General features: G+C 73.6%; 25 protein-coding genes and 2 pseudogenes (2 of these 27 running past the window's edge). 17 read left to right on the top strand and 10 right to left on the bottom strand.

Going from position 1 to position 57,671, the window contains the following annotated elements; genetic code table 11:
• Nucleotides 1-1,117 carry the 5' portion of an ROK family transcriptional regulator gene (locus ACFVSN_RS13165; RefSeq protein ID WP_387954995.1) on the bottom strand. 98 nt of this gene lie to the left of the window's left edge, so only the first 1,117 of its 1,215 coding nucleotides appear in the window; it begins with the start codon at nucleotides 1,115-1,117; its stop codon lies beyond the left edge, outside the window.
• Between the two features lie 134 nt (nucleotides 1,118-1,251).
• On the opposite strand from ACFVSN_RS13165, the gene ACFVSN_RS13160 reads away from it, so the two are divergent.
• The 7 genes from ACFVSN_RS13160 (at nucleotide 1,252) to ACFVSN_RS13130 (ending at nucleotide 7,414) form a co-directional block, all read left to right on the top strand.
• On the top strand, nucleotides 1,252-2,481 hold the full coding sequence (locus tag ACFVSN_RS13160; RefSeq protein WP_387954993.1) for an MFS transporter: 1,230 nt from the start codon (nucleotides 1,252-1,254) through the stop codon (nucleotides 2,479-2,481).
• Nucleotides 2,482-2,579: 98 nt separating this feature from the next.
• Complete coding sequence (locus ACFVSN_RS13155; protein WP_387954991.1) at nucleotides 2,580-3,131, top strand: RICIN domain-containing protein; 552 nt, start codon at nucleotides 2,580-2,582, stop codon at nucleotides 3,129-3,131.
• Between the two features lie 18 nt (nucleotides 3,132-3,149).
• The gene (locus tag ACFVSN_RS13150) at nucleotides 3,150-3,854 is read left to right on the top strand and encodes a TVP38/TMEM64 family protein (RefSeq protein WP_380442987.1); all 705 of its coding nucleotides are present in this window, start codon (nucleotides 3,150-3,152) and stop codon (nucleotides 3,852-3,854) included.
• A 58-nt stretch (nucleotides 3,855-3,912) separates the two neighbouring features.
• The gene (locus ACFVSN_RS13145) at nucleotides 3,913-4,428 is read left to right on the top strand and encodes a DinB family protein (protein ID WP_380442985.1); all 516 of its coding nucleotides are present in this window, start codon (nucleotides 3,913-3,915) and stop codon (nucleotides 4,426-4,428) included.
• A gap of 271 nt (nucleotides 4,429-4,699) precedes the next feature.
• Nucleotides 4,700-5,092, top strand: a complete 393-nt coding sequence (locus ACFVSN_RS13140; RefSeq protein ID WP_359961994.1) for a cell division protein SepF — start codon at nucleotides 4,700-4,702, stop codon at nucleotides 5,090-5,092.
• Between the two features lie 145 nt (nucleotides 5,093-5,237).
• Nucleotides 5,238-5,837, top strand: a complete 600-nt coding sequence (locus ACFVSN_RS13135) for a TetR/AcrR family transcriptional regulator (RefSeq protein WP_380442983.1) — start codon at nucleotides 5,238-5,240, stop codon at nucleotides 5,835-5,837.
• The gene (locus tag ACFVSN_RS13130) at nucleotides 5,834-7,414 is read left to right on the top strand and encodes an MFS transporter (protein ID WP_387597552.1); all 1,581 of its coding nucleotides are present in this window, start codon (nucleotides 5,834-5,836) and stop codon (nucleotides 7,412-7,414) included. Before ACFVSN_RS13135 ends, ACFVSN_RS13130 begins: the two co-directional genes overlap by 4 nt.
• Nucleotides 7,415-7,494: 80 nt before the next feature.
• Here ACFVSN_RS13130 and ACFVSN_RS13125 read toward each other — a convergent pair whose 3' ends face one another.
• The 3 genes from ACFVSN_RS13125 to ACFVSN_RS13115 form a co-directional block, all read right to left on the bottom strand.
• Entirely contained in the window at nucleotides 7,495-9,963 is a 2,469-nt protein-coding gene (locus ACFVSN_RS13125) for a SpoIIE family protein phosphatase (RefSeq protein WP_387597555.1), read from the bottom strand.
• 149 nt (nucleotides 9,964-10,112) lie between these two features.
• The gene (locus tag ACFVSN_RS13120) at nucleotides 10,113-10,733 is read right to left on the bottom strand and encodes a TetR/AcrR family transcriptional regulator (RefSeq protein ID WP_387954989.1); all 621 of its coding nucleotides are present in this window, start codon (nucleotides 10,731-10,733) and stop codon (nucleotides 10,113-10,115) included.
• A 70-nt stretch (nucleotides 10,734-10,803) separates the two neighbouring features.
• On the bottom strand, nucleotides 10,804-12,393 hold the full coding sequence (locus tag ACFVSN_RS13115; protein ID WP_387597561.1) for a 4-coumarate--CoA ligase family protein: 1,590 nt from the start codon (nucleotides 12,391-12,393) through the stop codon (nucleotides 10,804-10,806).
• Between the two features lie 236 nt (nucleotides 12,394-12,629).
• Here ACFVSN_RS13115 and ACFVSN_RS13110 point away from each other — a divergent pair, with 236 nt between their 5' ends.
• Both ACFVSN_RS13110 and ACFVSN_RS13105 read left to right on the top strand, forming a co-directional pair.
• Nucleotides 12,630-13,361 carry a hypothetical protein gene (locus ACFVSN_RS13110; RefSeq protein ID WP_380442973.1) on the top strand — a complete coding sequence of 244 codons (732 nt, stop codon included), beginning with the start codon at nucleotides 12,630-12,632 and terminating at the stop codon, nucleotides 13,359-13,361.
• Nucleotides 13,348-14,034 (top strand): class F sortase, encoded by a 687-nt coding sequence (locus tag ACFVSN_RS13105; RefSeq protein ID WP_387954987.1) that lies wholly within the window; start codon nucleotides 13,348-13,350, stop codon nucleotides 14,032-14,034. Before ACFVSN_RS13110 ends, ACFVSN_RS13105 begins: the two co-directional genes overlap by 14 nt.
• Nucleotides 14,035-14,041: 7 nt before the next feature.
• Here ACFVSN_RS13105 and ACFVSN_RS13100 read toward each other — a convergent pair whose 3' ends face one another.
• The 4 genes from ACFVSN_RS13100 to ACFVSN_RS13085 are packed head-to-tail and all read right to left on the bottom strand — an operon-like array spanning nucleotide 14,042 to nucleotide 20,515.
• A complete protein-coding gene (locus tag ACFVSN_RS13100) occupies nucleotides 14,042-15,214 on the bottom strand; it encodes an acyl-CoA dehydrogenase family protein (protein WP_387954985.1) in 1,173 nt (390 codons plus the stop codon).
• Between the two features lie 12 nt (nucleotides 15,215-15,226).
• Nucleotides 15,227-17,170 (bottom strand): acetyl/propionyl/methylcrotonyl-CoA carboxylase subunit alpha, encoded by a 1,944-nt coding sequence (locus ACFVSN_RS13095; RefSeq protein WP_387954983.1) that lies wholly within the window; start codon nucleotides 17,168-17,170, stop codon nucleotides 15,227-15,229.
• A gap of 22 nt (nucleotides 17,171-17,192) precedes the next feature.
• A complete protein-coding gene (locus tag ACFVSN_RS13090) occupies nucleotides 17,193-18,791 on the bottom strand; it encodes an acyl-CoA carboxylase subunit beta (RefSeq protein WP_387954981.1) in 1,599 nt (532 codons plus the stop codon).
• Nucleotides 18,788-20,515 carry an acyclic terpene utilization AtuA family protein gene (locus ACFVSN_RS13085; protein ID WP_387954979.1) on the bottom strand — a complete coding sequence of 576 codons (1,728 nt, stop codon included), beginning with the start codon at nucleotides 20,513-20,515 and terminating at the stop codon, nucleotides 18,788-18,790. The genes ACFVSN_RS13090 and ACFVSN_RS13085 overlap by 4 nt, the downstream gene beginning before the upstream one ends.
• A 172-nt stretch (nucleotides 20,516-20,687) precedes the next feature.
• On the opposite strand from ACFVSN_RS13085, the pseudogene ACFVSN_RS13080 reads away from it, so the two are divergent.
• Together ACFVSN_RS13080 and ACFVSN_RS13075 are read left to right on the top strand one after the other, a co-directional pair.
• Nucleotides 20,688-21,062, top strand: a pseudogene (locus ACFVSN_RS13080) (hypothetical protein); the annotation flags it as partial.
• Nucleotides 21,063-21,172: 110 nt separating this feature from the next.
• Nucleotides 21,173-21,298, top strand: coding sequence for a hypothetical protein (locus ACFVSN_RS13075; protein ID WP_387597579.1), 126 nt, complete (start codon nucleotides 21,173-21,175; stop codon nucleotides 21,296-21,298).
• A 24-nt stretch (nucleotides 21,299-21,322) separates the two neighbouring features.
• On the opposite strand, the gene ACFVSN_RS13070 is transcribed toward ACFVSN_RS13075, so the two are convergent.
• Complete coding sequence (locus tag ACFVSN_RS13070; RefSeq protein ID WP_387597582.1) at nucleotides 21,323-22,276, bottom strand: zinc-binding alcohol dehydrogenase family protein; 954 nt, start codon at nucleotides 22,274-22,276, stop codon at nucleotides 21,323-21,325.
• A 212-nt stretch (nucleotides 22,277-22,488) separates the two neighbouring features.
• Between ACFVSN_RS13070 and ACFVSN_RS13065 the strand changes: the two genes are divergently transcribed.
• Both ACFVSN_RS13065 and ACFVSN_RS13060 read left to right on the top strand, forming a co-directional pair.
• Nucleotides 22,489-22,692, top strand: a complete 204-nt coding sequence (locus ACFVSN_RS13065; RefSeq protein WP_380443035.1) for a hypothetical protein — start codon at nucleotides 22,489-22,491, stop codon at nucleotides 22,690-22,692.
• Between the two features lie 800 nt (nucleotides 22,693-23,492).
• Nucleotides 23,493-24,491: a LysR family transcriptional regulator gene (locus ACFVSN_RS13060; protein ID WP_387954977.1), complete on the top strand. Its 999-nt coding sequence runs from the start codon at nucleotides 23,493-23,495 to the stop codon at nucleotides 24,489-24,491.
• A 278-nt stretch (nucleotides 24,492-24,769) separates the two neighbouring features.
• On the opposite strand, the gene ACFVSN_RS13055 is transcribed toward ACFVSN_RS13060, so the two are convergent.
• Entirely contained in the window at nucleotides 24,770-25,597 is an 828-nt protein-coding gene (locus ACFVSN_RS13055; protein WP_387954975.1) for an SAM-dependent methyltransferase, read from the bottom strand.
• Between the two features lie 434 nt (nucleotides 25,598-26,031).
• On the opposite strand from ACFVSN_RS13055, the gene ACFVSN_RS13050 reads away from it, so the two are divergent.
• The 4 genes and pseudogenes from ACFVSN_RS13050 to ACFVSN_RS13035 form a co-directional block, all read left to right on the top strand.
• Nucleotides 26,032-33,792 carry a type I polyketide synthase gene (locus tag ACFVSN_RS13050; protein ID WP_387954973.1) on the top strand — a complete coding sequence of 2,587 codons (7,761 nt, stop codon included), beginning with the start codon at nucleotides 26,032-26,034 and terminating at the stop codon, nucleotides 33,790-33,792.
• Between the two features lie 82 nt (nucleotides 33,793-33,874).
• Nucleotides 33,875-45,676 (top strand): SDR family NAD(P)-dependent oxidoreductase, encoded by an 11,802-nt coding sequence (locus ACFVSN_RS13045; RefSeq protein WP_387955282.1) that lies wholly within the window; start codon nucleotides 33,875-33,877, stop codon nucleotides 45,674-45,676.
• A 78-nt stretch (nucleotides 45,677-45,754) separates the two neighbouring features.
• Entirely contained in the window at nucleotides 45,755-50,461 is a 4,707-nt protein-coding gene (locus ACFVSN_RS13040; RefSeq protein WP_387955281.1) for an SDR family NAD(P)-dependent oxidoreductase, read from the top strand.
• A 17-nt stretch (nucleotides 50,462-50,478) separates the two neighbouring features.
• A pseudogene (locus ACFVSN_RS13035) lies at nucleotides 50,479-57,671 on the top strand (SDR family NAD(P)-dependent oxidoreductase) (its annotated part continues 1,489 nt past the right edge of the window); the annotation flags it as partial.

The following is a 57,671-nucleotide window of genomic DNA, read 5'->3' as shown; positions in this document are numbered from 1 at the left end:
CGGTGCGCAGCGGGGACAGCGCGGCGAGCCGGCGCTCGACCCGCGCGGCGAGTTCGGGGCCGCCGGCCCGGCCGATCTCGCCGCCGAGGACGACGCAGCCGGGGTCGAGGACGACGCAGACGCTGGCCGCGCCGAGGGCGATCCGCTCGGCGAGCTCGTCCAGGAACGCCCGGCCCGGCCCGTCAACGGCGTCGAGGTCGCCGAGGTCGTCGAGGTCGTCGAGCGCCGCGCGGACGGCGGCCTCGGCGGCGGCCGCGTCCCCGGCCGGGTCGGCGGGCAGGCCGTGGGCGCGGGCGAGCTCGCAGATGGCGGCGCTGCCGACGAGCCCGTGGAAGCCGCCCTCGCAGCTGGCGGCGCTGGGCAGGCCGGCGGTCCCGGGGACGGGCAGGAAGCAGATCTCGCCGGTGCCGCCGGAGAAGCCGCGGCGCAGCCGCCCGTCGAGGACGACGGCCGCGCCGACGCTGTGGCCGAGCCACATCAGCACGAAGGTGTCCCGGTCGCGGGCGGCCCCGACCCGGTACTCGGCCCGGCCGGCCAGGTTGACCTCGTTCTCCAGGATCACCTCGGTGCCGGGCAACTCGCGTAGGGCGGCGAGGAGTTCGCCGTGCCAGGCGGGTAGCGCCCCGGTACTCTGGAGGCGCCCGGTGGCCGGGTCGACCAGGCCGGGCGCGCCGACGGCGACGGTGTGCAGCCGCTCGACCCCGACCCCGTGCGCGACGTCGAGCAGCGTCCGGACGATCCGGTCGGCGGTGCCGGGGGTGCCGCCGCCGTCGACCGGGACCTCGGCGGAGGCGAGGGTGCGCCCGGCCAGGTCGGCGACGACGAGGCTGACGCCGCCGGAGCGGACGTCGAAGGCGGCGAGGTGGGCCCGTGAGGCGACCAGTGCGTAGACCCGGGCGTTGGGACCGCGGCGCTGCTCGCCGCGCTCGCCGACGACGGCGACCAGGCCGGTGCGCTGGAGGCGGTCCAGCAGGTCGGCGACGGTGGGGCGGGACAGGCCGGTGAGGCCCCGCAGCTCGGTGGCCGTGAGGGGGCCCTGTTCGAGCAGCAGGTTGAGCGCCAGCCGGTCGTTGATCGCCCGGGCGGTGCTCGGCGTGGCCGTACGCACGGTGGTCATGGACGCTCATCCTTCCAGAGTGTTTCTATCAGGGTCCCTTCCTGATAATTTATCGCCCGCCGCAGCAAACTGCCGCCGCCGCAACCCGCCGCCGGACGGCCGATCCGCCGCGTGCGACCGGGAGGGAACCCCACATGACCACGACCGCACCACTGGACCCGCTCCCTGCGCCCCGGCGGGCCAGGGCGAGCATCGCCCTGGTGTTCGCCGTGCACGGCGCCGTCACGGGCACCTTCGTCAGCCGGATCCCGTGGATCCAGCACCGCCTCGACCTCTCCCCCGGCCAGCTCGGGCTCGCCCTGGTGATGCCCGCCGTCGGCTCGTTCCTCGCGATGCCGCTGGCCAGCCGGTTCGTCCACCGCTACGGCGGGCGGGCCGCCGTGCGCGGGCTCATCTCGCTGTGGTGCCTGGCGCTGGCCCTGCCCGCGCTCGCGCCGTCGCTGCCCGTCCTGTGCGCGGCCCTGTTCGTCTACGGCGCGACCTCGGGCATGTCCGACGTCGCGATGAACGCGCAGGGCGTGGAGATCGAGGAGCGCCTCGGCCGCTCGATCATGTCCGGCCTGCACGGGATGTGGAGCGCGGGCGGGCTGCTGGCCTCCGGCTTCGGCATCCTCGCCGCCCACCTCGACCTCGACGCCCGCCTCCAGCTGGCCGTCACCACCCTCGTGCTGCTGGCCCTCGCCCAGGCCGTCTGCCGGGGCCTGCCCGACCTGCGGGCACCGGAGGAGGCCGAGGCGCCGCCGCGGTTCGCGCTGCCGCCGCGCAGCTCGCTGGTGATCGGGCTGGTCGGCTTCTGCGCCGTGTTCGCCGAGGGCGCCTCGATGGACTGGAGCGGCGTCTACCTGCGCGACGTCACCGGCGCCTCGGCCACCGTCGCCGCGGTCTCCTACTCCGCGTTCGCGCTCACCATGGCCGTCAGCCGGCTGGCCGGGGACGCGGTGATCCGCCGCCTCGGCGCCGTCCGGGCGACCCGCCTCGGCGGTGCCACCGCGACGGCGGGCGGCGTGCTCGTCGTGCTGGCCGACGAACCGGCCCTCGCGATCCCGGGCTTCGCGCTGATCGGCGTCGGCATCGCGGTCATCGTCCCGCTGGCCTTCGCGGCGGCCGGGCGCAGCGGCCCCAACCCCAGCCAGGCCATCGCGGGCGTCGCCACCGTCACCTACACCTCGGGCCTGATCGCCCCGGCCGTCGTCGGCGGGCTCGCCCAGGCCACCTCGCTGACCGTCTCCTTCGTCCTCGTCACCGCGCTCGCCCTCGCCCTGGTGCCGAGCGCCGGGGCACTGCGCCGCAGCGAACGGAACGCACCCGACGGCCCGTCCAGCGGCGTGAGCGCCCCGGCGGGCAACGACCTCTCGACGCTCTGACCCGACGGGCACCCCCGCGTCTTCCCCCGGATCGGCGCACAACTTTTCCGCGCCGGGCGCGGTCGAACACTCCAACGTCGACCACGGGGAGCGCACCGATGACCCATCGCACGAGACTCGCGACGGCCGCCGCCGTCCTCGCCCTCACCGGAGGGTCGGTGCTGGCCGCACCGACCGCCGGTGCCGCCACCGCGACGACCGCCACCGACTTCGGGCCCGCCGAGATCCGCACCGGGATGTACGCGGGCCAGAACGACCTGTGCCTGGAGGTCGCCGACTGGCGCACCGACGACGGCGCCCCGGTCCGGATCTGGACCTGCACCGGCGGCGACAACCAGAAGTGGACCCAGACCGCCCACGGCTGGATCAACCTGCACAGCGGCAAGTGCCTGGAGGTCCCCGCCTTCAGCACCACCCCGGGCACCCAGGCCGGCCAGTGGACCTGCAACGGCGGCAGCAACCAGCAGTGGAGCGACCCGCCGGTCAGCCACGCCGGCACCCCCCGCCACATCGTCAACGCCAACAGCGGGCTCAGCCTGGACGTCGCCGGCGGCGTGATCGCCGACGGCACCCCGGTCATCCAGTGGGACTTCCACGCCGGGGACAACCAGTTCTGGCACTACAGCCCCGAAAAGGATCCTTACGCATAGGAGAGCTAGGCTCGGGCGGTGCACGCACCAGACGCAGCCCCCGCACCGCCCGAGCCCGCACCGCGTTCGCCGTGGTGGCGCTTCGCGCTGCTCGTCCTGATCCTCGGCGCCGCCGCCGGGTCGCTGCTGCTGTGGAGCCCGACGGCGTTCCTGCGCGGCGGGCTGCCCGCCGGGGTGCCCGGGTACTGGCTCGCGCCGGCCTTCGTCACGGTCTACGCCCTCGGCACGCTCGCCTTCCTGCCCCGCCCGGCCCTCAACGCCGCCGCCGGGCTGCTGCTCGGCATCCAGCAGGGCACCCTGCTCGCCGTCCTCGGCACCACCCTCGGCGCGGCGGCGGCGTTCGGCCTCGGCCGGGCCCTCGGCCGGGACGCGCTGCGCCCCTTCCTGCGCGGGAAGATGCTGACCGCCCTGGACCGCCGCTTCACCGACCAGAGCTTCCGCAGCGTCCTGCTGCTGCGCCTGATGCCCGGCCTGCCGTTCCAGGCCGGCAACTACGGCGCCGCGTTCTCCGGCACGCGCTTCGTGCCGTACGTCCTGGCCACCGCCATCGGCGTCGTACCGACCACCGCGGTGTACGTGACGGCCGCGGCCAGCGCACGCCGGCCCGGCTCGGTGTCGTTCCTGCTGTCGGCGGGCGTGATCGGGGTGTTCGGCCTGGTGACCCTGGTCTCGCTCTGGCGGGCCGCCGTCGCCCGCCGCCGCGCCGCCGCCACCACCGCCTGAGCCGGATACGCGCTTATTCGCTCGCGATCCACCCCCGCCCGGCGCCACCATGGCGGCCATGACCAACCTCACGCCGCGGGTCGACCCGCCCATGTCCGCCGACGAGACCACCATGCTGACGGCCTGGCTGGACTTCCACCGCAGCACGCTCGCCCTCAAGTGCGAGGGCCTCACCGACGACCAGCTGCGCACGCGTTCCGTCCCGCCGTCCGGCCTGTCCCTGCTCGGCCTCGTGCGGCACATGGCCGAGGTCGAGCAGCACTGGTTCCAGGGCATCCTGCTGGGCGCGGACGTCAGCACCGGCCACTACTGGACCCCGGAGAACGAGGACGGCGACTTCGACGACGTCGCCACCGCGGACGTCGCCGCCGACTTCGCCACCTGGCACGCCGAGGTCGACGCCGCCCGCCGCGCGATCGCCGGCCTCCCGCTCGACACGGTGGGCAAACGGCAGCGCCGGGACGCGGACGTGACGCTCCGCTGGATCCTCGTCCACATGATCGAGGAGTACGCGCGGCACAACGGTCACGCGGATTTTCTGCGCGAGCTGCTGGACGGCAGGACCGGGGAGTGAAATCGTTTCCGCATTGTTGACAGAAGGTCAATTACGCGGTGACCACGACCGATAAGGTCTACGCGCGCAACCGTACGCAAGCCACCCGCGTCGATGTTGGTGCCCGGGTCCGCCCGGGTTTCCGGCGCGGCACGACTCGTACGGGGGGCGCGAGCGGGCACGGGACCGGTGAACAGTGCGATACTCGGACAGTTCCGACGAGTGGATGACGTGTCAAAAAGGGCACGCGCACCCGGGGGGACGCGGCCGGGACGAGGCAGGGAGGCGCGGCATGGGAGCACTTCGCGACGAGCACCACAACGGGTGGCTGATGCCCTCGGGGCACTACCCGGCCGCCGTGTACGACGACGAGTGGAGCGAACGGGACACCGTGCCCGCGATGCCGTCGCCGGCCAAGATCGTCTCACTGCGGCCGACCGGATTCGAGGCCGCCCGCACCGTCGGCGAGCACATCCGGGCCAGCACTCCGGTGGTCATGGACCTCACCGAGATGGAGGAGGCCGAGGCCAAGCGGATGGTCGACTTCGCCTCCGGGCTGATCTTCGGCACCCAGGGCGGCATCGAGCGGATCGCCCGCCGGGTCTTCCTGCTCACCCCGGCCGACGTCGAGGTCATGGTGATCGACCGCCCGCTCGACGACACCGGGTTCTACAACCAGAGCTGAGCTCCCGAGGGAGCGGCACGAGGACCGGGGACGGCAACCGCCGTCCCCGGTTTTTTGCTGCCCGGCCGCCGGCCCCACACGCCCCACCTGAGGCGACCAATCCTATTTTGAGACATCCATGTCTCACTTGAGCTACACTCGAAGCATGGCCACCGATCGCGACACCGTCCTCGAAGCCGCCGTCAGCGTGCTCTCCCGCCGCCCGACCGCCCACCTGGACGAGATCGCGCGCGCCGCCGGCATCAGCCGCGCCACGCTGCACCGGCTGTTCCCCGGCCGCGAGGCCCTGATCCGCGAGGTCGGCCTGCTCAGCCTGCAGCGCTTCGCCACCGCGCTGGACACCGCCACCGCCGGGGAGGGCGACGCCGAGGCCGCGGTACGCCGCCTGGTCGAGGTCGCCGTCCCCGACGCCATGCTCTGCGCCTTTCTGGCCGGCGAGAACCAGCTCTACGACGACGAGAACATCAACGCCCTCTGGGAGACCCAGACCGAACGGCTGCACGCGCTGTTCCTGCGCGGACAGCACCAGGGCGTCTTCCGGATCGAGCTGTCCGCCGCCTGGCTCAGCGAGGCGTTCTTCGACCTCGTCGCCGGCGTCGGCTGGGCCATCCAGGACGGCCGGCTCGCCCCGCGCGACGCCGCGTTCTCGATCACCGAGCTCTTCCTCGGCGGCGCCCTGCGCCGACCCTCGTCCCCCGCTCCCACCTCCTCTTCGGCCCGCTCAACGGAAACCGATACACCATGAGCAGCACCGTCCTGACCACTCCGAGCCTGACGAACCCGACCCCGAGCCGCCGCTGGAGCGGCCTCGCCGTCCTCGTCCTCGCCGTCACCCTGGTCGCCGTCGACGCGACCGTCCTCTCCCTCGCCATCCCCTCCATCAGCGAGACGCTGCGCCCCAGCGGCACCCAGCTGCTCTGGATCGGCGACGCCTACTCCTTCGTCCTCGCCGGCCTGCTGGTCAGCATGGGCGCGCTGAGCGACCGGATCGGCCGCAAGAAGCTGCTGCTGGTCGGCTCCACCGCGTTCGGCGCCGCCTCGCTGCTCGCCGCGTACGCGCCCGGGCCCGGCTGGCTGATCCTGGCCCGCGTCCTGCTCGGCGTGGCCGGGGCGACGATCATGCCGTCCACCCTCTCGCTGATCCGCAGCCTCTTCCCGGACGACCGGGAGCGGGCCACCGCGATCGGCATCTGGGGCGCCGCCGCGGCCGCGGGCGCCGCGCTCGGGCCGGTGGTCGGCGGCGTGCTGCTGGAGCACTTCTGGTGGGGCTCGGTGTTCCTGCTCAACATCCCCGTGCTGCTCCTGCTGCTGGGCTTCGGCGCCTGGCTGCTGCCCGAGTCCAGGGACCCGAAGCCGGGCCGCTGGGACGTGCTGAGCGTCCTGCTGTCACTGGCCGGTGTGATCGGCGTCGTCTACGCGGTCAAGGAGGCCGCCGCGAACGGCGTGACGCGCTGGGACGTGCCGCTCGCCGGCCTCGTGGGCGCCGCCGCGCTGACCGTCTTCGTCCGCCGCCAGCTCCGGCTGGACACCCCGCTGCTGGACGTCCGGCTGTTCCGCGACCGCCGGTTCACCGCCGCCGTGCTGGCCTCGCTGATCTCACTGATCGGTCTGTCCGGCGTGGTCTTCGTGACCTCGCAGTACCTCCAGCTGGTCCGCGGCTACGAGCCGCTGCAGGCGGGCCTCGCCGAACTGCCGGCCTTCGCCGGCTCGGTGGCGGGCGGTCTGCTGACCGCCCGGCTGGTCCGGCGCACCGGCGCCCGGGCCGCGCTGACGTTCTGTCTGCTGGCGATGGGCTTCGGCGTCGGTGTGCTCGGCTGGCTCCAGCAGGACACCACGTACCTGGTGCTGGCCGCCTCGTTCCTGCTGGTCGGGACGGCCGAAGGGGTGGTCTACACGCTCGGCGCCGACCTCGTGCTGAGCGCCGCGCCGGCCGACAAGGCCGGGGCCGCCTCCGCGGTGTCGGAGACGGCGTACGAGCTGGGCACCGCGCTCGGCATCGCGCTGGTCGGCTCGGTGGTCGGCTCGCTCTACGCGAGCGGGCTGTCCGTCCCGCAGGGCGCGGACCCGGCCGCCGCCGCCCGGGCCGGCGAGTCGCTCGGCGGGGCCGTCGAGGCGGCCCACGGGCTGCCCCAGGCCCTCGGCGAGCCGCTGCTGGCGAGCGCGAAGCACGCGTTCGTCCACGGGATGAACGTCGCGGGCATCGCGTCGGCCGTGCTGCTGATCGGCGCCGCCGCGATGGCCTGGCGCCTGCTGCGCGGGCTCTCCGCCCCGGCGGCCGAGCCGACGGAGGTCCGGCCGGCGCCCGAGAAGGTGGATGCCTAAACGGTTCTGCAGCGAAACGGTTCTGCTCCTAAGCGGTTGGGCGGCCCCGCACCCTGTTCCCGGGTGCGGGGCCGCCGCCGTCAGTGGCTCGCCCTGAAGGGCAGTTCCAGCTCGGCCCAGACCACCTTGCCGTCCCTGGTCAGCCGGCTGCCCCAGCGCTGGGCGAGCTCGCTGACCAGGAACATGCCGCGCCCTCCCTCGTCCTGCTCGGCGAAGGGGCGCAGCTGCGGGGTCTGGCCGCCGGCGTCGGAGACCTCGACGGTGAGCACGCGGTCGCGGAACAGCCGCAGCCTCCGCGGGGCGTCGGCGTGCAGGAGGGCGTTCGTGACGAGCTCGCTGACCAGCAGTTCGGCGTAGTCGGCGAGCGGGGTCAGGCCCCAGCGTTCCAGGGTCGCGCGGGTGAAGCGGCGGGCCTTGCCGGGCAGGCGGCCGCCGCCGGTGAGCGGGAGGGTGGCGATCCGGTCGGCGGGCAGCGGCAGCACCCGGGCCATGATCATCGCGATGTCGTCGTCGGTGCCGTCGGTGACGAGGGCACCGAGCACGGCGTCGCAGGTCTGCTCCAGGGTGCGGCCGGGCTCGGCGAGGGTGCGGGCGAGCAGGTCGATGCCCTTGTCGATGTCCTGGCCGCGGCGCTCGACCAGGCCGTCGGTGTAGAGGGCGACCATGCCGCCCTCCGGGAGGGTGAATTCGATCGACTCGAAGGCCACGCCGCCGACGCCGAGCGGCACGCCGGGCGGGAGGTCGACCCGGCGGGCGAGCCCGTCGGGGCCGACCCACACCGGCGGCAGGTGGCCGGCCGAGGCCACCTGGACGGTGCGCTCCAGCGGGTCGTAGACCGCGCAGATGCAGGTGGCGAACTGGCCCTCGCCGATTCCGTGCGCGGTCTCGTCCAGTCGGGTGAGGACCTGCTCGGGCGGCATGTCGAGGGTGGCGAGGGTGCGGGCGACGGTGCGCAGCTGGCCCATCGTGGCGGCGGCCCGGATGCCGTGGCCCATCACGTCGCCGACCACCAGGGCCACCCGGCCGCAGGACAGCGGCACGACGTCGAACCAGTCGCCGCCGACCTCGCTGACGACGCTGCTGGGCAGATAGCGGTAGGCGATCTCCAGGCCGAGGGTGCGGTGGATCTCCTGCGGCAGGAGGCTGCGCTGGAGGGTGAGCGCCGTCTCGCGCTCGCGCCGGTAGAGCCGGGCGTTGTCGAGCGCGAGGGCGGTGCGGGCGACGAGCTCCTCGGCGAGGGCGACGTCCGCGTCGGTGAACGGCTCGGGGTTGCGCATCCGGATGAACTCGGAGCCTCCGAGGACCATGCCGCGGGCCGAGATCGGCACCATCAGGTACGAGTGGATGCCCGCCGCGATGCCGGGGGCGACGCGCTCCTCGCTGGCGACCAGGCCGCGCAGGACCTCCTCGTCCACGTGGGCGCGCAGCAGCGGCTTCCCGCTGCGCAGGCACTGGGTGTAGCTGCGGTGGGGGGCGTACTCGGAGGTCTCGCCGACGGCGTCCACGGCGTGCGTGAGGCCGGACTCGTAGGACTCGCCGACGGCGACGGCCCGCAGCTTGATCGGGCGGTCGGCGGGGATCGCGGTGGGCTCGGCACCGCGCAGCACCGGTTCCAGGAGGTCGACGGTGGCGAAGTCGGCGAACCGGGGGACGACGGCCTCGATCAGCTCCTCGGCGGTGCGCTGGAGGTCGAGGGTGGTGCCGATCCGGGCGGTGGCCTCGGCGATGGTGGCGAGACGTTCCTGCGCGCGGGAGGCGCGGGCCTCGGCCTGGAAGCGCTCGGTGACGTCGATGATCGAGGAGGCGACGCCGAAGACCCGGCCGGTGGAGTCCTCCAGGCGGAAGTAGGAGGCGGACCACGCGTGGTCGCGCCTCGGGTCCCCGGGGACGCGGCCGTGCGAGCGGGCGTCCACGACGGGCTTGCCGGTCCTGAGCACCTGTCTCATGGTCTGCTCGATCTCGGCGGTGTTGATGCCGGGCAGGACGGCGGATATCCGGCGGCCGAGGTGGGCGGCGGCCGGGACGCCGTTCATCCGGGCGAGCGCCTCGTTGATCCGCACGTAGCGCAGCTGGGTGTCGTACACGGCCATGCCGATCGGCGAGCGGCCGAAGATGCCGTCGAGGACGGCGAGGTCGGCCTCGATCTCGTGGATGGCGCCGGTGTCGGAGGCGGTGGCGAGCAGGAGGAGGGTGCCGCCCGGGCCGGCGATCGGGTAGGTGCGGAACTCCAGCTCGACCCGGTGGCCGTCGCGGTGGCGCACCGGGAAGACGAAGGAGGTGCCGGTGCCGTCCATGATCCGCTGGAAGATCGCGAGCACCTCGCCGCGGTCGCGCTCGTCGGTGAGCAGCCGGGCGGCGTAGCTGCCGACGGCCTCGTCGGCGGTGAAGCCGAGCAGGGCCTCGGCGTCCTCGCTCCAGTGCAGGATGAGGCCGTCGCCCTGGACCAGGACGGTGGCGAGCGGGACCAGTCGGTGGCCCTCGGGACGTGCGGGGGCGGCACCCGGTGCGGGGCCGGCGGCGTCGGTCGCGTCCCACTCGTGTCCGTGCATGATCAGGCAGCACCCCGGTTCGGCTCGTGCCCGGCCGGGTGGGCCTCGCGGTCGGTGCCGGCCGGGATTCTTCTCCAGACTGCACGGACATCGGCCGCCCGGCGACCCCTTGGAGGGGGGCCGTTCCGGTCGCTCCTGTCGTACGGGCGTCATGGGCGTACCGGGCGCAGCGTACTCTCCAGAAGGCCCGCCCACTGCCGGATCACTCCGGATCGTCGGGCGCTGTCGTCGGTGAGCAGGTTGGCCAGGCCGAGGCCGCGGGCGAGGTCCAGGGTGGCCTGCACCGATTCGCGCACGCCGGGGCGGGTCTCGTCGGCGTCCAGGAACTCGACGGCGGCCCGGTGGGCCTCGCGGCCGACGTGGCCCTCCAGGGCGATGATCCGCTCGCGCAGCGGTTCCTCGGTGGCGGCGGCCGTCCACAGGTGCAGGGCGGCGCGGAACAGCGGGCCGGTGTAGAGGCGCACGATCATGTCGACGACGGCCCCGGTGCGGTCGGGGCCGGCGGCCGGCAGCTCGTCCGCGTGGGCGCGGACGGCCGCCAGCCGCTCGGCGGTGACGTGCTCGATGGCCGCGGTGAACAGGTCCTCGCGGGTCGGGAAGTGGTGCTGGGCGGCGCCCCGGGAGACCCCGGCGCGTTCGGCGACCACGGCGACGGTGGAGCCGTGCCAGCCGCGTTCGGCCAGACAGTCCACGGCCGCCGCGAGCAGCCGGGCGCGGGTGGCACGGCTGCGGTCCTGCCGGGGGGTGCGGACGGCGGAGTGGCTGGTCATCGGTGCTGGCGGTTCCTGTTCCGGTGGGGGCTCGGCGGGTCGATCCTCACAGCTGCGCCCTGCGTACGGGTCAGCGGGCCGCCGCCTCTCGGGCTCGCAGTTCGCGGCGGAGGATCTTTCCGGCGGGGGACTTGGGGACGGCCTCGACGAACTCGACCGCGCGCACCTTCTTGTAGGGGGCGACCTGGTCGGCGACGAACGTGGTGACGTCCTCGGCGCTGAGCCTGCTGCCGGGCACCCGGACGACGAAGGCCTTGGGACACTCGGTGCCCTCGGCGTCCGTCACGCCGATGACGGCGGCGTCGGCGATCTGCGGGTGGCCCAGCAGGACGGCCTCCAGTTCGGCGGGGGCGACCTGGTAGCCCTTGTACTTGATCAGCTCCTTGACCCGGTCGACGATGTGCAGGTAGCCGCGGTCGTCGACGAAGCCGACGTCGCCGGTGTGCAGCCAGCCCTCCTCGTCGATCACGGCGTCGGTCTCGGAGGGGCGGCCGAAGTAGCCCTTCATCACCTGCGGGCCGCGGATCAGGAGCTCGCCGGGCTCGCCGGGCCCGAGGTCCGTCCGGGTGCCGTCCAGGGCGGTGACGCGCAGTTCCGTGGAGGGGACCATCCGGCCGACGGCGCCGGGCGAGGGGTCGGTGTCGTGCGGGGAGACGACGTGGGTGACCGGGGACAGCTCGGTCATGCCGTAGCCCTGGAGCAGGTGCGGCAGGCCGAGGCGGCGGGCGCAGGCGGCGGCGAGCTCGGTGTCGAGCGGGGCGGCGGCGCACAGCAGGTACTCGACGGAGGACAGGTCGAAGCGCTCCACCAGCGGGTGCTTGGCGAGGGCGAGCGCGATCGGCGGGGCCACGATGAGCGCCTGCACCCGGTGCTCCTCGATGGCGCGGCAGAACTGCTCCAGGTCGAAGCGCGGCAGCACGACCACCGCGGCGCCGCAGCGCAGCGGCTGGTTGAGCAGCGCGGCGAGGCCGTAGATGTGGAAGAACGGCAGGACGGCGAGCACCCGTTCACCCGGCTCGGGGCGGTACAGGGCGTCCACCTGGCCGAGGTTGGTGGCGATCGAGCGGTGGGTGAGCATGACGCCCTTGGGCAGGCCGGTGGTGCCGCTGGAGTACGGCAGCACGGCGACGTCCTCGCCGGGATCGATCGGGACCTCGGGCACCGGGGCGGTGCTGGCGAGCAGGTCGGCGAGCGAGCGGTGGCCGTCGGCGCCGTCCAGCACGACGATCTCGCGCAGCGGGCGGCCCTCGGCGGCGAGCAGCCCGGCGGCCTTCGCGGCGGTGGGCAGGAAGTGGGAGACGGTGACCAGCCAGCGGGCGCCGCTGTCGCGCAGCTGGCCGGCGAGCTCGTTCGGGGTGGCGAGGGAAGAGACGGTGGTGACGGTGGCGCCGGCCCGGGTGGCGCCGTAGAACGCCATCGGGTACGCGATCGTGTTGGGGCTGAAGAGCGCCAGCACGTCGCCCTTGCGCACGCCCGCGTCGGCCAGGCCGGCGGCGACCCTGCGCACGGACCCGGCGAGCTCGGCGTGGCTGACGGTCCGTCCGGTGAGGCCGTCGATCAGGGCCGGCCGGTCGCCGTACCGCTCGGCGTCGCCGAGCACCGCGTCGTGGATCGGCAGGTCGATCGTCGGTACGTCGGGGAAGTCGCTGAGGAACACCAAGGTAAGCCTCCACTAAGGAAGTTGAGGTGGATTCTGGACCGGCGACGGGTCTCGGGGGCGGGTCGGCCGGGGGCGCGTTCAGGAGCATACGGACAGCGGAGGGACGCTGGGCCATTGTGGGGAACGACGGCCGGAGCGCGCGTGGCACAGTTGCCGCCGGGGGGCGCCCGGTCGGACGGTGTGCACCACGGCCGCCCGCCCCCGGGAGCGGCCCCGGAACCTGGAGCACCCCAACCGTGAGAGCCACCTCCCCTACCCTGCCGCGCGGCCGCCGCCTGCTCGCCGCCGCCACCACGGCCGTCGTCCTCGCCCTCGGCGGGGCACCGCTCGCGTTCGCCGCACCGGGCGACAACGGCGACGTCAAGATCCACAACAGCACCACTCCGGTGAGCGACACGCGGGACGAGCCCAAGGTCTGCGTGTTCTACCTGGACGCGTTCAACTTCGACACGATCCAGCAGGTGAACTGGACGATCGAGCAGCAGCCGCCGACCGGCACGGCGCAGGTGCTCGCCGGGTCGATCACGCTCACCAACGGCACCGGGAACACCGGCAACTTCACCCTGCCGGACGGGCACTACAAGCTCGACTGGACGTTCGTGGGCGAGAACGGGTCGGCCAAGCACAAGGTCTTCGACGTCTCGTGCGCCTCCTCGTCGCCCTCGCCGTCGTCGTCGCCCTCGTCGTCGCCGTCCTCGTCGCCGTCGTCATCGTCCTCCTCCTCGCCGTCACCGTCACCGTCACCGAGCGCGTCCTCCAGCACCTCCCCCAGCACCTCGCCCAGCCACTCGCACTCGCCCAGCGCCTCCCCCAGCGGCGGGCCCCACGGCGGGGTGCCCACCGGTGGCGGAGGCACCTCCGGGGCCAACGCCGCCGAGGTGATCGGCGGGGTCGCGCTGCTCGTCGGCGCCGGCGGCCTCACCATCCGCGCGATGCGCCGCCGTCCTGGGACCAATGCCGACTCCTGACCTCCCCTTCCGCGTACCGCGCGGCGGCCCCGGCCCGGTCACGGCCGGGGTCGTCGCGCTGGCTCTCGCGGCGGGCGGCATCTGGCTCGTCCACGTCGGCACCGACGGCCGGGACGGGCCGCCGCTGCCGGCCCCGGCCGCCACGGCCGTACCGGCGCCGAGCCCCGGCCGTCCGCCGGTGGCCACGCCCCCGTCGGTCCCGGCCCACCCGCCGCTGCCCGCCTCGCCGCCGACCAGGATCCGGATCCCCGCGATCAAGGTCGACGCCCCGGTCATCGGCCTCGGGCTCAGCGCCTCCCGGCAGCTGAACCCCCCTCCGATGGACCAGCGCAACCTGGCCGGCTGGTATCGCGACGGCACGGCGCCGGGAGCGGCCGGCAACGCCATCACCATCGGGCACGCCGACAACCGCACCGGGCCGGCCGTCTTCTACCGGCTCGGGCTGCTGCGCCCCGGCGACACCGTCGAGGTGGCCCGCAAGGACCGGCGCACGGCGGTGTTCACGATCGACTCCGTCCGGGTGTTCCCGAAGAAGGACTTCCCGGACGCCCTCGTGTACGGCGCCACCGAGCGGGCCGAGCTGCGGGTGATCACCTGCGGCGGCAAGTTCGACCGGAAGACCGGGTACGAGTCCAACACCGTCGTGTTCGCCCACCTGACCGGCGTCAAGTGACCCGCCGTCAGTACGACTTCGGCAGCCCGAGGGTGTGCTGGGCGACGTAGTTGAGCACCATCTCGCGGCTGACCGGGGCCACCCGGCCCACCCGGGTGGCGGCCAGCAGCGCGCCCAGCCCGTACTCCTGGGTGAGGCCGTTGCCGCCGAGCGTCTGCACCGCCTGGTCGACCGTGCGGGCGGCGGCCTCGCCGGCCGCGTACTTGGCCATGTTGGCCGCCTCGCCGGCCGCGAGGTCCTCGCCCGCGTCGTAGAGCAGCCCGGCCTTCTGCGTCATCAGCCGGGCCAGCTCGATCTCCACCGCGCACTGCGCCAGCGGGTGGGCGAGGCCCTGGTGGGCGCCGATCGGGGTCGACCAGACCGTCCGCGTCTTCGCGTACTCGACGGCCTTGCCGAGGGCCTGGCGGGCGAGGCCGAGCGAGAACGCGGCGGTCAGGATCCGCTCGGGGTTGAGGCCCGCGAAGAGCTGGAGCAGGCCCGCGTTCTCGTCGCCGACGAGCGCGTCGGCGGGCAGCCGGACGTCGTCCAGGAACACCTGGAACTGCTTCTCGGGGGCGACGAGCTCCATCGGGATCGCCCGGAACTCGAACCCCGGGGTCTCGCGCGGGACGACGAACAGGCAGGGCTTGAGCTTGCCGGTGCGGGCGTCCTCGGTGCGGGCGACGAACAGCACGTCGTCCGAGTGGTCGATGCCCGACACGAACACCTTGCGGCCGGTGAGCAGCCAGTCCTCGCCGTCGCGGCGGGCCACGGTGGAGATCCGGTGCGAGTTGGAGCCGGCGTCCGGCTCGGTGATGCCGAAGGCCATCCGCCGGGTGCCGTCGGCCAGTCCGGGCAGCCAGCGGCTCTTCTGCTGGTCCGTGCCGTACCGGGCTATGACCGTGCCGCAGATCGCCGGGGAGACGATCAGCAGGAGCAACGGGCAGCCGGCGGTGCCCAGTTCCTCCAGGACGATGGCGAGGTCGGTGATGCCGCCGCCCCCGCCGCCGTACTCGGCGGGCAGGTTGACGCCGAGGTAGCCGGCCTTGCCGGCGTCGGCCCACAGTTCGTCGGCGGGTTCGCCGGCCCGGGCCTTGGCCAGGTAGTACGCGGAGCCGTAGCGGCGGCCGAGGTCGCCGACGGCGCGACGCAGGGCCTGACGTTCGGGCGTTTCGAGGAGCTGACTGCCGATGGCGGACATGCGGGTCCTTCCTCAGGCCTCTTGGGCGACAGCGGTGGGTTTGACGACGGCGAGCAGGGTGCCGAGTTCGACCTGCCGGCCCGGGGTGGCGCGGAGTTCCACGAGGGTGCCGTCGGCGGGGGCGACGACGCGGTGCTCCATCTTCATCGCCTCCAGGAACAGCAGGGGCTGCCCGGCGGTGACGGTGTCGCCGACGGCGGCGGCGACCCGGATGACGGTGCCGGGCATCGGGGCGAGCAGGGCCCCCGGTTCGGTCTGGGCGGCGGGGTCGGGGAAGCGGGGGACGACGGTGAGGGCGGTCGTGCCGTCCGGGGTCTCGACGAAGACCTCCCCGCCGTATCGGGCGACGCGGTAGGTGCGGCGGATCGTGCCGTGGCGGAGGGTGACGCGCTCCGGCGTGTGCTCTTGCTCGTGCTCGACGAGCTCGGTGTCCGGGTGGTCGTCGGCCCGCAGGCCGTCCCGGGTGAGGCGGTAGCGCACCTCCAACTCGCCACCGTCGGCGGCCCGGTAGCGCTTGACCTGCGACTGGGACGGGAGGTTGCGCCAGCCGGACGGCAGCGGCGTGCGGCGCTCCGCCGCGTCGGCGAGGGCGGCGGCCAGGGCCGCCCGCGCGGCGCCCTTGTCGTCCGGGGCGGTGAGGTCGGCCGCGTGCTCGACGAGGAAGCCGGTGTGCAGGCGGCCCTCCAGGAAGGCCGGGTGGCGCAGTGCTCGGGCGAGCAACTCCCGGTTGGTGGTGGGTCCGTGGAGCCGGGCGCGGGCGACGGCGTCGGCGAGGCGGCGGGCGGCGGCCGCGCGGGTCGGGGCCCAGGCGATCACCTTGGCGAGCATCGCGTCGTAGTGCGGCGTGATGGTGCTGCCGTTCTCGACGCCGGAGTCGAGGCGGAGCATGCCGCCGAACTCCTCGTGGGGGACGGTGAGTTCGAAGCGGTGCAGGATGCCGGTGGCGGGCCGGTGGTCGTGCGCCGGGTCCTCGGCGTAGAGGCGGGCCTCGATCGCGCAGCCGTTCGTGGGCGGGGGTGCGGCGGGGAGCTTCTCCCCCTCGGCGACGGCGAGTTGGAGCGCTACCAGGTCGAGTCCGGTGACGGCCTCGGTGACCGGGTGCTCGACCTGGAGGCGGGTGTTCATCTCCAGGAAGTGGAAGCGGCCGTCCTCCGCGAGGAGGAACTCGGCGGTGCCCGCGCCGACGTAGCCGATCGCGCGGGCGGCGGAGACGGCGGCCGCGTGCAGCGCGGTGCGCACGGCGTCGGGGATCCCGGGCGCCGGGGCCTCCTCGATCACCTTCTGGTGGCGGCGCTGCAGCGAGCAGTCGCGGTCGCCGACCGCCCAGACCGTGCCGTGGGCGTCGGCCATCAGCTGGACCTCGACGTGCCGGCCGGTGGGCAGGTAGCGCTCGCAGAACACCTCGTCGGAGCCGAAGGCCTTGGCGGCCTCGGCCTTCGCCGCCTCGATCTCGCCCGGCAGCTCCGCCAGCGAGCGGACGACGCGCATCCCCCGGCCACCGCCGCCCGCCGCCGCCTTGACCAGGAGCGGCAGGTCCGCCTCGGTGGGTTCGGCGAGGGCGTCGAGGACGGGCACGCCCGCCTGCGCCATCAGCCGCTTGGCGGCCGTCTTGGAGCCCATCGCGGCGATCGCGGCCGGCGGCGGGCCGACCCAGGTGAGGCCCGCGTCGAGCACCGCCTGCGCGAACCCGGCGTCCTCGGACAGGAATCCGTACCCCGGGTGGACGGCATCGGCGCCCGCGTCCAGAGCCGCCCGGACGATCAGGTCGCCGCGCAGGTAGGTGTCGGCGGACGCGGCACCGGGCAGCCGGACGGCGGCGTCGGCCTCGCGGACGTGCGGGGCGCCGGCGTCCGGGTCGGAGTGCACGGCGGTGGTCGCGATGCCGAGGGCGCGGCAGGTGCGGAACACCCGGCGGGCGATCTCGCCGCGGTTGGCGACCAGCAGGTTGGTGATCATTCCAGGTCCCCTTCTACACCTTCTACATCCGGAAGACGCCGTAGCCGCGCGCGCCCTCGACCGGCGCGTTGTGGATCGCGGACAGGCAGAGGCCGAGCACCGTCCGGGTGTCGCGCGGGTCGATCACGCCGTCGTCGTAGAGCCGGCCGGACAGGAACGCCGGGAGCGACTCCGCCTCGATCTGCTGCTCGACCATCGCGCGGATCGCGGCGTCCGCGTCCTCGTCGTACGGCTGCCCCTTCGCAGCGGCCGACTGGCGGGCGACGATCGACAGCACTCCGGCCAGTTGCTGCGGGCCCATCACCGCGGACTTGGCGCTCGGCCAGGCGAACAGGAACCGCGGCTCGTACGCCCGCCCGCACATGCCGTAGTGGCCGGCGCCGTAGGAGGCGCCCATCAGCACCGAGAGGTGCGGCACCGTGGAGTTCGAGACGGCGTTGATCATCATCGCGCCGTGCTTGATGATGCCACCCTGCTCGTAGTCCTTGCCCACCATGTAGCCGGTGGTGTTGTGCAGGAACAGCAGCGGGGTGTTCCGCTGGTTCGCCAACTGGATGAACTGGGCGGCCTTCTGGGACTCCGCGCTGAACAGCACGCCCTGCGCGTTCGCGAGGATCCCGACCGGGTAGCCGTGCAGGCGGGCCCAGCCGGTGGCCAGGCTCGGGCCGTACATCGGCTTGAACTCGTCGAAGTCGGAGCCGTCGACGATCCGGGCGATCACCTCGCGCGGGTCGAACGGCACCTTGAGGTCGCCCGGGACGATGCCGAGCAGCTCCTCCTCGGCGTACTTCGGCGGCTCGGCGGACGCGTCCGGCCCCGGGCCCGGCTTGCGGTGGTCCAGCCGCGCGACGATCCGGCGGGCGAGGCGCAGCGCGTCCGCCTCGTCGACGGCGAAGTGGTCGGCCAGGCCGGAGGTGCGGGCGTGCATCTCGGCGCCGCCGAGCGACTCGTCGTCGGCCTCCTCCCCGGTGGCCATCTTCACGAGCGGCGGGCCGCCGAGGAACACCTTGGCGCGTTCCTTGACCAGCACGGTGTGGTCGGACATGCCCGGCACGTAGGCGCCGCCGGCCGTCGAGTTGCCGAACACCACGGCCACGGTGGGGATCCCGGCGGCGGACAGCCGGGTGAGGTCGCGGAAGAGGGCGCCGCCGGGGATGAAGATCTCTTTCTGGCTGGGCAGGTCGGCGCCGCCGGACTCGACCAGGTTGACCAGCGGGAGGCGGTTGTCGAACGCGATCTCGTTGGCGCGCAGGGCCTTGCGCAGCGTCCACGGGTTGCTGGCGCCGCCGCGGACCGTCGGGTCGTTGGCGGTGATCACGCACTCGACGCCCTCGACGACGCCGATGCCGGTGACCAGCGCGGCGCCCACCGGGTAGTCGCTGCCCCAGGCCGCCAGCGGGGAGAGCTCCAGGAACGGCGAGTCCTCGTCGATCAGCAGCTCGATCCGCTCGCGCGGCAGCAACTTGCCGCGGGCGCGGTGGCGTTCGACGTACTTGGGGCCGCCGCCGGCCAGCGCCTTGGCGTGCTCGGCGTCGAGGGCGGCGAGCTTGTCGAGCATCGCGGCGCGGTGCTCGGCGTGCTCGGGCGCGGCCGGGTCGACGCGGGTGGGCAGGACGGTCACGACGCCTCCGTGCGGTCGAGGAGCGTTTCGGGGACATCGACATACCGGGCACGCAGCCACTCCCCCAGCGCCTTGGCCTGCGGGTCGAAGCGGTGCTGGGCGGCGACGCCCTCGCCGAGCAGGCCGGTGATGACGAAGTTGAGCGCCCGGAGGTTGGGCAGCACGTGCCGGGTGACGGGCAAGTCCTGCGCCTCGGGGAGGAGTTCGCGCAGCCGGTCGACCGTGAGGGTGTGCGCGAGCCAGCGCCAGCCCTCGTCGTCGCGGGCCCAGACGCCGAGGTTGGCGTCGCCGCCCTTGTCACCGCTGCGGGCTCCGGCCACCAGGCCGAGCGGGGCCCGGCGGCTGGGGCCGGCGGGGAGCGGCTCCGGGAGCTCCAACGGCTCGTCAGCGTAAGGCGCTTGAGGGCCGACCTGCACAGGGGGAATGCTCACGTGGCGACCGTCCGGGAGGACGGCGGTGTGCTCCACGGCCTTCGCGTCGACGTACGCGGCGGTGAACACCCCGTACGGCGCGCCCGGGCCGGGAGGCGCGGTCAGATGGAAGCCCGGGTAGCCGGCGAGGCCCAACTCGACGGCGGCCTTGCCGAGTTCGCGCCCGACCTTGGACGAGTCCGGGTCCCGGGCGGTCAGACGCAGCAGCGCGGAGGCGCCCTCCTCGGTGGGCGCGTCCGGGTGGTCGGTGCGGGCGAGGGTCCAGGTCAGCTCGGCCGGGCGGCGGCCGGGCGGGATGGCGGCCTCCAACTGCCGCTGCACCAGCTCCGACTTGGCCTCGATGTCGAGCCCGGTGAGGACGAACACGACCTCGTTGCGGTGGCCGCCGAGGCTGTTGAGGCCCACCTTGAGCGTGGCGGGCGGCGCCTCGCCGCGCACACCGTCGATGCGGACCCGGTCGGGGCCCTCCTGGGTGAGGCGGACGGTGTCGAGCCGGGCCGTGACGTCCGGCCCGAGGTAGCGCGAACCCGTGGTCTCGTACAGGAGTTGGGCCGTGACGGTGCCGGTGGTGACGGCGCCACCGGTGCCCGGGTGCTTGGTGATCACGCTGGAGCCGTCGGCGTGCAGCTCGGCGATCGGGAAGCCGGGCCTCGTCACGTCGTGCTCCCGGAAGAACGCGTAGTTCCCGCCGGTGGCCTGCGCTCCGCACTCCAGGACGTGGCCGGCGACGACGGCGCCGGCGAGGGCATCCAGGTCGGCCGGGGTCCAGCCGAAGTGGGCGATCGCCGGGCCCGCCACCAGGGCCGCGTCGGTGACCCGGCCGGTGACGACGACGTCCGCGCCCTCGGCCAGGCAGGCCGCGATCCCGAACCCGCCGAGGTAGGCATTGGCGGCCAACAGTCCATCGGGCAGCCCGAGTTCGGCGATGCGCGGGAGCAGGTCGTCGCCCTCGACGTGGGCCACGGCGGCTGCGATCCCGTACCGCAGGGCCAGCTTGCGCAGTTCGCCCGCGAGCCGGGCCGGGTTGAGCCCGCCCGCGTTGACGACGATCCGCACCCCGCGCTCGCGGGCGAGGCCCAGGCACTCCTCCATCTGCCGCAGGAACGTCCGCGCGTACCCCAGCGACGGGTCCTTCAGGCGGTCCCTGGCCAGGATGAGCATCGTCAGCTCCGCCAGGTAGTCCCCGGTCAGCACGTCCAGCGGCCCGCCGGTGAGCATCTCCCGGACCGCCGCGAACCGGTCGCCGTAGAACCCCGAAGCGTTCCCGATCCGCAAACCCGCACGCGCGCGCACCAATGCGCCTCCCCTGCCGGTGAGTTGACGGCCACCCGACGGCCACCGCCGGGCAGCAGCGTGGCACCGGCCGGAGAAAAAAGCAATCACGCCTGCTTGTTTTTAACCTTGCCCGATCGACCGGGCGCAGGCTCCCGGTGTGACTGGAAGTCGTAGTTGGTTCGCGGCGGGGATGGCGTGCGGCCATTTCCCGCCGACCACGTACTCGTTCGCTTTTCTCGCACGTCGCGTTCCTCCAGGCACCCGACAAGTGTCCGCTCTGAGGACGCACTTGGGGCCGGCGTGGCATCACGTCGGTCGTCACGGTGAGCGGACGGCGCTCGGGGCGCCTGTCGGTGGCCGGGATGATCGCCATGCGGCCCGGATCGCGTACCCGGCTGTGCCACCGTCTGGTCTCCCACCGGAGGGCAAGGGCACGCGGCGCAGCATGAACGAGAAGGACTTCATCGCCCTGATCGACGGTGTCCACCAGCTCGTCCGCGCGCCGGTCGTGTTGGTGTGGGACCGATTGAACACCCATGTCTCCCGCAGGATGCGGGAGTTGATCGACCAGCGCGAGTGGCTGGCGATGTTCCTGCTGCCCGCCGGCTCGCCCGACCTGAACCCGCGGAGTGGGTGTGGGCGCACGTCAGACGCAGTCTGGCCAACCTCGCTGTCGTGGCCCTCGACCGTCTGGAGAACCTCGTCCGCAACCGGCTCAAACGCCTCCAGTACCGGCCCGAACTTCTCGACGGCTTCATCGCCGGAACCGCCCTCACCCTCGATATCCCAACGTCACCCTGACGAGCCGACGCCGGTAACGTCCACTCACGGGCGGAGAACGAGTTTGCCCTTCGATCGGCGCCCGAGTAGGTTCTCGTGCGCATCGCGGGCCCGGGACAGGTCGTATTCCGCTCCGACCAGGGGCCGTAGGCGACTCCGTGCCGTGAGGTCGAGCAGCTCCGCCAGTGCCACGCTGCCGGCGCCATCCTTGGCGAGGAGCGGGACGAGCCAGAAGCCGGCGACGGTGATGCTGTCCACCGCGAGTCGGCTCGGAGGGATCGCGGAGGCCGGCTGCCGGGACGAGGCGCCGTAGGTGACCAGTCGGCCGAGGTATCCGAGCGTGTCCAGGGCGCTGTCGAGGACGGAGCCTCCGATAGCGTCCAGGATGATGTCGACTGGGCGTCCGTGATTGGCGTCAAGGATCCGTTCCCGGTAGCCCTCCGCGTCACCGTCGATCGCCGCGTCCGCGCCGGCTTCGAGAGCGAAGGCTCGTTTGTCGTCGGACGACGCCGTGGCGATGATTCGCCCTGCTCCGAACTCTCGGGCCAACTGGACGACGAGGCTGCCCGTCCCGCCCGCGGCGGCATGGACCACCACGCTCTCCCCGGGTCTGATGCGCGCGACCGACCGCAGCAGATGCCATGCCGTCAGCCCCTGCACGAGAACGGCTAGCGCTTTACCCTCGCTCACATTCTCCGGCAAGGCGATCAGGTCGCGGTCGGCGACGACCGCCTGTGCGGCGTAACCGCCCTGCCGCACATAGCCGAGGACTCGTCGTCCAGCAGCCGTCCGGCCCACCACCTCCATGCCCGGAACACGTGGCAACGGACCTTGAGGAGCGTATGGGCCGTCAGTGTGCTCGCCCGCGATCTGCTTGATGTCGCCGAAATTGACGCCTGCGGCGTCCACTTGGACCAGGGTCTCGCCCGGCCCTGCCACGGGGGTCGGCACATCGGCCTCCACGAGGACCTCGGGGCCGCCGAACCGCTCGTACCGCATGGCACGCATAACCAGTCTCTCCCACCACGGTCACAGATCTCATGAGTCCGACGTCCCCACACCGCCAACTGTCTCTCCCGCAGCGGGCCGCCTCTGACAGGGCGCCGTCATGCCAGGGTCAGGGTACAACTCCTGTCTCCGGCAACCTTCCGCACCTCGGGGGAACCTCACTTCCGAGAACGTACACCGACCGGTGAACTGGGAATCGGCACATCGTTCGCAGGCTCAACGCCTCCGAGAGGACCGTGGAGAACCACCTCAGCGGCGTCTACCCCAAACGTGGAGCGACCGGCAGAACCCAGGCCTTCCTCTGCACCCAACTCGTAGTTTTGCCGACTGAACGGACAGTACCGGGCAATGGGTTCAATCGGCCATGTGGCCGAGACAGGACCTTTCGAGAAGGACGCTCCTGTTAGACCATGGGCAGTACGAACAGTGCTATGGACGGGGAAACGGGGAGCATTGAAGGGCCATCATATAAGGAGAAAATGGGGAGACCTGATACAGAGTCTCAACCTTCGTCACCGGCGTTCCCTGTCGAATGCCCTGTCGGGATCCCCGTCTCCACCGCCTCCTCGCACGAGAGAAGCCCCTTTCCGGCCTCGGTGCCGCCCGGCGTGGGCGATCTCGTCAGCCGGCTCGAACGTTTCCTGCGGCACTGAGGTGCGCATCCGAGGCAACCACGCCACTCGCCCACGCCTTCAGGCGCGATCCGAGGAACCACGCGCTCGGCGCGCTGCCGGGTCGCTCCTTCATCGTGCCGACCGTCTCGGCCACGCACGTGACGGTGACCGAATGGTTCCGCCCGGCCGCGAAAGCAAGTCGCCGCCTGCCGAACAGGGTCCTCCTGTGGCTCCTCGTCATGTCCGTCCTCTTGCCGCCCCTCACCCGGCGTGCACCCCGTCGACTTCTAGGTCCGCTTCGCCACTCGCCCAACGGCCGACGCCTACGATCTCGACCTCGCCGACACAGCACGCCTTGCCGCCTGGACCTGGGGAATCGATCCTCTTCTGGAGACACGGCCCCCGGCTTCCCAGGCGTGCAGCCTCCTTGTCGTAGCCGCGGAGCAGTGGAGCCTGTGCGGCTTCTCGTTCCCCCGCCCTCGGACTGCTTCCTGTCCGTGCCCGGCCCGCAGCGCGGCGGCTCGCCATCGGGCGGGAGGACATCGAACGACACGGCTCCCTTCTCCCCACACCACGACCGACCTGCTGACTTCATGGAGATCCGCATGTCTTCCCCACGCGTACTCGCAACAGACACGACATCTCACTCGCGGCAACGTGCACAGGCGCAGGTGCACCGGGAGGAGACGGAGCCGCTCAACCCGGGCTGGCTCCGTACCTTCATGGAGGTCTACCGGACGGGATCCTTCGGGGGTGCGGCCCGGAAACTGCACATCTCGCAGCCTGCGGTCACGCATCAGATCCGGCTGCTGGAGGAGAGGGTCGGGACGCGTCTGTTCGTGCGTCAGGCCACCGGGTCCAAACCCACGCCGGCCGCCGATTCCCTTGCGCATGACGCCGAGGGCCCAGTCGATGCCCTCAACTTCGTGTTGCAGCGCTATTCCAGTAGCGGTGGCCCGCCCGGCAGGATCCGGATCGGTGCTCCCGGTGACCTGATCAGCGACCGGATCCTGCCCGTGCTCGCCGATCTACTCCTGGACAGCGTGCAGTTACGCACGACTCCCGCGCTGTCCGACGCGTTGCTCTCCCAGCTGACCGCGGGCGAGCTCGACATCGTTGTTGCCCGGACGCGCCCCCGCGTGACGGGGATCAGCGCGCTACCCCTCTACGACGAGGAGTGGAGCCTGGTCGCCCATCCCGACGTCGCGCGGACGATCCCCGAGAAGCATCTCGCCCGCAAGGCTCCGCAAATCCTCGGGGGCCGTCACCTGATCGCCTGCGCCGAGTCCTTGCCGCTCATCGACCACTACTGGTGGTCGGTCTTCCACACCGAAGTGCCCGCGGCACCCGATGTGGTGGTTCCCGATCAACGGGCCGTACTCGCCGCCGTCAAGGCATCGGTCGGCATCGCCGTGCTTCCCACCTATCTCTGTGCCGACGATGTCGCCCAAGGCGCGCTGGTCCCCCTGGTCAGACCAGAGGTACCGCCGATCACCACCACGTACCTCGCCACACGGGAGGGAGACGTCACACGTTCCCAGATGTCGGCCGCTCACAGCAGGCTCCTCGAGCACGGCCGTCGCTGGACCTGACCGCACAGGAACCACCTGCATCGCGCCCTGGACGCCGCGAGCCAAAATAGTTGAGGTCATTATCATCTGACCTCGCCGCTTCCTCCTCGACGGACTTCACGCGCACACGTCTGATCGCCCTGCCGTCGGAGGACTGTGCGGCTCTGCACGCCGGACTGCGCCGGATGCTGAACCGAGCGCGGAGGTCGGGCGGGAGGCGCGCCGCGCCTCCCGCCCGACCTCCGGCTGCCACGCCTTTCTGCCGGCGCGTCAGCCGAAGCCGCTTCCGGTCGGACGGCTCAGGGCCGACGGGCGACGATCAGGCCGTAGCCGATCTGCGGGAGTTCACCGAAGCGCTCGATGATGTCGGCCGCTCTGGACAGTTCCTCGTTGAAGGCACTGCCGTCCGCTCCCTGTGCCTGCCGGATGAGGTCCGCGGCCAACGTGTGACTGCGTCGGACGTTCTCGCCGATGTCCAGCATCTCGACGATCTCCAGGCCGGCCTTGGCCATGTGTCCGGTGTATTCGTCGGCGTCACCGATCGGAGGAATCTCGAACAGTCTCCGGTTGTCCGCTACTATGCCCGCCTCACGGGGGGTCAGCTCACCTTGCTGATAGGGATTTGCGGCCACCAGAGTGCCGCCAGGACGCAATACTCGCGCTGCTTCGGCTATGGCGGTGGCACGATCGGACATGTGCAGGAACGATTCGATCGCGTATACGTGATCGAAGTGAGCGTCGGCGAACGGGAGATCCATACCGTCGGCCTGCTGGAAGGACACCTGCCCAGCGCCTTCCCCGACTTCCGGCCGCGCTCCGGCCATGGCCGCCTGTTGAGCGCTGATGGTGACACCCGTGACGTGCACGCCCCATGTGCCTGCGATACGGACGGCGGGCTTGCCGCTTCCACAGCCGATATCCAGGACCCGGGCACCGGGTGAGAGTGTGAGCCGTTCGGCCACCATGTCGGTCAAAGTGTCGGTGGCCTCTTCGACCGAGGCTTCGTCGTCGCCGTCACGCCAGTACCCCAGGTGAATGTTTCCCCCCATCACCTCAGAGAGCAGGCCAGTTGACTGGTCGTACATTCTTCCCACGTCCGCCGCAGTGGGCGTATACTGCTCGGTCATTTCTGGGACACCTCTTCCCGTTGAACTCCCGGCGTTTCCTCCCCTGACCGAACGGGACGCTACAAAGTTGCGAGCGCCTTTGTCAATGGGGCAATTTACTTGTGCCGGGCCGGCTGAAGAGAAAGCCAGCGGATTCCTCATAACTCAACTTATCGGCCTCATGAGTCTAGCTATTGGACAGTGCGGGATCATGTCAGGTCTAATAACTTCCACGTGCTCCCGTCGAATCTGCCGCATGCGACAGCAGTTCGCTGAACAGCGCGGACAGGTACGCCGGACAGTGCAGTCAGGCGGTCGGCAGGCAGGCAGGCAGATGGCACCTCGCTCGCCCTGAGCCACTTCACGCCGAAAGTCCCGGCTCCGAGCCGGAGGTCAGAATCCAGACCCGAGGCATAGCGCTTGACATTCCTCCGATGTCGGCCGTTGGGAGTTCTATGCGTACCGGCCAGGCGTTCCCCTATGAGGGCGACCGCCTCAACGACGATCCGATTGCAATCGTGGGAATGGCCTGCAGGTTTCCCGGTGCCGCGAATCCCGCAGCTTATTGGGCGCTGCTCCATGATGGCGTGAGCGCGGTTTCAGAAAAACCGAGGGAGGGTCGAAGCGGTTTCGGCGCGGGCGGCTTCCTCGACCACGTCGATCAGTTCGATTCGGACTTCTTCGACATCTCTCCTCGCGAAGCGGCTGCCATGGATCCGCAGCAGCGGCTCGCCCTCGAGCTGAGCTGGGAGGCGTTCGAGGACGCAGGGATCGTGCCGGCCGGCCTGAAAGGCCGTGATGCGGGCGTCTTCGTGGGCGCCATGTGGGACGACTACGCCACCGTACTGCACCGGCTTGGTGCGGGATCAGCCACCCAGCACAGCATGACCGGCGTCCATCGCGGCATCATCGCCAACCGGGTGTCGTACGCCCTCGATCTGCGCGGGCCCAGCATGGTGATCGATACGGGGCAGTCCTCCTCCCTGGTGGCCGTGCACATGGCCGCCGAGAGCCTGCGGCGAGGTGAGGCGTCCCTCGCGCTGGCAGGCGGGGTGAACCTCGGTCTCGCTCCGGAGAGCACCGTGTACTCCGAGAAGTTCGGCGGGCTGTCTCCCGACGGCCGGTGCTTCACCTTCGATGCCCGCGCCAACGGCTACGTCCGCGGCGAGGGCGCCGGGATGGTCGTCCTCAAGCCTCTCTCCCGCGCGCTCGCCGACGGCGACCGCGTGTACTGCGTCATCGAGGGCACCGCGATGAACAACGACGGCGCGGGCGAAGGGCTCACCGTGCCCACGGCCCGTGCGCAGGAAGAGGTGCTGCGCTCGGCGTACCGGAAGGCGGGTGTCGACCCGGCCGGCGTGCACTACGTGGAACTTCACGGCACCGGTACGAAGAAGGGTGATCCGATCGAGGCCGCCGCACTCGGTTCGGTGTTCGGCTCGGGCCGGACGGCCGACACACCGCTGTTGGTAGGGTCCGTGAAGACGAACATCGGGCATCTGGAAGCTGCGGCCGGTATCGCCGGGCTCATCAAGACGGTCCTGTGCATCAGGCATCAGGAGATTCCGGCGAGTCTGAACTTCCGTACGCCCAACCCACGGATCCCCTTCGAGGCGTGGAACCTGCGCGTGCAGACCGCGCTGAGCCGACGGCCTCGTGGCGACGGGCCGTTCCTGGCGGGTGTCAGCTCGTTCGGCATGGGCGGCACGAACTGTCATGTGGTGCTCTCGGACCGTCATCTGGCAGCCGTGTCCCCCGCAGCCGTCGGCGGCCGGCGTGCCGAGGGTCCCTCGCTGCTGCCCTGGGTGGTCTCGGGGAGGTCCCGTGCCGCGCTCCGTTCGCAGGCGGAGCGGCTCCGCGAGCACGTCACCACGTATCCCGGGCTGGATCCGGAGAGCGTCGGGGGCTCGCTCGCCGCACACCGCATGGCGTTCGAGGAGCGCGCGGTGGTTCTGGGCAGCGACCGGGACGACTTCCTGAGCGGTCTGGACGCGCTGGTGCGCGGTGTGCCCGCCGCGAACGTGGTGCGGGGCTCCGCGCGGGGTGCGGGCGGGACGGCGTTCCTCTTCACGGGCCAGGGCAGCCAGCATACCGGGATGGGGCGTCGGCTCCACGCGACGGTTCCGGCGTTCTCCGAGGCGATGGACGAGGTGTGCGACCGGCTGGACACCCGGTTGCCCCACCGGCTCCAGAATGTCCTTTTCGCGGAACCCGGTACACCCGAGGCCGCGCTGCTCGACCGGACGGACTTCGCCCAGGTCTCGCTGTTCGCACTGGAGGTAGCGCTCGCTCGCCTGCTCCAGCGGTGCGGGCTGCGTCCGGACTTCCTGCTCGGGCACTCCGTGGGAGAGATCGCCGCGGCCCATGTCGCCGGAGTGTTCTCCCTGGAGGACGCCTGCACCCTCGTCACGGCCCGCGGACGGCTGATGCAGCAGGCCGTCGAGGGCGGCGCCATGGTGGCGCTGGAGGCCGACGAGACGGAGGTCCGCGCGGCCCTGTCCGGGCTGGACCAGGAGGTCTCGGTCGCCGCGGTCAACGGGCCACGGGCCACGGTGATCTCCGGTGACCCGAGAGCCGTCGCCGATGTCGCCGCGCAGTTCGAGGCGAGGGGTCGCAGGACCAAGCGGCTCAAGGTCAGCCACGCGTTCCACTCACCGCACATGGACGGTGTGCTGGACGAGTTCCGTGCCGTCGCCGCGCAGTTGGACTACGGCACCCCGGAGCTTCCGGTCGTCTCCAACGTCACAGGACGTCTCGCCACAGCGGACGAACTCCGGTCGCCGGACTACTGGACCCGTCACATCCGGGCGTCCGTGCGCTTCTTCGACGGTGTCCGTCTCCTGCGGTCGGAAGGCGTCACGAACTACCTGGAGGTGGGCCCCGGGGGCCTGACCTCGATGATCCGCGAGAGCCTCGCCGTCGAGGGGACACCGTCCGGCGCCGCGATCGTCCCGCTGCTGCGCCGGGGCCAGCCGGAGGACCGTACGGTGGCCACCGCACTGGCCGAGGCGTTCGCATGCGGCGCGCGGGTGGACTGGGAGCCGTTCACCGGCTGGGCCGACGCGCGGCCGGACCTGCCGACGTACGCCTTCCAGCGCCGTTCCTTCTGGCTCGGCGCGCCGGGCGAGCCTGCCGCAGGACAGCACGGCGACGCGGTGCTCGATCCGACGAGCGGTGTCGCGCCGGCCGCGGAGCCGGTCGTCGCCGCTGCCGAGGCGGACATGCCGCAGCTCGTGCGGATGAGCGTGGCGGCGGTACTCGGGCACATGTCGTCCGATCTCGTCGACGGCGGCAGGACGTTCAAGGAGCTGGGGTTCGACTCGCTCACCGCAGTCGAGTTCCGCGACCGCATCGCCGAGGCGACCGGACTGGCACAGCTGGCGCCCACCTTGATCTACAACCACCCCACGCCGGACGAGCTGGCTCGCTTCCTGCAGTCCCTGCTGGCGGGCGAGGAGCCGGCCACCGGCAGTCTGCCGGTGGCGGCCCCGCAATTCGAGCCGATCGCCATCGTGGGCATGGGATGCCGGTTCCCCGGGGAGGTCCGCTCGCCGGAGGACCTGTGGCGCCTGGTGTCCGAGGGCAGGGACGCCGTGTCCGCCTTTCCCGACGACCGCGGCTGGGACACCGGTGAGCTGCGCGACCCGGAGAACCCGGAGGTCCGGTACGCGCGGGAGGGGGGCTTCCTCTACGACGCGACCGCATTCGACGCGGGGTTCTTCGGGATCAGCCCGCGTGAGGCGCTGGCGATGGATCCGCAGCAGCGGCTGGTGCTGGAGACCTCCTGGGAGGCGCTGGAGCGGGCGGGGATCGACCCGCTGTCGCTACGAGGCAGCCAGGTCGGCGTGTTCGCGGGGGCGATGACGCAGGACTACGGGCCCCGGCTGGGTGAACCGGCCGAGGGCACCCAGGGCTTCGCGCTGACCGGCAACACGGCGAGCGTCGTCTCGGGGCGGGTGGCGTACACCCTCGGTCTGGAGGGCCCCGCGGTCACCGTGGACACCGCCTGCTCCTCCTCGCTCGCCGCCCTGCACATGGCGCGCCGGTCCCTGCAGCACGGTGAGTGCACGCTGGCACTGGCCGGCGGGGTGACTGTGATGGCGACGCCGGGCATGTTCGTGGAGTTCGCCCAGCAACGCGGCCTGGCGCCCGACGGCCGCTGCAAGCCGTTCGCCCGGTCGGCCGACGGTACGGGCTGGAGCGAAGGCGTGGGCATGCTGGTGCTGGAGCGTCTGTCGGACGCCCGGCGCCTCGGTCATCCGGTCCTCGCGCTCGTCCGTGGTTCGGCGGTCAACCAGGATGGCGCGAGCAACGGGCTGACGGCTCCGAACGGGCCGTCGCAGGAGCGGGTGATCCGGCAGGCGCTGGCCGACGCCCGGCTCACGCCGCAGGACGTCGATGCGGTGGAGGCGCACGGCACCGGCACGAAGCTGGGTGATCCGATCGAGGCGCAGGCCCTGGTGGCCGCCTACGGCCGAGGCCGTTCGGGCGACCGGCCGCTGTGGCTCGGCTCGGTGAAGTCGAACATCGGCCACACTCAGGCGGCCGCCGGAGTCGCCTCGGTGATCAAGATCGTAATGGCTCTGCGCAACGGGCGGCTGCCCGCCAGCCTGCACATCGACGAGCCGACGCCGCACGTGGACTGGTCCTCGGGCTCGGTGGCCCTGTTGACCGAGGCGGCACCGTGGCCGGAGGGCGAGCGGGTGCGCAGGGCGGCTGTCTCCTCGTTCGGCATCAGCGGAACGAACGTCCACGCCATCCTCGAACAGGCCCCCGCCGAAGCGCCGAGCGCGTCCGGCGGCCACGACCGGGTCCTGGAAACGGCCCCGGCACCGGCGGACGTGCTGCCGTGGACGCTGTCGGCGAAGACGCCCGAGGCCCTGCGCGACCAGGCTGCCGCCCTGCGGACCTGTCTCGACGGCCGTGAGGACCTCGCTCCTGCCGACATCGGGCTGTCGCTGGCCACCACTCGGTCCGCGTTCGAGCACCGTGCCGTGCTGATCGGCGGTGAGGGGTGCGAGCTGCTGTCCGCGGTGGACGCGCTGGTGCGGGACACCCCCTCGGAGAACGTGGTGCGCGGCACCGCGGTGAGCGGCGCCGAGACCGTGTTCGTTTTTCCCGGCCAGGGGGCGCAGTGGGCTGGGATGGCGGTGGAACTCATGGACTCCTCACCGGTGTTCCGCGAGCGGATCCACGCGTGCGACGCGGCGCTCGGATCCGTCGTGGACTGGTCGCTCCTGGACGTCCTGCGGTGCACCCCCGGCGCGCCGACGCTGGAGCGGGTCGATGTGGTGCAGCCGGCGCTGTTCGCGGTGATGGTCTCACTCGCCCGGCTCTGGGAGTCCCACGGCGTGCGCCCCAGCGCGGTGATCGGGCACAGCCAGGGCGAGATCGCCGCGGCCTGTGTGGCGGGTGGGCTCTCGCTGGAGGACGCCGCGAGGATCGTCGCCCTGCGCAGCCGGGCACTGACCGAGATCTCCGGTCTGGGCGGCATGGTGTCGGTGGCGCTGTCGGCCGAGCGGGTACGGCAGTTGCCGTGCTGGGACGAGCGCCTGGACATCGCGGTGGTCAACGGGCCGTCGTCGGTGGTCGTCTCCGGGGAACAGCGGGCGCTGGAGGAGGTGCTGGCCGCCTGCGCCACCGAGGGTGTGCGGGCCAAACAGATCCCGGTGAGTTACGCGGCGCACTCCGCGCAGGTCGAGACGATCCGTGAGCGGCTGCTGGAGGAGTTGCGCGGGATCGAGCCCCGGCGCGGCGACGTCCCCTTCTACTCGACGGTGAGCGGGGAGCTCCTGGACACCCGTGAGCTGGACGCCGAGTACTGGTACCGCAACCTGCGGGAACCCGTCCAGTTCGAGCGGGCGATGGGGACGGCCCTGAAGAAGGGGCACACGCTCCTGGTCGAGGTCAGCCCGCACCCCGTGCTGAGTGTCGGTGCCCAGGAAGCCGTCGAGACGTTCGGCGGGTCCGGTGCGGTGGTGGGGTCGTTGCGGCGCGAGGACGGCGGTCCCCGGCGCTTCTTGACCTCGCTCGCGCAGGCGTACGTCCTCGGGGCCTCGGTGGACTGGCGGACCGTCTTCGCCGGGTCCGGTGCGGCGCGGGTCGATCTGCCGACCTACGCCTTCCAGCACCAGCGGTACTGGCTGACGGCGTCCGCCCCGCAGGCAGTGACCGTGCCGGGCGACGACCCGGAACGACGGTTCTGGAACATGGTGGAACGCGGCGACGAGCAGGAGTTGGCCGCCGAGATCGGGGCCGGGGAACCGGACGCTCTGCGGGCGCTGCTGCCGGCGCTGACCGCGTGGCGCCGCCGGCAGCGCGAACATGCCGCCGCCGACTCCTGGTCCTACCGGATCGCCTGGCAGCCGTTGCCGAAGGTTCCGGCGGGCGTCCTGTCCGGCCGGTGGTTGGTGGTCGTCCCTGAAGGCGTCGAGCACGAGCGGCTGACGGCGGCCGTCGTGGAGACCCTGGACAGGAGCGGCGCGCAGGCGGTCTCGCTGGTGGTGCCGGCGGGGATCGGCCGCCAGGAGCTGGCGCAACGGCTGCGGTCCGTGGCCTCGGAAGGGCCGGAACCTGCCGGGGTGCTGGCGCTGCCGGGGCCGGACGCGGGGCCGGTGCTCCCTTCGGCGTCCGCGCACCTGGACGCCGTCCTGACGCTGGTCCAGGCCCTCGGGGACGCCGGGATGTCCGCCCGGTTGTGGTGCGTGACCCGGGGTGCGGTGACGGCCGGCGCCGGTGATTCGGTGACCAGGCCCGAGCAGACCCAGATCTGGGGGCTCGGCCGGGTCGCGGCGGTGGAGTTCCCTCAGCGGTGGGGCGGCCTGGTGGATCTGCCCGAGCAGGAGGACAGCAGGGTCGTCGGGCGGCTGCCCGCCGTGCTGGCCGGTCCGGACGGCGAGAACCAACTCGCACTGCGGCCCTCGGGGGTGTACGTCTGCAGGCTGCTGCGCGCGCCCCGGCGGGACACCTCCGGCGCGGGGCGATGGACGCCCCGCGGCACCGTCCTCGTCACCGGCGGCACCGGTGCGCTCGGCGCACATGCCGCGCGCTGGCTGGCGGACAACGGGGCGGAGCGCCTCGTGCTGGTGAGCCGCAGCGGCCGGGAGGCGGCGGGCGCCGTCGAGCTGGAGGCGGAGCTGACCGGCCTCGGGGTCCAGGTCGACATCGTGGCCGGCGACGTCGCCGACCGCGGGACGCTCGCCGGGCTGCTGGCGGCGCTGGACGCGGACGGCGCCGGCGTCCGGGCGGTCGTCCACGCGGCCGGGGCGATCGAGAGCGTCCCGCTCGGCTCGCTGACCCCGCGGCGCTTCGCGGACGTGGTGCGGGCCAAGGCCGACGCCGCGCAGCACCTGCACGACCTCACGCGCGACCGGGACCTGGACGCGTTCGTACTGTTCTCGTCCGTCTCGGCGCTGTGGGGCAGCGCGGGCCACGGCGCGTACGCGGCGGCGAACGCCTTCCTGGACGGCCTGGCGGCCCACCGCCGGGCACAGGGGCTGGTGGCCGCCTCGGTGGTCTGGGGCCCGTGGGACGGCGGCGGCATGACGTCGCGCGACGGCCTGGACAAGGCGCTGGCCCGGCAGGGGATCAGGCTCATGGCACCGCGGCAGGCGGTCGAGAACCTGCGGCACTGCGCACTCGACACGTCGTCACCGGTGATCACGGACGTGGTCTGGGAGACGTTCTTCGCGGCGTTCTCCGCGACGACGCCGAGCCGGCTGCTCACCGAACTGCCCGAGGTGCGCGACGCGCTGCGGGAGACGCGGCCGCAGGACGGCGCCCCGGCGGCGGGGACGCTGACGGAGCGACTCGCCGGGCTGAGTCCGGGCCGGCGCAGGGAGGCCGCCGCCGCGCTCGCCCGCACCCAGGTGGCGACCGTCCTCGGACACGCCGACGAGAGCCAGGTCGGCGACCGCTCGCCGTTCAAGGACCTGGGCGTCGACTCCGTGATCGCGGTGGAACTGCGCAACCGGCTCCAGGACCACACCGGCCTGGGCCTGCCGGTCACCGTGGTGTTCGACCACCCGTCGCTGGAGAAACTGGCCGATTTCCTGGTGGCCACCGCTTTTCCGCAGGACGCGGGCGAATCCGCGGACACCGCCGCGGCGGCCGGCGAAAGGGACCGGGAACGTGCGAGGGAGATCCAGGAGGCGGAAGAGCACATAGACGAACTGGACGTCGACGATCTGGTGCGGCTGATGCTCGGCGAGCAGTAGGCGAGCGGGAGACCGCACGCGAAACGACCGATTTTCCGAGGAAACCGATCTGTGAGGGGTCATGGCTACTTCGCCGGACAAGATCGTCGATGCCCTGCGCGCGTCCATGAAGGAGACGGAACGGCTCCGGCGGGAGAACGAGGACCTGGCCGCCGCGCGGCACGAGCCGATCGCCATCGTCGCCATGGGCTGTCACCTCCCGGGCGATGTGCGCAGCCCGGAGCAGTTCTGGCAGCTCATCGCGGCGGGCGGCGACGCCGTGTCCGAGTTCCCGGCGGACCGGGGCTGGGACCTCGACGCGCTGTTCGACCCGGCCCCGGACCGGCCCGGCACCATCTACACGCGCCACGGCGGTTTCCTCACCGACCTGGCCGGATTCGACGCGGAGTTCTTCGGGATCAGCCCCCGCGAGGCGGTGGCCATGGACCCGCAGCAGCGGCTGCTGCTGCAGACGTCGTGGGAAACGCTGGAGCGGGCCGGAATCGACCCGACGGCGCTGCACGGCAGCCGCACGGGCGTGTTCCTGGGAACGGCGTTCCAGGATTACGCGACGCGTGTCCGGCCGGCCGACCTCGGGGAGTACGAGGGGTACTTCCTGACCGCGGGGGCGGCGAGTGTGCTCTCCGGCCGCATCTCGTACACGCTCGGCCTGGAAGGCCCCGCGGTGACCGTCGACACCGCCTGTTCGGCGTCGCTGGTGGCGATCCACGCGGCGTGCCAGGCGCTGCGCCGGGACGAGTGCTCCCTCGCGCTGGCGGGCGGTGTCACCGTGATGACCACGCCCGCACAGCTGCAGGGCTTCAGCCGGCAGCGCGGGCTGTCCGCGGACGGGCGGTGCCGGTCCTTCGCGGCGGCGGCGGACGGCACGGGGCTGTCCGAGGGCGTCGGTGTCCTGCTGCTGGAGCGGCTGTCCGACGCCCGGCGGGCCGGCCACCGGGTCCTGGCCGTGGTGCGCGGCAGCGCGACGAACCAGGACGGTGCGAGCAACGGCCTCGCCGCGCCGAACGGCCCCTCCCAGCAGCGGGTGATCCGGCAGGCGCTGGCGGACGCGCGGCTGGCCCCGCAGGACGTCGACGCGGTCGAGGCGCACGGCACGGCCACCACCCTGGGCGACCCGATCGAGGCGCAGGCGCTCCTGGCCACGTACGGGCAGGACCGCGCCGAACCTCTGTGGCTGGGCTCGGTGAAGTCCAACGTCGGGCACACCCAGGCGGCTGCCGGGGTCGTCGGCGTCATCAAGATGGTGCTGGCGATGCAGCACGGCGTGCTGCCGCAGACCCTGCACGTCGACGAGCCGACGCCGCACGTGGACTGGTCGGCAGGGCACCTGGAACTGCTGACGCGGGCCGTCGACTGGCCGGACACCGGGCGGCCCCGGCGCGCCGGGGTGTCGTCCTTCGGGATCAGCGGCACCAACGCCCACGTGATCCTGGAGCAGGCGCCCGCCGCCGACTCCGCCGTTCCCCCGGCCGCCTCCGCTCCGCTCCGCGTGGTGCCGTGGGTGCTGTCCGCCCGGAGCCAGGACGCCTTGCGGGGCCAGGCGCGCGCGCTGCTGGCCTGGCTGGAGGAGCGCGGCCCGCTCGACCCTGCGGACGTCGGGCACGCGCTCGCCACCACGCGGGCGGCCCTGCCCCACCGGGCCGCCGTCGTCGCGGGCAGCGGCGACGAGCTGGTCCAGGGGCTGGCGGCGCTCGCCGAGGACCATCCCGATCCGAGGGTCACCCCGGGCACGGTGACACCCGGGAAGCTCGGGTTCCTCTTCACCGGCCAGGGCAGTCAGCGGGCCGGGATGGGGCGTGAACTCCACGCGGTCTCACCGGTGTTCGCAGAGGCGTTCGACGCGGTGTGCGCGGCGCTGGACCCGCATCTGGAGCGGCCGCTGCGCGAGGTGGTGTTCGGGGCGCCGGACGCGGGCGCGCTGCTCGACCGGACCGAGTACACCCAGCCGGCGCTGTTCGCGCTGGAGGTCGCGCTCTTCCGGCTGCTCGCCCACTGGGGTGTCCACCCGGACCGGGTGGCGGGCCACTCCATCGGTGAGGTGGCCGCCGCCCACGTGGCCGGGGTGTTCTCGCTGGAGGACGCGGCAGCGCTGGTGGCGGCGCGGGGCCGGCTGATGCAGGCCCTGCCGGAGGGCGGCGCCATGGTCGCCGTCCAGGCGACCGAGGAGGAGGTGCTGCCGCTGGTGGCCCGGCACGCGGACCTGATCGGCCTGGCCGCGGTGAACGGCCCGTCCTCCGTGGTGGTCTCCGGGGAGGCCGGGGCCGTGCGTCGGGTCGCCGCGCACTTCGCCGCCGAGGGGCGCAAGACGAAGGAGCTGACGGTCAGCCACGCCTTCCACTCGCCGCTCATGGACGCCATGCTGCCGGAGTTCCGCAGGGTCGTCGGCGGGCTGTCCTTCCACTCCCCCGTTCTGCCGGTCGTGTCGGCGCTGACCGGCGAGGAGATCACGGGCGAGGAGATCCGCGATCCGGAGTACTGGGTCCGGCACGCCCGGGGGACCGTGCGGTTCGCGGACGCGCTGCGGGTCATGGAGGCCGGGGGTGTCCGCACCTTCCTGGAACTGGGCCCCGAGGGCGTGCTGTCGGCCATGGGCCGGGACACGCTCACCGCGCCGGACTCCGACCTGGCGCCGGCGCTGCGCTCGGACCGAGGCGAGGAACTCGCCCTCACCACCGCGCTGGCCCGGCTGCACACCCGTGGTGTCCCGGTCGACTGGACGGCGTTCTACGTCACGAGCGGCGCACGGCCGTGCGACCTGCCCACCTACGCCTTCCAGCTGCGCCGCTACTGGATGGACGCGCCGGCGCCGTCGGCCGCCATCGGTTCCGCGGGGCTCGCCGCGGACGGTCATCCGCTGCTCGGCGCGGTGGTGTCCCTCGCCGACGACGAACTGGTCCTCACCGGACGGCTTTCGACGGCCGGCCACGGCTGGATCGCCGATCACCAGGTGTTCGGCCGGGCGCTGCTTCCCGGCACCGCCTTCCTCGAACTGGCCCTGCACGCCGGGGAACGGGCCGGCTGCGAGCAGGTGGAGGAACTGACGTTCCACACGCCTCTCGTGCTGCCCGGACAGGGCGCGGTCGACCTGCGGGTGCGGGTGGGCGCCGTGGACGAGTCCGGACGGCGGTCGCTGGACGTGCGTTCCCGGCCGGACGGCGCGGCGGACGACGAGCCGTGGACCCCGCACGCCACCGGCGTCCTCGCACGGACGGGCGCCCCCACACCCGAGGACCTGGCCGTGTGGCCCCCGCACGGCGGGGAGGCGGTGGACGTCACCGGGCTCTACCCCTCGATGGCGGAGACCGGCCTGGAGTACGGGCCGGTGTTCCAGGGGCTGCGGGCGGCCTGGCGGCGCGGAGACGAGCTGTTCGTGGAGGCCGGTCTGCCGGACGGTGCCGGGGCCGAAGAGTTCGGCGCGCATCCCGCGCTGCTCGACTCGGCCCTGCACGGGGTCGCGCTGGGTGTCGTGCTCCCCGGCTGGGACCGGGCCCTGCTGCCGTTCGTCTGGCGCGGTGTCACCCGGCACGCCGTCGGCGCCGCGAGCCTGCGCGTGCGGCTGGCGCCGGCGGGTGAGGACGCGGTCTCCGTGGTGGCCTGGGACGAGACGGGTGCGCTCGTGCTGTCGGCCGACGCGCTGGTGCTGCGCCCGGCGTCCCGCGACCGGATCGACGGGGCCGGGAGCGCCGTGCACGACCGGCTGTTCCGGACGGACTGGGAGACACGCGCGGCGCCGACGGCCCGTGGCGCGGCGCCGGACTGGGCGGTCGCGGGCGCGGGCGCGGGGGATCTGGCCGCGCGGCTGGGCGGTGCGCCCGCCGGGGTGCACCGGGATCTGGCCGCGCTGTTGCGGGCGGGCGAGGCAGGCGGGCGGGTCCCCGACGCGGTGCTGGTGCCCTGCCGCGCCGACGGCCTGCCCGCGTCCGACGACGCGGACGCGGTGCGGTCGGCCGCTCACCGGGCACTCGGGCTCGTGCACGCGTGGCTGGCCGACGAGCGGCACGCCGGCAGCCGGCTGGTCCTCATGACGGAGCGTGCTGTCGCCGTGGAGGCACAGGACGTGCCGGATCCGGCGCAGAGCGCCGTCTGGGGTCTGGTGCGCACGGCCCAGTCGGAGTACCCCGGCCGGTTCGTCCTGGCCGACGTGGACGGGCGGGATGCCTCGTACGGCGCGCTGGCCGAGGCCGTCGCCTCCGGAGAGCCGCAGCTCGCCCTGCGTGACGGCGAGTTGAAGGTCCCCCGCCTGGTCCGGCTGCGCCCGCAGGACACGCTGTCCGTGCCGGCGGCGCCCGCCTGGCGGCTGGACTCCGGCGGCGGGACCCTGGACGGTCTCGCTCTGGTCCCTCACCCGGAGGCCGAACAGCCGCTGGGCCCCGGTCAGGTGCGGGTGGCGGTGCGCGCGGCCGGGCTGAACTTCCGTGACGTGCTGAATGCCCTGGGCATGTACCCGGGAGAGGCCGGGCCGCTCGGGGTGGAGGGCGCCGGGGTGGTCACGGAGGTGGGGTCCGCCGTCACGTCGGTGGCACCCGGCGACCGGGTCCTCGGCATGGTCTTCGGCGGGATCGGCCCGGTCGCCGTGACCGACGAGCGCATGGTCGCCAGGATCCCGGACGGCTGGTCGTTCCCGCAGGCGGCGTCCGTGCCGGCCGTCTTCCTGACCGCGTACTACGCGCTGTCCGCCCTCGCGAAACTGCGCCCCGGGCAGTCGGTGCTGGTGCACGCCGCGGCCGGCGGCGTCGGCACGGCCGCCGTCCAGCTGGCCCGGCACCTGGGCGCCGAGGTGTACGCGACCGCCAGTCCGGCGAAGTGGGACGCGCTGCGGGCGATGGGCCTGGACGAGGGGCACATCGCTTCGTCCAGGACGCTGGAGTTCGAGGAGAAGTTCCGGCGCACCAGCGGGGGCCGTGGCGTGGACGTCGTCCTGGACTCCCTGGCGGGGGAGTTCGTCGACGCGTCCTTGCGGCTGCTGGCCGCGGGGGGCCGGTTCCTGGAGATGGGCAAGACCGACGTACGGGACCCCGAGGTGGTCGCGGCCGCGTACGACGGGGTGCGCTATCAGGCGTTCGACCTGGTCGACGCGGGGCCGGACGGCATCCGGGCGATGCTGACGGACCTGATGGGGCTGTTCGGGCGCGGTGTGCTGCGCCTGCCGCCCGTGACCGTGTGGGACGTCCGCCGTGCGGCCGAGGCGTTCCGGTACCTCAGCCAGGCACGGCACGTCGGCAAGGTGGTCGTGACGGTGCCGTCGGGATTCGATCCGCAGGGGACGGTGCTGATCACCGGGGGGACCGGCGCGCTCGGCTCGGCGGTGGCCCGCCGACTGGTGGAGCGGCACGGCGTGCGGCACCTGCTGCTGGCCGGCCGCCGGGGTGCCGGGGCACCGGGCGCGGACAGCCTGGTGGCGGACCTCACCGCACGGGGAGCCGAGGTGACGGTGGCGGCGTGCGACCTCACCGACCGCGCCGCGCTGGAGCACCTGCTCGGCTCGGTCCCGGCGGCCCACCCGCTGACCGGTGTCGTGCACACGGCCGGGGTGCTGGACGACGGCGTCCTCGGGTCCTTGACGCCCGAGCGGCTGGACACCGTCCTGCGTCCCAAGGCGGACGCGGCGCTGCATCTCGACGAGCTCACCCGGGACGCGGATCTGGCCACGTTCGTCCTGTTCTCCTCGACGGCCGGGGTGCTCGGCGGGGCGGGGCAGGCGAACTACGCGGCGGCGAACGTCGTCCTGGACTCGCTGGCGAGCCGGCGCCGGGCCGCGGGTCTGCCCGCCGTCTCCCTGGCGTGGGGGCCGTGGGAGGACTCCGGCAGCATGCTCGGCGGGCTCGGCGAGGTGGACCGGGCCCGGCTCGGCCGCACCGGTCTGGTGCCCCTGTCGGACGACGAGGGCCTGGAGCTCTTCGACGCGGCCGTCGCGGCGGGCGAGGCCGCCGTCGTCCCGGCCCGGGTGGACGTCTCGGTGCTGCGCCGGGCGGCGGGCGACGAGGTCCCGTACATGCTGCGGGACCTCGCCAGGACACCGAAGCGGCGGGTGGGCCGTGCCGCGGCACGGCCCACCGCGGCCGGCGGGCTGCAGAACCGGCTGGCCACCGTGTCCGAGGCCGAGGGCGACCAGCTGCTCCTCGACCTCGTGCGCACCCACGCGGCGACGGTGCTCGGGCACACCGACCCCACCCGGGTCACCCCCGACGCGACGTTCAAGGAGGCGGGCTTCGACTCGCTGACCGCCGTCGAACTGCGCAACCGCCTCAGCGGTGCCACCGGGAAGCAGCTGTCGTCGACCCTGATCTTCGACCATCCGACGCCGGTCCTGCTGGCCCGGCATCTGCTGGCCGGACTACGGGGCACCGAGGCGGCCGTCGCCGCCGTGCCGGGCGCCGCGCCCGGGGACGATGAGCCGATCGCGATCGTGTCGATGAGCTGCCGCTACCCCGGTGGCATCGCGAGCCCGGAGGACCTGTGGCGGCTCGTCGCCGACGAGGCCGACGTGGTCACCCCGTTCCCCGCCGACCGTGGCTGGGACGTGGACGCGCTGTACGACCCGGACGGCGTGCGGCCGGGGACGACGTACGTGCGCGTGGGCGGGTTCCTCGACGACGCCGCACGGTTCGACGCCGAGCTGTTCGGGATCAGCCCGCGTGAGGCCCTCGCCATGGACCCTCAGCAGCGACTGCTGCTGGAGACCTCCTGGGAGGCGCTGGAGCGGGCCGGCGTCGCCCCGACGTCCCTCAAGGGAAGCCCGGTGGGGGTGTTCGTCGGAGCCGCGTCCCAGGGGTACCCCTCCGATCCGCGCCAGGCCCCCGAGGAACTGGGCGGCTATCTCCTGACCGGGAGCACGGCGAGTGTCATGTCCGGCCGGATCGCCTACGCCCTCGGCGTCGAGGGTCCCGCGCTGACCATCGACACCGCCTGCTCCTCGTCCCTCGTGGCGCTGCACATGGCGGTGCAGTCCCTGCGGCGCGGCGAGTGCTCGCTCGCCATGGCCGGCGGGGCCGCCGTCATGGCGACCCCCGACATCTTCCTGGAGTTCAGCCGCCAGCGGGGGCTCTCCCCGGACGGCCGCTGCAAGGCGTTCGCGGCGTCCGCCGACGGCACCGGCTGGGGCGAGGGCGTCGGCATGCTCCTGCTGGAGCGGCTGTCGGACGCGCGGCGAAGCGGCCACCCCGTCCTGGCGGTCGTCCGCGGCTCCGCGGTCAACTCCGACGGCGCCAGCAACGGCCTGACCGCGCCGAACGGCCCCTCCCAGCAGCGGGTGATCCGGCGCGCCCTCGCCGACGCCCGCCTGTCGGCCGGTGACGTCGACGTGGTGGAGGCGCACGGCACCGGCACGAAGCTGGGCGACCCGATCGAGGCACAGGCGCTGGCGGCGACGTACGGGCGCGAGCGGGAGCCGGACCGCCCGCTGCGCCTGGGCTCGGTGAAGTCCAACATCGGGCACACGCAGGCCGCCGCGGGGATCGCCGGTGTCATCAAGATGGTGGCGGCGATGAAGCACGGGGTGCTGCCCCGGACGCTGCACGTCGACCGGCCCACCCCCGAGATCGACTGGTCGCAGAGCGGGCTGTCGCTGATGGCCGAGGCCGAGCCGTGGCCCGAGACCGGCCGGCCGCGCCGGGCCGCGGTCTCCTCCTTCGGCATCAGCGGGACCAACGCCCACGTGATCATCGAACAGCCCCCGTCCGCGGCCGGCGAGCCCCGCGCCGACGGCCCCGCGCCGGATGCGCCGGCGGCTGTGCCCTGGCCCCTGTCCGGGAGGACCGCCGAGGCGCTGCGCGCGCAGGCCCGTCGGCTGCTCTCCCACCTCGCCGGCGATCCCGGGTTCGACGTGGCGGGCGTCGGCCGTTCCCTGGCCACGACCCGTGCCCTGCTCGGTCACCGCGCCGTCGTGGTCGGGGACGGGCGGCAGTCCCTGCTGGAGGGGCTGGCCGCGCTGGCCGAGGGCCGTGACCGGGACTCGGTCGTCGTGGGCGAGGCACAGACACGCGGGAAGACGGTGTTCGTCTTCTCCGGCCAGGGGTCGCAGTGGCCGGGCATGGCTTCGGAACTCCTCGACGGCAGCGAGGTGTTCGCCGCCCGGATCCAGGAGTGCGAGGCCGCCCTCGCCCCCTTCGTGGACTGGTCGCTGACGGGTCTGCTGCGCGGCGCGGGCGACGCGCCGTCCCTGGACCGGGTGGACGTCGTGCAGCCCGCGCTGTTCTCGGTCATGGTGTCCCTGGCCGCCCTGTGGCAGTCCCTGGGGGTCCGGCCGCACGCGGTGATGGGGCACAGCCAGGGGGAGATCGCCGCCGCCTGCGTGGCCGGGGCGCTGACGCTCCAGGACGCGGCCCGCGCGGTGGCCCTGCGCAGCAAGGCCCTGGCCGCGATGTCCGGCCGGGGCGGCATGGTGTCCGTCGCTCTGGGCGAGGACGACGTGTCCGCCCTGCTGGCCCGGTGGGAGGACCGGCTGTCCGTCGCCTCGGTCAACGGCGCGTCGTCCACGGTCGTCGCCGGTGATCCGCGGGCCCTGGAGGAGCTGGTGGCGCGCTGCAAGGCCGACGGGATCCGGGCGAGGACGCTGCCGGTGGACTACGCCTCGCACTCGCCGCAGGTCGAGCAGGTCCGGGAGCAGCTGCTGCGGGACCTGGCGCCCCTCTCCCCGATGCCTTCGGACGTCCCCTTCTACTCCACGGTCACCGGCACGGAGCTGGACACCACGCAGCTCGACGCCGCGTACTGGTACCGCAACCTCCGGGAGACGGTCCGGCTGGAACAGGTGACGCGCCTCCTCCTCGACGACGGGTTCGACGTCTTCGTCGAGGCCAGTCCGCACCCCGTCCTGTCGGTGGCGATCCAGGAGACCATGGACGCCGCGAACGCCCCGCACGCGGTGGCGGTGGGTTCGCTGCGCCGCGACGACGGCGGACTGCGGCGCTTCCTCACCTCGGCCGCGCAGCTGCACGTCGGCGGCACACCGGTGGACTGGCCGGGTACCTTCCCGGGGCGCGTCGGGCTGACCGAGCTGCCGACCTACCCGTTCGGGGGCGAGCGGTACTGGCTGCGGCGCTCCGGCGGGCCGGCCGACGTCACCTCGGCGGGTCTGGGGCGCAGCTCGCACCCGGTGCTCAGCGCCGTGGTCACCCTGCCCAGCCCGGCCGGCACGGTCCTGACCGGTCGGCTCTCGGCGCAGGCACAGCCCTGGCTCGCGGACCACACGGTGCTGGACACGGTCCTCTTCCCGGGCACCGGGCTCGCCGAGCTGGTCCTGCGCGCAGCGCAGGTCACCGGCTGCGGCACTGTCGAGGAGCTCACGCTCCTGGAGCCGCTGATCGTCGAGCGGGACGGCGGCGTCCAGCTGCGGGTGATGGTCGAGGAACCGGACGAGACCGGGCGCCGGTCGGTGGAGGTGCACTCGCGGCCGGAGAAGGCCGATGAGTCCGGTGAAACAGGTGAGTCCGGTGAGAACACTCCGTGGCTGCGGCACGCCGTCGGTGTGCTCGGCGTCCACGGCGGCACGCCGGCGGCGCCGGTGGCCGAGTGGCCGCCGGCGGGCGCCGAGCCGGTGGAGCTGGACGGCGGGTACGCGGTGCTCGCGGCGGCCGGACTCGGCTACGGACCGGCGTTCCAGGGGCTGCGCGCGGTCCGGCGGCACGGGCGGGACCTCTTCGCCGAGGTGAGCCTTCCCGACCAGGACCAGGCCCGGAACTACGGGGTGCACCCGGCGCTGTTCGACGCCGCGCTGCACGCGGTCGTCCTGGGCGGCCTGGTGGCCCACTCCGGTGACCCGCTGCTGCCGTACGCCTGGAAGGGCGTCACCCTGCACTCCGCGGGGGCGGCGGCGCTGCGGGTGCGGCTGTCGGCGACGGGCCCGGACACCGTGTCGCTGACGGCGACCGACCTGTCCGGCGCGCCGGTGCTCTCGGTCGATTCGCTGATGGTGCGGCCCGTGTCGCCGAGACGCCTGGAGAACGCGCGCGGCGGGCGCCGCCGTTCGCTGTTCCGGATCACCGGCGAACGGCTCGCCCTCCCGGCGGCCCCGGCCTTTGCGTCGGGCGCCTGGGCCGTGCTGGAACCGGGTGGTGTGGAGCTGGCGGCCGTCGTGGAGCCGTCCGGCACGCGGTGGGACGGCTACGACGACCTGGACGCGCTGGCCGGCGCCGTCGCCTCCGGGGCCGTGCTGCCCGAGGTGGTCCTGGTGCCGTGCTGGGACGGCACCCGGCGAGACACCGGCCGGGCCGAGGACGTGCGGGAGGCCGTGCACCGCGCGCTCGCGCTGGCGCAGGGCTGGCTTGCCGACGAGCGGTTCGCCGCGTCGCGGCTGGTCTTCGTCACCCGGCACGCCGTGTCGGTGGGCGAGGACGCGCCGCACGATCTTGCGCACGCCCCGCTGTGGGGCCTGCTGCGGTCGGCGCAGTCGGAGCACCCCGGCCGGTTCGGCTTGCTGGACGTCGACGGCGACGACGCGTCGCTGCGGGTGCTGCCGGCGGCGCTGTCGTCGGGCGAGGCGCAGGTTGTGGTGCGGCGGGGCGTGGTGCACGCGCCGCGTCTCACCCGCGTCCCGGCGGACGCCGCGGGGACGGGCGACGGGCCGCGCTTCACACCCGGCGGCACGGTGCTGATCACCGGCGGGACGAGCGGGCTCGGCGCGCTGGTCGCCCGCCATCTGGTGGCCCGGCACGGTGTGAGCGACCTGCTGTTCACCAGCCGCAGCGGTCGCGGGGCGGCGGGTGCGGCCGAGCTGGAGGAGGAACTCACCGCTCAGGGTGCCCGGGTGACGGTGGCGGCCTGTGACGTGGCCGACCGGGACGCGCTGGCGGCGACGCTGGCACGGATCCCCGCAGACCGTCCGCTGACGGCGGTGGTCCATGCCGCCGGTGTCCTGGACGACGGCGTCCTCACCTCGCTGACGCCCGAGCGGGTCGAGGCGGTGCTGCGGCCGAAGGTGGACGGCGCGCTGAACCTGCACGAACTGACCCGGGACGCGGACCTGTCGGCCTTCGTGCTCTTCTCCTCGGCCGCCGGCGTGCTGGGCACCGCGGGACAGAGCGGATACGCGGCGGCGAACACGTTCCTGGACGCGCTCGCGCACAGTCGGCGGGCCGAAGGGCTGGCGGGGACGTCCCTGGCGTGGGGCATGTGGGAGCAGCGCAGCGGGCTCACCGGCGGCCTGTCGGACCAGGATCTGCGGCGGATGGCGCGTTCCGGGGTCGGGCAGCTCCCCACTGATGAAGGTCTGGCGCTGTTCGACGCGGCGCTCGACGCCCCGGACCCGCTGCTGGTGCCGATGAGGCTCGACCCGGCGGCGATGCTCGCCGAGGGCGAACCGGAGCTGGTGCCCGCGGTGCTGCGCGCGCTGGTCCCGGTCCGGCGGCGCCCCGGCGGTGCGGGCGCGGACGACGGCCTGCCGTTCGCCGACCGGGTGGCCGCGCTCCCCGCCGAGGAGCTGGACCGGGCGTTCCTGCACCTGGTGCGGCAGCAGGCGGCCACGGTCCTGGGGCTCGCCTCCCCGGACGCCGTGCAGGGCGGCCGGGGCTTCCTCCAGATGGGGTTCGACTCCCTGACGGCGGTCGAACTGCGCGGCCGGCTCGGTGCGGCCACCGGGCTGCGGCTGCCGACGACGCTGATCTTCGACCACCCCACGCCCGAACAGACCGCCCGCCACCTGCGGGAGCGGCTCTTCCCGGACGAGCGGGAACTCACCGGCCCCGAGGCCGAGGAGCAGATGGTGCGCGAGGCCTTGGCCGCGATCCCGGTGGCCCGGTTGCGCCGGGCCGGTCTGCTCAGGGCCCTGCTCGGGCTCGCCGCGCAGGACAACGGGACAAAGCCGCCGGCGGGCGGCGCGGCGCGAGAGTTCGACGACATGGACGTCGACGACCTCGTGCGGGCGGCCTTCGACGGGGAGAGGTCCTGATCGTGGCCGCGTTGAGCGAATGGGACGGACAGGACGGACAGGACGGATGGAGGGATCATGACCGCATCGCCTGAAGCGGTGGTCGAGGCCCTGCGGGCTTCGCTGAAGGAGAACGAGCGGCTCAGGAACGCCGTGCGGGCGGCGGTCGAGCCGGTGGCGATCGTCGGGATGAGCTGCCGGTACCCGTCCGGTGTCGATTCTCCCGAGAAACTGTGGGACCTGGTCCTGGAGGGCCGGGACGCGGTGTCGGGGTTTCCCGGCGACCGCGGCTGGGATCTGGCGTCACTGTTCGCCGCCGACCCCGACCAGCCGGGAACCTCGTACACGCGGGAAGGCGGGTTCCTGTACGACGCCGCGGAGTTCGACGCGGGGTTCTTCGGTATCTCGCCGCGTGAGGCCCTCGCCATGGACCCGCAGCAGCGGCTGCTGCTGGAGACGTCCTGGGAGGCCGCCGAGCGGGCCGGCATCGACCCGCTGTCGTTGCGCGGCAGCAGGACCGGGGTCTTCGCCGGTGTGATGTACCACGACTACGGCTCCCGGCCGGGCCTGGCGTCCGAGGAGGCGGAGGGCTACCTCGGCACGGGCAGCGCGGGCAGCGTCGCCTCCGGCCGGATCTCCTTCACGCTGGGCCTTGAGGGGCCCGCCGTGACGGTGGACACGGCGTGCTCGTCGTCGCTGGTGGCCCTGCACCTGGCGGTCCAGGCGCTGCGCCGGGGCGAGTGCTCGCTGGCCCTGGCCGGCGGTGTGACAGTGATGTCGACCCCGTCGACGTTCGTGGAGTTCAGCCGTCAGCGCGGGCTCGCCCCGGACGGGCGCTGCAAGTCCTTCGCCGACTCCGCGGACGGGGCCGGGTGGAGCGAGGGCGCCGGGGTGCTGCTCCTGGAGCGGCTGTCGGACGCCCACCGCAACGGACGCCGTGTCCTTGCCGTGGTGCGCGGCAGCGCGGTGAACCAGGACGGCGCGAGCAGCGGGTTGACGGCGCCGAACGGGCCGTCGCAGCAGCGGGTGATCCTGCAGGCCCTCGACGACGCGGCGCTGTCGGCCGCGGACATCGACATGATCGAGGGGCACGGCACGGGCACGCCGCTCGGCGACCCGATCGAGGCGCAGGCGATCCTCGCGGTCGCCGGCCATGACCGTGAACGCCCGCTGTGGCTCGGCTCCGTGAAGTCGAACATCGGCCACACCCAGGCCGCGGCGGGCATCGCCGGGGTCATCAAGACGGTGCTGGCGTTACAGCACGGTGTGCTGCCCGGGACCCTGCACGTCGACAAGCCCTCGACCCGGGTGGACTGGTCGGCCGGGGCGGTGGAGCTGCTGACCGAGACCCGGGACTGGCCCGACCCCGGGCGCCCGCGCCGCGCGGGGGTGTCGTCCTTCGGCATCAGCGGCACCAACGCGCATGTGATCGTGGAGGAGGCCCCGGACAGCGGCGGGGGCGGCGACGAGCGCCCGCCCGAGGCCGAGGGCGTCCCGCTGCCGTGGCTCGTGTCGGCCCGCGGCGAGGAAGCGCTGCGGGCCCAGGCCGGGCGGCTGGGCCGGTACGTGGAGGACGGCCCTGCCCTGCGCCTCGCCGACGTGGCGTACTCGCTGGCCACGACGCGGTCGGCCTTCGACCACCGCTCGGTCGTCGTCGCGGCGGACCGTGCCGAGCTGGTGCACGGCCTCGGCCGCCTCGCCGAGGGCGAGGTGCCCGCCTCGGGCGCACGCGGCACGGTGTCCGACGGCAAGCTGGCGTTCCTGTTCACCGGTCAGGGCGCGCAGCGGGTGGGCATGGGACGGGACCTGTACGCGCGGTATGCGGTGTTCGCCGACGCCTTCGACGCGGTCTGCGCCGAACTGGACCGGCATCTCGGCCGGCCGCTGCGCGACGTGGTCTTCGGCGGCCCCGGCACCGAGGGACTGCTCGACGAGACGGTCTGGACCCAGCCTGCGCTGTTCGCGGTCGAGATCGCCTGGTACCGGCTGGTGGAGTCGTGGGGTGTGCGCCCTGATCTCGTGTCCGGCCACTCCGTCGGCGAGCTGGCCGCGGCGCACGTCGCGGGGGTGCTGTCGCTCGCGGACGCGGCCACCCTGGCCGCGGCCAGGGGCCGGCTGATGCAGGCGCTGCCGCGAGGAGGCGCGATGACGGCGGTGCAGGCGTCCGAGGAGGAGGTGGCGCCGCTGCTGGCACAGCGGCCCGGGCGTGCCGGGCTCGCGGCGGTGAACGGCCCCGCCTCGGTGGTGGTTGCCGGTGACGAGGACGCCGTCGCGGAGGTGGCGGCGCACTTCGCCGGCCGGGGACGGAAGACGCGGCCGCTGCGGGTGAGCCACGCGTTCCACTCGCACCGGATGGACGCGATGACCGAGGACTTCGCCGCCGTGGTGCGGACCGTGTCCCTGCACGCTCCGCGGATCCCGGTGGTGTCCGCGCTGACCGGCACCGTGGTGGCGGCCGGGGACCTGTGCACCCCCGAGTACTGGGCGCGGCACGCGCGGGACACCGTCCGGTTCCTCGACGCGGTCCGCGCCCTTCAGGCCGAGGGCGTCACCACGTTCCTGGAACTCGGTCCGGACGCCGTGCTCGCCGCACTGGGCCAGGAGTGCGCCGACGGCGGCGACCTCGTCTTCACGGCGGTCTCGCACCGGGACGAGCCCGAGCTGCGGACCCTGCAGGCCGCGCTGGGACGGCTGCACGTACGGGGCGTCGGGGTGGACTGGGCGGGCGTGCTCGCCGGCACCGACGCCCGGACGGTGCCGCTGCCCACCTACGCCTTCCAGCGCCGGCGCCACTGGCTGGAGGCCGCGGGCGGTGACGGGGCCTCGGCCCGGGTCGACGATCACCGCTACCGCGTCGACTGGGCGCCGCTGCCCGCGCCCACCGCGCCCCGGGTGTCCGGCCGTTGGCTGGTCGTGTTGCCGGAGGGCGTCGCCTGCCCGGCGGACGAGCTGTCGGCGGCGCTCGGGCGCGCCGGGGCGGACGACGTCGTCCGGCTGAGCCTCGATGCCGTGACGGGGACCGACCGGACGGCTCTCGGCCGCCGGCTGCGCGAGGCCGCCGGGGAGCAGCCGTTCACGGGTGTGATGTCTCTCCTGGCCGTGGACGAGCGGCCCTTGCCGGACAGCTCTGCACTGACCTGCGGCCTCGCGGCGACGGTGGTGCTGGGGCAGGCGCTGGGCGACACCGGGACCGGCGCCCCGCTGTGGTGTCTCACCCAGGGTGCGGTGGCGGTCGGCCCCGACCCGGTGCGGCGCCCGGCGCAGGCGACCGTGTGGGGGCTGGGGCGGGTGGCGGCGCTCGAATGGCCGGACCGGTGGGGCGGCTTGGCCGATCTGCCGGAGTCGGTGGACGAGACCGCGCTGTCGCGCCTCGTGGCGGTCCTCGCCGAGCCGGGCGGCGAGAGCCAGCTGGCCGTGCGGGCCGATGGCGTCCTCGGCTGCCGTCTGGTGCGCTCCCCCTCGGCCGAGACGCCGGTGCGGCGCGTCTGGCAGGCCACGGGCAGCGTCCTGGTGACGGGGGGGACGGGCGGACTCGGCGCGCAGGTGGCGAGGTGGCTGGCCGGCCAGGGCGTCCCGCACCTGGTGCTGCTCAGCCGCCGGGGGCCCGCCGCGCCCGGCGCGGCTGGGCTGGAGGCCGACCTGCTCCGGCTGGGCAGCAAGGTGACCGTCGTGGCCTGCGACATCACCGACCGGGACGACCTGCGCCGGGTCGTCGAGTCGCTCCCCGAGGACCGTCCGGTCACCGCCGTCGTGCACGCGGCGGGCGCGGTCCAGGAGGAGAAACCGCTGGCGCGGTGCGACCTCGCCGAGATGGCCGAGGTGATGTCCGGCAAGCTCGCGGGGGCGAGGAACCTCGACGCCGTCTTCGACGGCTGCGGCCGGCCCCTCGACACGTTCGTCCTCTTCTCCTCCGGCGCCGGGCTGTGGGGCAACACCGGGCAGGCGGCGTACGCGGCGGCCAACGCGTTCCTCGACGCCCTGGCAAGCTTCCGCCGGGCACAAGGGCGCGCCGCGACCTCGGTCGCCTGGGGCGCCTGGGGCGGCGGCGGGATGGCCGCCGGGTCGGGCGAGCTGCTGCTGCGGCGCGGTGTCCCGCTGATGGCTCCGGAGACGGCCCTCGCGGGTCTGCGGGCCGCGCTCGACCGCGACGAGACCGCCACCGCCTTCGCCGCCGTCGACTGGGAGCGGTTCGCGCCCGCGTACGGCGCGTCCCGCTCGCGTGCGCTGCTGAACGACCTGCCCGACGCACAGCGCGTGCTGCGCGGCGACGCCGGGCCGGGGCGCGCCGGGGCGCTGCGGGAGCGGCTGGCGTCCATGTCCGGGGAGGAGCAGGAGCGGCTGCTGCTCGACCTGGTGCGCACCCACGCGGCTGCCGCCCTCGGCCACCGCGCGGCGCAGGACGTCCGCGCTGCGGCGACGTTCCAGGATCTCGGGTTCGACTCGATGGCTTCGCTGACGCTGCGCAGCCGCCTCAACGAGGCCACGGGTCTGAGCCTGCCGACGACCGTGGTCTTCGACCACGCCACCCCGGCCGCGCTGGCCCGGCACCTGCGCACGCAGGTCCTCCCCGAGGGCGTGCGGGCCGACGCGGTCCTCGCCGACGTGGACCGGCTGGAGACGGCGGTCGAGGCGATGGACGCCGACGACGAGACGCGCGCCCGTGTCGTCACGCGGCTGCGGACGCTGCTGTGGAAATGGGCCGAGCCCGGCCTCGTCACCGCCGGGGCGCCGGAGGACGACGCCCTGATGCTGGCGACCGACGACGAGATGTTCGACATCGTCAACAAGGAGCTTGGGATCTCGTGACCAGCACTGAGGACAAACTTCGCCAGTACCTGAAACTCGTCACCACCGAGCTCCGCCAGACGCGGGCACTTCTGGAGCACGCCGAGCAGAAGGAGCACGAACCGGTCGCGATCGTGGGCATGGGATGCCGGTTCCCCGGGCACGTCGAGTCCCCGGAGGACCTGTGGCGCCTGGTCCGCGACGGGGCCGACGTGGTGTCCGGGTTCCCGCAGGGGCGCAACTGGGACGTGGAGGACCTGTACGACCCGGAGCCGGGCCGCCCCGGCAAGAGCTATGTGCGCACCGGCGGGTTCCTCGACGACGCGTCCGGTTTCGACGCGGAGTTCTTCGGGATCAGCCCGCGCGAGGCGCTCGCGACGGATCCCCAGCAACGGTTGTGGCTGGAGGTCACCTGGGAGGCGTTGGAGCGGGCGGGCATCGATCCGGCGTCCCTGCGGGGCAGCAGGACCGCGGGCTTCGTCGGGATGACGCACCAGGGGTACGCCTTCCCCTCGCGCCTGGACCCGGACGACGAGGTCGCCGGCTACCGGCTGACCGGGAGCACTGCGGCCGTGGCCGCCGGACGGGCCTCCTACGTGCTCGGGCTGACCGGTCCCGCGGCGACCGTGGACACCGCCTGCTCGTCCTCCCTGGTGGCGCTGCACCTGTCGGTCAACGCGCTGCGCTCCGGGGAGTGTTCCCTGGCGCTGGCGGGCGGGGTGACCGTCATGTCCACCCCGAACGCCTTCGTGGAGTTCAGCCGGCAGCGCGGTATGGCCGCGGACGGCCGGTGCAAGCCGTTCGCCGCAGCCGCGGACGGCACCGGCTGGGGCGAGGGTGCCGGCGTCCTGGTACTGGAGCGCCTGTCGGACGCGCAACGCCACGGCCACCCCGTGCTCGCGGTCATCAGGGGCTCCGCGGTCAACCACGCGGGTGCCGGGAACGGGCTGACGGCGCCCAACAGCCCGTCCCAGCAGCGGCTGATCCGTGAGGCGCTGGCGCAGTGCCGGCTGTCGCCGTCGGACGTGGACGCCGTGGAGGCGCACGGGACCGGGACCACGCTGGGCGATCCGATCGAGGCGCAGGCGCTTCTGGCGACGTACGGTCAGGACCGTTCCGGTGACCGGCCGCTGTGGCTGGGCTCGGTGAAGTCGAACATCGGCCACACCCAGGCCGCCTCCGGCGTCGCCGGTGTCATCAAGATGGTGATGGCCATGCGGCACGGCGTCCTGCCGCGCACCCTGCACGTCGACGAACCCACCCCGCACGTCGACTGGACGGCCGGCGCCGTCCGTCTGCTGACCGAGAACCGGGCCTGGCCCGACAGCGACCGCCCACGCCGCGCCGCCGTCTCCTCCTTCGGCGTCAGCGGCACCAACGCCCACGTCATCCTCGAACAGGCGCCCCCCACGGAGACCACCGTCACCGACGGGGACGAGCATGCGGCCCCGTCCGTCACGAGGACCCTGCCATGGATGGTGTCCGGCGCGAGCCGCGAGGCGCTGCGGGCGCAGGCGCAGCGCCTGGCCCTTTATGCCGACGCCCACCGCGAGGTGACCGACGCGGACATCGGCCGCTCCCTCGTGACGACCCGGGCGGCCTTCCCGCACCGGGCGGTGGTCGTCGGCTCCGGCAGGGACGAGTTCGTGCGGGCGCTGACGGCGCTGTCCCGGGGCGAGGAGTCCCCGGCGGTCGTCTCCGGCACTCCGCCGCGCGACAGGGAGGACGCCGGGGCCGGGCGGTGCCGGACCGTGTTCGTCTTCCCCGGCCAGGGCGCGCAGTTCGCCGGCATGGCCGTCGGCCTGCTGGACTCCTCCCCCGTCTTCCGGGACGCCCTGCGGGAGTGCGCCGACGCACTCGCGTCGCATGTGGACTGGTCGCTGCTCGACGTGCTGCGCGGGGCGGACGCCGGCTGGCTGGAGCGGGTGGACGTCGTCCAGCCCGCCCTGTTCGCGGTGATGGTGTCGCTGGCGGCCCTGTGGCGCTCGGTGGGCGTGGAGCCGGACGCCGTGGTGGGCCACTCGCAGGGCGAGATCGCCGCCGCCTGCGTGGCGGGAGCCCTCTCGCTCCAGGACGCGGCCCGCGTGGTGGCGGTGCGCAGCAAGGCGCTGCGGGCGCTGGCCGGGCGGGGCGCGATGGCCACCGTCGCGCTGGGCGAGGCCGAGGCCGGGGCTCTCGTCGGGCTGTGGGGGGAGCGGCTGTCCGTGGCCGCGGTCAACAGTCCCTCCTCGGTGGTGGTGTCCGGCGACGCGGACGCGCTGGAGGGCCTGATGGCCCGGTGCGCCGAGGACGGCGTGCGGGCGCGCCGCGTCCCGGTGGACTACGCCTCGCACTCCCCGCAGGTCGAGGAGGTGCGCGACGAACTGCTGGAAGCGCTCGCCGGTGTCTCGCCCGCCTCCCCGCGCACGCCGTTCTTCTCGACGGTCACGGGCACCGCCCTGGGCGCCGGTGAGCTCGGGCCGGACTACTGGTACCGCAACCTCCGCCAGGTCGTGCGGCTGGCGGAGGTGACCGGGGAGCTGGCGAAGAGCGGTTACGACGTCTTCCTGGAGATGAGCCCTCACCCGGTGCTCACCGTCCCGCTCCAGGAGACCGTGGAGCACTCCGGGACGGACGGTGTGCTCGTCACCGGGTCGCTGCACCGGGACGACGCGGGGGCGGACGGTTTCCTCCGGTCGGCGGGCAGGCTGTACGCCCACGGGGCCGCGCTCGACTGGGCCCGGGTGTTCGCGGGCGGCGGGCGCCGGGTGGATCTGCCGACGTACGCCTTCCAGCGGCGCGGCTACTGGCTGGACGACCGTGGCGCGAGCGCGGACCTCTCGGCGACGGGCCTGTCCCCGGCCGGGCATCCGCTGGTCAAGGCGGTCGTCGCCGCCGCGACCGGGAACGGTCTGGTGCTCAGCGGACGGATATCGGTCCGTACGCAGCCGTGGCTCGCCGACCACGCCGTGCACGGCGCCGTCCTCCTGCCGGGCACCGCGTTCCTCGAACTGGCGCACCACGCCGGCCGGTTGCTGAACGCCGGGCGGGTGCGGGAACTGACCGTCCAGGCTCCGCTCCTCCTGTCCGGCGACGAGGCGGTGACCCTTCAGGTGGTGGCGGAGACCGGGGACGAGGGCTGGTCCGTCACCGTGCACTCCCGGGTCGGGGACGACGAGCCCTGGACGCGGCACGCGACCGGTCTCCTCGTCGCCGAAGAGCCCGCCGCTCCGGTGGAGAGCGGGGCGTGGCCGCCTGCGGGCGCGGTCGCGGTCGACGTGGGCGGCCACTACGCCCGGCTGGCCGACCAGGGGTACGCGTACGGTCCCGCCTTCCAGGGGCTGCGGGCCGCCTGGCGGCTCGGGGACGCCGTCTTCGCCGAGGTGCGGCTGGACGAGGAGCACCTCTCCGACGCCGAGTCGTTCGGCCTGCACCCCGCGCTGCTGGACGCGGCCCTGCAGACCGTCGCGCTGACCGGCTCGGACGACGGCGAGGGGGCGGCGGCCCGGCTGCCCTTCTCGTGGAGCGACGTGTCCGTGCACACGGCCGGGGCCGGCGCCCTGCGCGTACGGCTGGCGCCCGTGGGGCCGGACGCGGTGACGCTCACGCTCACCGACTCGTCCGGCAGCCCGGTGGCCTCGGTGGGTTCGCTGGCCTTGCGGCCGGTCGATCCCGCTCAGCTGGGCCCGGCCCGGCTGTCCCGGCACGACGGCCTGTCCCGGCACGACGGGCTGTTCCGCCTCGACTGGACCGCAGCGCCCGCCCGGCGGGCCGAACCGCCCGCGCGGTGGGCGCTGGTGGGTGCCGTTCCCGGATACGAGGAGCCCTCGGACACGCCGTCGGCGGACCACCGCACCGAGGTGCGCCGGCACCGCGATCTGGCCGCCCTGGGCGAACACGTCCGTTCCGGTGCGGCGGAGCCCGAGGTCGTGGTGGCGTCCTGCGTCCCGGACTCCGCCGCCGGTTCCGCCGGCGGGGAGGGGTCCGTGCGGGAGACGGCGGGGCGGGCGCTGAGCCTGGTCCAGTCCTACCTCGCCGACGAACACCTCGCCTCGTCGCGGCTGGTCCTGGTGACCCGCGGCGCGGTCGCGGCACGGGAGCGGGACGTCCCGGACAGCGCGCAGGCGGCGGTCTGGGGCCTGGTGCGGACGGCTCGGACGGAACACCCGGACCGCTTCGTCCTGGTGGACGTGGACACCGGCCGCATCTCCCCCGAGCAACTGGCGGCGGCGCTGGCCACCGGGGAGGAACAGGTCGCCGTGCGCGCCGGCGAGGTCATGCTGCCCCGGCTGGCCGCGTCGGACCGGCCCGCGGAACAGCGCGGTGCGCGGCGGCCGTTCACCGGCGGAACCGTCCTGATCACCGGCGGCACCGGCATGCTCGGCGGCCTCGTCGCCCGCCACCTGGTCACCGCCCACGGGGCAGCGCGGCTGCTGCTGGTGAGCCGTCAGGGACCGGCGGCCCCGGGTGCGGCGGAGCTGGTGTCGGAGCTGTCCGCGCTGGGGGCCGAGGCGGAGGTGGCGGCGTGTGACGTGGCCGACCGGGACGCCCTGGCGGCGACGCTGACCCGGATACCCGCCGATGCGCCGCTGACCGCGGTGATCCACACCGCCGGGGTCCTGGAGGACGCGGTGGTGACCTCCGTGACACCCGACCGGCTGAGCCGCGTCCTGCGCCCGAAGACCGACGCGGCCGAGCACCTCGACGCGCTGACCCGGGGGACGGACCTCTCCGCGTTCGTGCTGTTCTCGTCGGCGTCGGGGGTCCTCGGGACGGCCGGACAGGGGGCGTACGCCGCGGCGAACGCGGCCTTGGACGCGCTGGCACAGCGCCGCCGGGCGAGTGGCCTGCCCGCGCTGTCGCTGGCCTGGGGGTTCTGGGAGCGGCAGAGCGCGATGACCGGGCACCTGGCGGAGGCGGACCTGGCCCGGATCGCGCGTTCCGGGATGCGCCCCCTGTCGTCGCAGCAGGGCCTGGAACTCTTCGACAGGGCGCTGACGGCCGATGACGCGGTCCTGGTGCCCATGCGGCTCGACCCGGTGGCGCTGCGGGCGCGGGCCGCGTCCGGCGCGGTCCCACCGGTGCTGCGCGCGCTGGCCGGACCCAAGGCGGTGCCGTCCGGGCGCTCCGGTGCGGGCGCCGTGGAGCCGGCCGTGCTGGAAGGCGTGGCTGCCCTGTCCGAGAGCGAACGCGAGCGGGTCCTGCTGAAGCTGGTGTGCTCCACGGTCGCGGCGGTGCTGGGACACCGGTCCGCGGATGACATCTCCGACACCCGGGGATTCCTGGAGATGGGGTTCGACTCGCTGACCGCGGTCGAGCTGCGCAACCGGCTCGCCGCCGCCTGCGGGCTGCGGCTGCCGACCACGCTCGTGTTCGACCATCCCACGCCGCGTGCCGTCGCCTGTCACCTGGGCACGCTGCTGGCCGGGAACGAGGACCGTGCGGCGGAGGCGGTCATCGCCGGCCTCGACCGGCTGGCGGACGGCCTGCGGGGCACGGCCCTGCGGGACGAGGTGCGGGAACGGGCGGCGGCACGCCTGGCGGAGCTGCTGGCCGAGCTGACCGGGCAGCCCGGCCCGGCCTCGGGCACGGAACTCGACGCCGCTACCGACGAGGAACTCTTCGATCTGGTCGACAACGGTTTCCTGCAGGCGAAGTGACTGGCCGTCTGGCCGACCGGACGGGAAGGAGCGGAACACGTGACGAACGAGACCAAACTGCGTGAGTACCTGAAGCGGGCGATCGCGGACGGCCGGCAGACGCAGGCGCGTCTGGACGAGGTCGAGGCACGGGCCCGGGAGCCGATTGCCGTGGTCGGCATGGCCTGCCGGTTCCCGGGCGGCGCGCGGAGTCCCGAGGAGCTGTGGCAGATGGTCGCCGACGGCCGCGACACGCTGTCCCCGCTGCCGGCCGACCGGGGCTGGGACCTCGACCGGCTGCTGGGCACCGGTGACGGCCGGCCGGGCAAGTCGCACGCCGGGATGGGCGGATTCCTCCACGACTGCGCCGAGTTCGATCCCGAGTTCTTCGGGATCAGTCCGCGCGAGGCGCTCGCGATGGACCCCCAGCAGCGCCTGCTGCTGGAGCTCGCCTGGGAGGGGTTCGAGCGAGGGCATCTCGACGTCGACGCCTTACGGGGCAGCCGCACCGGCGTGTTCCTCGGGGTGATGTACAGCGACTACGGCGGACGGCTGCGGGAGGCGCCCGAGGAGCTGGAGGGCTATCTCGGCAACGGCAGCGCCGGCAGTGTCGCGTCCGGCCGGCTGTCCTACACGTTCGGGCTGACCGGTCCCGCGGTGACCGTGGACACCGCCTGCTCGTCCTCCCTGGTGGCGCTGCACCTGTCGGTCAACGCGCTGCGCTCCGGGGAGTGTTCCCTGGCGCTGGCGGGCGGGGTGACCGTCATGTCCACCCCCGGCGTGTTCGTGGAGTTCAGCCGGCAGGGCGGGCTGGCCGCGGACGGCCGGTGCAAGCCGTTCGCCGCAGCCGCGGACGGCACCGGCTGGGGCGAGGGTGCCGGCGTCCTGGTGCTGGAGCGCCTGTCGGACGCGCAACGCCACGGCCACCCCGTGCTCGCGGTCATCAGGGGCTCCGCGGTCAACCAGGACGGGGCGAGCAGCGGGCTGACTGCGCCGAACGGTCCTTCGCAGGAGCGGCTGATCCGTGAGGCGCTGGCGCAGTGCCGGCTGTCGCCGTCGGACGTGGACGCCGTGGAGGCGCACGGGACCGGGACCACGCTGGGCGATCCGATCGAGGCGCAGGCCCTTCTGGCGACGTACGGTCAGGACCGTTCCGGTGACCGGCCGCTGTGGCTGGGCTCGGTGAAGTCGAACATCGGCCACACCCAGGCCGCCTCCGGCGTCGCCGGTGTCATCAAGATGGTGATGGCCATGCGGCACGGCGTCCTGCCGCGCACCCTGCACGTCGACGAACCCACCCCGCACGTCGACTGGACGGCCGGCGCCGTCCGTCTGCTGACCGAGAACCGGGCCTGGCCCGACAGCGACCGCCCACGCCGCGCCGCCGTCTCCTCCTTCGGCGTCAGCGGCACCAACGCCCACGTCATCCTCGAACAGGCGCCCCCCACGGAGACCCGCCGCCCCGTGGACGGCACGCAGGCCCTGGACTCCCGCGTCGCCCTGCCGTGGGTGCTGTCCGCCAAGAGCGACGACGCGCTGCGGGCGCAGGCGCGCGGCCTGCTCACGCACCTGGACGAGCGGACCGACGTACCGCTCGCCGACCTGTCGTGGTC

It is taken from the genome of Kitasatospora sp. NPDC057904, from assembly GCF_042887925.1.
In the GTDB taxonomy this organism is placed as follows: domain Bacteria; phylum Actinomycetota; class Actinomycetes; order Streptomycetales; family Streptomycetaceae; genus Kitasatospora.
The sequence above is the reverse complement of the archived record's forward strand: the minus strand, read 5'-3'. Positions and strand labels throughout refer to the sequence as shown.

Excerpts from the sequence above, each read along its gene's own strand:
- ACFVSN_RS13135 (WP_380442983.1), top strand. The coding sequence starts at position 5,238 with ATGGCCACCGATCGCGACACCGTCCTCGAAGCCGCCGTCAGCGTGCTC.
- ACFVSN_RS13140 (WP_359961994.1), top strand. The coding sequence starts at position 4,700 with ATGGGAGCACTTCGCGACGAGCACCACAACGGGTGGCTGATGCCCTCG.
- ACFVSN_RS13145 (WP_380442985.1), top strand. The coding sequence starts at position 3,913 with ATGACCAACCTCACGCCGCGGGTCGACCCGCCCATGTCCGCCGACGAG.
- ACFVSN_RS13125 (WP_387597555.1), bottom strand. The coding sequence starts at position 9,963 with ATGCACGGACACGAGTGGGACGCGACCGACGCCGCCGGCCCCGCACCG.
- ACFVSN_RS13055 (WP_387954975.1), bottom strand. The coding sequence starts at position 25,597 with ATGACCGAGCAGTATACGCCCACTGCGGCGGACGTGGGAAGAATGTAC.
- ACFVSN_RS13160 (WP_387954993.1), top strand. The coding sequence starts at position 1,252 with ATGACCACGACCGCACCACTGGACCCGCTCCCTGCGCCCCGGCGGGCC.
- ACFVSN_RS13100 (WP_387954985.1), bottom strand. The coding sequence starts at position 15,214 with ATGTCCGCCATCGGCAGTCAGCTCCTCGAAACGCCCGAACGTCAGGCC.
- ACFVSN_RS13070 (WP_387597582.1), bottom strand. The coding sequence starts at position 22,276 with ATGCGGTACGAGCGGTTCGGCGGCCCCGAGGTCCTCGTGGAGGCCGAT.
- ACFVSN_RS13105 (WP_387954987.1), top strand. The coding sequence starts at position 13,348 with ATGCCGACTCCTGACCTCCCCTTCCGCGTACCGCGCGGCGGCCCCGGC.
- ACFVSN_RS13050 (WP_387954973.1), top strand. The coding sequence starts at position 26,032 with ATGCGTACCGGCCAGGCGTTCCCCTATGAGGGCGACCGCCTCAACGAC.
- ACFVSN_RS13120 (WP_387954989.1), bottom strand. The coding sequence starts at position 10,733 with ATGACCAGCCACTCCGCCGTCCGCACCCCCCGGCAGGACCGCAGCCGT.
- ACFVSN_RS13060 (WP_387954977.1), top strand. The coding sequence starts at position 23,493 with ATGGAGATCCGCATGTCTTCCCCACGCGTACTCGCAACAGACACGACA.
- ACFVSN_RS13095 (WP_387954983.1), bottom strand. The coding sequence starts at position 17,170 with ATGATCACCAACCTGCTGGTCGCCAACCGCGGCGAGATCGCCCGCCGG.
- ACFVSN_RS13130 (WP_387597552.1), top strand. The coding sequence starts at position 5,834 with ATGAGCAGCACCGTCCTGACCACTCCGAGCCTGACGAACCCGACCCCG.
- ACFVSN_RS13155 (WP_387954991.1), top strand. The coding sequence starts at position 2,580 with ATGACCCATCGCACGAGACTCGCGACGGCCGCCGCCGTCCTCGCCCTC.